Annotated in this window: 48 protein-coding genes, 9 tRNA genes, 1 other RNA gene and 2 pseudogenes (1 of these 60 cut by a window edge); 38 read left to right on the forward strand and 22 right to left on the reverse strand. The window is 69.9% G+C overall.

The window, feature by feature from the left end:
• A pseudogene (locus tag ABZ441_RS26065) lies at positions 1-104 on the forward strand (IS481 family transposase); the annotation flags it as partial.
• Here the strand turns inward: ABZ441_RS26065 and ABZ441_RS26070 are convergent.
• Positions 85-720, reverse strand: a complete 636-nt coding sequence (locus tag ABZ441_RS26070; protein WP_358978442.1) for a DnaB-like helicase N-terminal domain-containing protein — start codon at positions 718-720, stop codon at positions 85-87. The pseudogene ABZ441_RS26065 and the gene ABZ441_RS26070 sit on opposite strands and share 20 nt — an antisense overlap.
• 266 nt (positions 721-986) lie before the next feature.
• On the opposite strand from ABZ441_RS26070, the gene ABZ441_RS26075 reads away from it, so the two are divergent.
• From ABZ441_RS26075 to ABZ441_RS26105, 7 genes are all read left to right on the forward strand, one after another.
• Positions 987-1532, forward strand: coding sequence for a helix-turn-helix transcriptional regulator (locus tag ABZ441_RS26075; protein WP_355287967.1), 546 nt, complete (start codon positions 987-989; stop codon positions 1530-1532).
• A 130-nt stretch (positions 1533-1662) separates the two neighbouring features.
• Complete coding sequence (locus ABZ441_RS26080; RefSeq protein ID WP_358978445.1) at positions 1663-1962, forward strand: helix-turn-helix domain-containing protein; 300 nt, start codon at positions 1663-1665, stop codon at positions 1960-1962.
• Positions 1959-3725, forward strand: a complete 1767-nt coding sequence (locus tag ABZ441_RS26085) for a site-specific integrase (RefSeq protein ID WP_358978447.1) — start codon at positions 1959-1961, stop codon at positions 3723-3725. The genes ABZ441_RS26080 and ABZ441_RS26085 overlap by 4 nt, the downstream gene beginning before the upstream one ends.
• Positions 3726-3777: 52 nt before the next feature.
• Positions 3778-4290, forward strand: a complete 513-nt coding sequence (locus ABZ441_RS26090; RefSeq protein ID WP_030594937.1) for a hypothetical protein — start codon at positions 3778-3780, stop codon at positions 4288-4290.
• 177 nt (positions 4291-4467) lie between these two features.
• Positions 4468-5520, forward strand: coding sequence for a hypothetical protein (locus tag ABZ441_RS26095; protein ID WP_358978450.1), 1053 nt, complete (start codon positions 4468-4470; stop codon positions 5518-5520).
• A gap of 37 nt (positions 5521-5557) precedes the next feature.
• Positions 5558-5983, forward strand: coding sequence for a hypothetical protein (locus ABZ441_RS26100; RefSeq protein ID WP_358978452.1), 426 nt, complete (start codon positions 5558-5560; stop codon positions 5981-5983).
• A complete protein-coding gene (locus ABZ441_RS26105) occupies positions 5976-6584 on the forward strand; it encodes a hypothetical protein (RefSeq protein ID WP_358978454.1) in 609 nt (202 codons plus the stop codon). The genes ABZ441_RS26100 and ABZ441_RS26105 overlap by 8 nt, the downstream gene beginning before the upstream one ends.
• 335 nt (positions 6585-6919) lie before the next feature.
• Here the strand turns inward: ABZ441_RS26105 and ABZ441_RS26110 are convergent, their stop codons facing one another.
• From ABZ441_RS26110 to ABZ441_RS26120, 3 genes are all read right to left on the reverse strand, one after another.
• Positions 6920-7645 carry a PaeR7I family type II restriction endonuclease gene (locus ABZ441_RS26110; protein ID WP_358978456.1) on the reverse strand — a complete coding sequence of 242 codons (726 nt, stop codon included), beginning with the start codon at positions 7643-7645 and terminating at the stop codon, positions 6920-6922.
• An 11-nt stretch (positions 7646-7656) separates the two neighbouring features.
• Positions 7657-9333: an Eco57I restriction-modification methylase domain-containing protein gene (locus tag ABZ441_RS26115; RefSeq protein WP_358978458.1), complete on the reverse strand. Its 1677-nt coding sequence runs from the start codon at positions 9331-9333 to the stop codon at positions 7657-7659.
• A 304-nt stretch (positions 9334-9637) separates the two neighbouring features.
• A tRNA-Ser gene (locus tag ABZ441_RS26120) sits at positions 9638-9725 on the reverse strand.
• A 131-nt stretch (positions 9726-9856) separates the two neighbouring features.
• Between ABZ441_RS26120 and ffs the strand changes: the two genes are divergently transcribed.
• From ffs to ABZ441_RS26150, 6 genes are all read left to right on the forward strand, one after another.
• Positions 9857-9953: signal recognition particle sRNA small type (ffs, locus tag ABZ441_RS26125), an RNA gene on the forward strand.
• Positions 9954-10032: 79 nt separating this feature from the next.
• The gene (locus tag ABZ441_RS26130) at positions 10033-12255 is read left to right on the forward strand and encodes a DNA polymerase III subunit gamma and tau (protein ID WP_358978460.1); all 2223 of its coding nucleotides are present in this window, start codon (positions 10033-10035) and stop codon (positions 12253-12255) included.
• 173 nt (positions 12256-12428) lie between these two features.
• Positions 12429-13682 (forward strand): phosphoribosylamine--glycine ligase, encoded by a 1254-nt coding sequence (gene purD, locus ABZ441_RS26135; protein ID WP_358978462.1) that lies wholly within the window; start codon positions 12429-12431, stop codon positions 13680-13682.
• Between the two features lie 336 nt (positions 13683-14018).
• Positions 14019-15719, forward strand: a complete 1701-nt coding sequence (locus ABZ441_RS26140; protein ID WP_358978464.1) for a hypothetical protein — start codon at positions 14019-14021, stop codon at positions 15717-15719.
• Between the two features lie 210 nt (positions 15720-15929).
• Positions 15930-17393, forward strand: coding sequence for a N,N-dimethylformamidase beta subunit family domain-containing protein (locus ABZ441_RS26145; protein WP_358978466.1), 1464 nt, complete (start codon positions 15930-15932; stop codon positions 17391-17393).
• A gap of 273 nt (positions 17394-17666) precedes the next feature.
• On the forward strand, positions 17667-18593 hold the full coding sequence (locus ABZ441_RS26150; RefSeq protein ID WP_358978468.1) for a phosphoribosylaminoimidazolesuccinocarboxamide synthase: 927 nt from the start codon (positions 17667-17669) through the stop codon (positions 18591-18593).
• Between the two features lie 41 nt (positions 18594-18634).
• Here ABZ441_RS26150 and ABZ441_RS26155 read toward each other — a convergent pair.
• A tRNA-Gly gene (locus ABZ441_RS26155) sits at positions 18635-18710 on the reverse strand.
• Positions 18711-19029: 319 nt separating this feature from the next.
• On the opposite strand from ABZ441_RS26155, the gene ABZ441_RS26160 reads away from it, so the two are divergent.
• On the forward strand, positions 19030-19305 hold the full coding sequence (locus ABZ441_RS26160) for a hypothetical protein (RefSeq protein WP_358978470.1): 276 nt from the start codon (positions 19030-19032) through the stop codon (positions 19303-19305).
• Between the two features lie 99 nt (positions 19306-19404).
• On the opposite strand, the pseudogene ABZ441_RS26165 reads toward ABZ441_RS26160, so the two are convergent.
• The 5 genes and pseudogenes from ABZ441_RS26165 to ABZ441_RS26185 all read right to left on the reverse strand — a co-directional run.
• Positions 19405-19512 (reverse strand): annotated as a pseudogene (locus ABZ441_RS26165) (DNA-binding response regulator); the annotation flags it as partial.
• Positions 19513-19530: 18 nt separating this feature from the next.
• On the reverse strand, positions 19531-20772 hold the full coding sequence (locus tag ABZ441_RS26170) for a sensor histidine kinase (RefSeq protein ID WP_358978472.1): 1242 nt from the start codon (positions 20770-20772) through the stop codon (positions 19531-19533).
• A gap of 381 nt (positions 20773-21153) precedes the next feature.
• Positions 21154-21226 (reverse strand) — tRNA-Gly (locus tag ABZ441_RS26175).
• 79 nt (positions 21227-21305) lie between these two features.
• Positions 21306-21377: transfer RNA gene (locus ABZ441_RS26180), tRNA-Gly, on the reverse strand.
• Positions 21378-21529: 152 nt separating this feature from the next.
• On the reverse strand, positions 21530-21865 hold the full coding sequence (locus ABZ441_RS26185; protein ID WP_358978474.1) for an Lsr2 family protein: 336 nt from the start codon (positions 21863-21865) through the stop codon (positions 21530-21532).
• Positions 21866-22252: 387 nt separating this feature from the next.
• On the opposite strand from ABZ441_RS26185, the gene purS reads away from it, so the two are divergent.
• The 9 genes from purS (at position 22253) to purM (ending at position 31956) form a co-directional block, all read left to right on the forward strand.
• On the forward strand, positions 22253-22504 hold the full coding sequence (purS, locus tag ABZ441_RS26190; protein WP_358978476.1) for a phosphoribosylformylglycinamidine synthase subunit PurS: 252 nt from the start codon (positions 22253-22255) through the stop codon (positions 22502-22504).
• A complete protein-coding gene (gene purQ / locus ABZ441_RS26195) occupies positions 22501-23181 on the forward strand; it encodes a phosphoribosylformylglycinamidine synthase subunit PurQ (RefSeq protein ID WP_358978478.1) in 681 nt (226 codons plus the stop codon). The genes purS and purQ overlap by 4 nt, the downstream gene beginning before the upstream one ends.
• A complete protein-coding gene (gene purL / locus ABZ441_RS26200; RefSeq protein WP_358978480.1) occupies positions 23178-25427 on the forward strand; it encodes a phosphoribosylformylglycinamidine synthase subunit PurL in 2250 nt (749 codons plus the stop codon). The genes purQ and purL overlap by 4 nt, the downstream gene beginning before the upstream one ends.
• A gap of 95 nt (positions 25428-25522) precedes the next feature.
• Positions 25523-26047 (forward strand): helix-turn-helix domain-containing protein, encoded by a 525-nt coding sequence (locus ABZ441_RS26205; protein ID WP_358978482.1) that lies wholly within the window; start codon positions 25523-25525, stop codon positions 26045-26047.
• Positions 26048-26076: 29 nt separating this feature from the next.
• The gene (locus tag ABZ441_RS26210) at positions 26077-26901 is read left to right on the forward strand and encodes a M23 family metallopeptidase (RefSeq protein WP_358978484.1); all 825 of its coding nucleotides are present in this window, start codon (positions 26077-26079) and stop codon (positions 26899-26901) included.
• 156 nt (positions 26902-27057) lie between these two features.
• Positions 27058-27855 (forward strand): sterol carrier family protein, encoded by a 798-nt coding sequence (locus ABZ441_RS26215; RefSeq protein ID WP_358978486.1) that lies wholly within the window; start codon positions 27058-27060, stop codon positions 27853-27855.
• A 31-nt stretch (positions 27856-27886) separates the two neighbouring features.
• A complete protein-coding gene (locus tag ABZ441_RS26220; RefSeq protein WP_358978488.1) occupies positions 27887-28738 on the forward strand; it encodes an META domain-containing protein in 852 nt (283 codons plus the stop codon).
• Between the two features lie 557 nt (positions 28739-29295).
• The gene (gene purF / locus ABZ441_RS26225; RefSeq protein WP_358978490.1) at positions 29296-30822 is read left to right on the forward strand and encodes an amidophosphoribosyltransferase; all 1527 of its coding nucleotides are present in this window, start codon (positions 29296-29298) and stop codon (positions 30820-30822) included.
• A gap of 60 nt (positions 30823-30882) precedes the next feature.
• Positions 30883-31956 carry a phosphoribosylformylglycinamidine cyclo-ligase gene (gene purM, locus ABZ441_RS26230; protein WP_358978492.1) on the forward strand — a complete coding sequence of 358 codons (1074 nt, stop codon included), beginning with the start codon at positions 30883-30885 and terminating at the stop codon, positions 31954-31956.
• A 146-nt stretch (positions 31957-32102) separates the two neighbouring features.
• On the opposite strand, the gene ABZ441_RS26235 is transcribed toward purM, so the two are convergent.
• Both ABZ441_RS26235 and ABZ441_RS26240 read right to left on the reverse strand, forming a co-directional pair.
• Entirely contained in the window at positions 32103-32360 is a 258-nt protein-coding gene (locus ABZ441_RS26235) for a DUF3073 domain-containing protein (protein WP_031097368.1), read from the reverse strand.
• A 359-nt stretch (positions 32361-32719) separates the two neighbouring features.
• Positions 32720-33820: a Glu/Leu/Phe/Val dehydrogenase dimerization domain-containing protein gene (locus tag ABZ441_RS26240; protein WP_358978495.1), complete on the reverse strand. Its 1101-nt coding sequence runs from the start codon at positions 33818-33820 to the stop codon at positions 32720-32722.
• A 177-nt stretch (positions 33821-33997) separates the two neighbouring features.
• On the opposite strand from ABZ441_RS26240, the gene ABZ441_RS26245 reads away from it, so the two are divergent.
• Together ABZ441_RS26245 and bldC are read left to right on the forward strand one after the other, a co-directional pair.
• Positions 33998-34837, forward strand: coding sequence for a hypothetical protein (locus ABZ441_RS26245; protein ID WP_358978496.1), 840 nt, complete (start codon positions 33998-34000; stop codon positions 34835-34837).
• Between the two features lie 659 nt (positions 34838-35496).
• The gene (gene bldC, locus ABZ441_RS26250; RefSeq protein ID WP_003949541.1) at positions 35497-35703 is read left to right on the forward strand and encodes a developmental transcriptional regulator BldC; all 207 of its coding nucleotides are present in this window, start codon (positions 35497-35499) and stop codon (positions 35701-35703) included.
• Between the two features lie 558 nt (positions 35704-36261).
• Here bldC and ABZ441_RS26255 read toward each other — a convergent pair.
• From ABZ441_RS26255 to hrpA, 3 genes are all read right to left on the reverse strand, one after another.
• Positions 36262-36609, reverse strand: coding sequence for a DUF6274 family protein (locus ABZ441_RS26255; RefSeq protein ID WP_358978498.1), 348 nt, complete (start codon positions 36607-36609; stop codon positions 36262-36264).
• 138 nt (positions 36610-36747) lie between these two features.
• Positions 36748-36822: transfer RNA gene (locus ABZ441_RS26260), tRNA-Asp, on the reverse strand.
• Between the two features lie 116 nt (positions 36823-36938).
• Positions 36939-40859, reverse strand: a complete 3921-nt coding sequence (gene hrpA, locus ABZ441_RS26265; protein WP_358978500.1) for an ATP-dependent RNA helicase HrpA — start codon at positions 40857-40859, stop codon at positions 36939-36941.
• Between the two features lie 228 nt (positions 40860-41087).
• Here hrpA and ABZ441_RS26270 point away from each other — a divergent pair, with 228 nt between their 5' ends.
• Both ABZ441_RS26270 and ABZ441_RS26275 read left to right on the forward strand, forming a co-directional pair.
• On the forward strand, positions 41088-41867 hold the full coding sequence (locus ABZ441_RS26270) for a thioredoxin domain-containing protein (protein ID WP_358978502.1): 780 nt from the start codon (positions 41088-41090) through the stop codon (positions 41865-41867).
• Positions 41864-42691, forward strand: coding sequence for a cytochrome c biogenesis CcdA family protein (locus tag ABZ441_RS26275; protein ID WP_358978504.1), 828 nt, complete (start codon positions 41864-41866; stop codon positions 42689-42691). The genes ABZ441_RS26270 and ABZ441_RS26275 overlap by 4 nt, the downstream gene beginning before the upstream one ends.
• Before the next feature lie 51 nt (positions 42692-42742).
• On the opposite strand, the gene ABZ441_RS26280 is transcribed toward ABZ441_RS26275, so the two are convergent.
• From ABZ441_RS26280 to ABZ441_RS26295, 4 genes are all read right to left on the reverse strand, one after another.
• A tRNA-Phe gene (locus tag ABZ441_RS26280) sits at positions 42743-42819 on the reverse strand.
• Between the two features lie 22 nt (positions 42820-42841).
• Positions 42842-42916, reverse strand: a tRNA-Asp gene (locus ABZ441_RS26285).
• A gap of 38 nt (positions 42917-42954) precedes the next feature.
• Positions 42955-43027: transfer RNA gene (locus tag ABZ441_RS26290), tRNA-Glu, on the reverse strand.
• A gap of 176 nt (positions 43028-43203) precedes the next feature.
• The gene (locus ABZ441_RS26295; protein ID WP_358978506.1) at positions 43204-44721 is read right to left on the reverse strand and encodes a metallophosphoesterase; all 1518 of its coding nucleotides are present in this window, start codon (positions 44719-44721) and stop codon (positions 43204-43206) included.
• A 136-nt stretch (positions 44722-44857) separates the two neighbouring features.
• Here ABZ441_RS26295 and ABZ441_RS26300 point away from each other — a divergent pair, with 136 nt between their 5' ends.
• The 7 genes from ABZ441_RS26300 (at position 44858) to ABZ441_RS26330 (ending at position 51125) form a co-directional block, all read left to right on the forward strand.
• Positions 44858-45211, forward strand: a complete 354-nt coding sequence (locus ABZ441_RS26300) for a metallopeptidase family protein (protein ID WP_015578045.1) — start codon at positions 44858-44860, stop codon at positions 45209-45211.
• Positions 45208-45705 carry a CrcB family protein gene (locus tag ABZ441_RS26305; protein ID WP_358978509.1) on the forward strand — a complete coding sequence of 166 codons (498 nt, stop codon included), beginning with the start codon at positions 45208-45210 and terminating at the stop codon, positions 45703-45705. The genes ABZ441_RS26300 and ABZ441_RS26305 overlap by 4 nt, the downstream gene beginning before the upstream one ends.
• A complete protein-coding gene (locus tag ABZ441_RS26310) occupies positions 45702-46070 on the forward strand; it encodes a CrcB family protein (protein WP_358978511.1) in 369 nt (122 codons plus the stop codon). The genes ABZ441_RS26305 and ABZ441_RS26310 overlap by 4 nt, the downstream gene beginning before the upstream one ends.
• A 136-nt stretch (positions 46071-46206) precedes the next feature.
• The gene (locus ABZ441_RS26315) at positions 46207-46767 is read left to right on the forward strand and encodes a hypothetical protein (RefSeq protein WP_358978513.1); all 561 of its coding nucleotides are present in this window, start codon (positions 46207-46209) and stop codon (positions 46765-46767) included.
• 239 nt (positions 46768-47006) lie between these two features.
• Entirely contained in the window at positions 47007-49301 is a 2295-nt protein-coding gene (locus tag ABZ441_RS26320) for a DEAD/DEAH box helicase (RefSeq protein WP_358978515.1), read from the forward strand.
• Positions 49302-49404: 103 nt separating this feature from the next.
• Positions 49405-50961, forward strand: coding sequence for an amino acid permease (locus ABZ441_RS26325; RefSeq protein WP_358978517.1), 1557 nt, complete (start codon positions 49405-49407; stop codon positions 50959-50961).
• A gap of 90 nt (positions 50962-51051) precedes the next feature.
• Positions 51052-51125, forward strand: a tRNA-Lys gene (locus tag ABZ441_RS26330).
• A gap of 535 nt (positions 51126-51660) precedes the next feature.
• On the opposite strand, the gene ABZ441_RS26335 is transcribed toward ABZ441_RS26330, so the two are convergent.
• On the reverse strand, positions 51661-51987 hold the full coding sequence (locus tag ABZ441_RS26335; protein ID WP_358978519.1) for a hypothetical protein: 327 nt from the start codon (positions 51985-51987) through the stop codon (positions 51661-51663).
• A 215-nt stretch (positions 51988-52202) separates the two neighbouring features.
• Between ABZ441_RS26335 and ABZ441_RS26340 the strand changes: the two genes are divergently transcribed.
• The gene (locus ABZ441_RS26340; protein WP_358978558.1) at positions 52203-52838 is read left to right on the forward strand and encodes a maleylpyruvate isomerase family mycothiol-dependent enzyme; all 636 of its coding nucleotides are present in this window, start codon (positions 52203-52205) and stop codon (positions 52836-52838) included.
• 136 nt (positions 52839-52974) lie between these two features.
• Here the strand turns inward: ABZ441_RS26340 and ABZ441_RS26345 are convergent, their stop codons facing one another.
• Entirely contained in the window at positions 52975-53430 is a 456-nt protein-coding gene (locus ABZ441_RS26345) for a MarR family transcriptional regulator (protein WP_358978521.1), read from the reverse strand.
• A 211-nt stretch (positions 53431-53641) separates the two neighbouring features.
• On the opposite strand from ABZ441_RS26345, the gene ABZ441_RS26350 reads away from it, so the two are divergent.
• Together ABZ441_RS26350 and ABZ441_RS26355 are read left to right on the forward strand one after the other, a co-directional pair.
• On the forward strand, positions 53642-55096 hold the full coding sequence (locus ABZ441_RS26350; protein ID WP_358978524.1) for an MFS transporter: 1455 nt from the start codon (positions 53642-53644) through the stop codon (positions 55094-55096).
• Between the two features lie 474 nt (positions 55097-55570).
• The gene (locus tag ABZ441_RS26355) at positions 55571-56911 is read left to right on the forward strand and encodes a sugar ABC transporter substrate-binding protein (RefSeq protein WP_358978526.1); all 1341 of its coding nucleotides are present in this window, start codon (positions 55571-55573) and stop codon (positions 56909-56911) included.
• Positions 56912-57026: 115 nt separating this feature from the next.
• Here ABZ441_RS26355 and ABZ441_RS26360 read toward each other — a convergent pair whose 3' ends face one another.
• On the reverse strand, positions 57027-57037 hold the final stretch of the coding sequence (locus tag ABZ441_RS26360; RefSeq protein ID WP_205019297.1) for a hypothetical protein. It continues 211 nt past the right edge of the window; the window shows 11 of its 222 coding nt (coding positions 212-222); the start codon falls outside the window, past its right edge; it ends in the stop codon at positions 57027-57029.

The following is a 57037-nucleotide window of genomic DNA, read 5'->3' on the forward strand; positions in this document are numbered from 1 at the left end:
ACCCCGCCTGGCTCCACACCTACAATCACCACCGCGGACACACCGCACTCAAGGGCCAACCACCCGCCAGCCGCGTCCCCAACCTCACAGGGCAGTACACCTAGTGCCCCAGAGAGGTTCGGTGTCAGTGCCGGTCTCGGTGACGAAGCGCCATCCGTCGGTGATGAACCGGGAGAGTCGGCCCTGTCCCGAGACCAGCGCACGCTCGCGCTCCGCCTGGACCTCTGCCTTTACCTCGCTGCGGATGGCATCCGGATCGGCGCCCGGCTCCATCGCCTGCTGAGCGGTCCGGATGCCGGAGGCGCGCAGACGCCTGAGGTCGGCCATCGTGCGCACGATGCCCGCGTAGTAGGCGGCGCTGCTGGCGGAGGGCACGGCGTCGGCGAGCTGGTGGACGTACACCACACCGCCGACCCGCTCCAGGTTGTCCTGGGCGCGCAGCTGGTGCGACAGGACGATGGGGTCGGTCGGCTTGTCCTCGCTGTGCAGGGCGAGGATTGCACGCCAGACCGTCTCGTGTGCGGGGCGGTAGAAATCGGCTGCGTCGAGCAGCAGGCGTACTTCGTCGATCACCGCGCCCTTGTGCATGCAGGCCCCCAGCACGGCGGCCTCGGCGTCGACGTCGTGCGGCGGAACCGCGGTGAGGTCGCCGGCCGTGGGCTGGCGGCCGGTTCCCGCGAGGTGTGGCGCGGTCGGCCGGGGTTCGTCCATACTGGACATTGAGCTCCTCAACTTGCGGGCCGTACGGGACGGCGAATCCCAGGCCACGCGGGTCAATCGTTCAGGGATGGGCGGTTACGAGAGTTCGTGCTTGGCCCCCGACGTTCGTAGCGTCGGGGGCTTTTTGCGTTCACCGCCGTTCGAGGGCGGACGTCTACAGTACCTGACGTTTTCGGAAGCGCAACGGTTGCATTTGGCTCCGGAATGGTGTTTAGTTTTCACCATCGCCCCGGCTGTCCGTCGGGCCCCAGCAAGGAGGTGCAGTGATGAGCAGTGACGAAGGCGCCTCCCGCGCGGGGCCGGACCGGCCGCCAGCCGAGGAGCATGTCGCGGAGCGGATCAAGCTCGAACGCGAGGCACGCGGGTGGAGCACGGTCACGCTGGCCGAGCGAATGGCAGACGCTGGCCACCCGGTCAACCAGTCCGCGATCTGGCGCATCGAGAGCGGCAAGCCCCGCCGCCGGGTCAACCTCGATGAGGCGCTCGGCTTCTGCAAGGTCTTCGACCTGACCTTCGACGAGCTGACCAGCCCCCCCGGCCAGCTCGCCAACCCGCTGGTCCGTCGTCTCGTCGGCGACTATGTCGCGAGATGGAAGGAATGGCGGGCCCTGGGCAAGGACATGCGCCGGATCCAGGACGAACTCGCGGCGTACACGGACGCCAATCCCAACCAGGAAGACATGGTCAAGGCTCTGCTGACCCACGAGCTGACCATCGCCTCGAACGGCGAGTTCCATCACCACCTCGGAGCGCCAACTCGGCTTCGCAGCTATCTCGGCGAGCGCATGGACGCGCCGTCCGAACAGAGCTGACTCGGCCCCTCGCTGCTACGAACAGCGAGGGCCTGCCGTCTCCGGTTCCTTCTCTTCACGCCCATCCCTGAACGACTCGCCGGCCTACCGGGATTCGCCGTCCCGTGGCCTGCCAGGAGAGGACCCTCCCTTGCACCGAAGCGAACTTCCGCTTGCCCTGATAGCCGACCTGCTGGACGTCCCCGAGGACGACCTGCGGAACCTGATCTCCGAACGTAGGCCCGCCCAAGACGAGACCACCCTTGTCGCCCTCACCGTCGCCGAGGCCGCGCGACGGATCGGCATCGGCCGCACGAAGCTGTACGAGTACGTCACCTCCGGCGAGATCGCCTCGGTGAAGATCGGCAGCTTGCGCCGCATACCAGTAGAGGCGGTGAACGACTTCCTGGCTCGGCGCCTCACGGCCAGCGACTTTGGGGCCGCAGCATGACTCGGGGCGAGTCGGCGAATAGCCGTCAGCCCAACGGAGCTTCCAGCATCTATCTCGGCAAGGACGGCCGCTGGCATGGCCGTGTCACCGTCGGCGTGAAAGATGACGGCAAGCCCGACCGCCGTCACGTCAGCCGCAAGACCCGAGCCGAGGTCACCAAGGTCGTACGGGAGCTGGAGCGGCAACGAGACAAGGGTTCGGTCCGCAAGGCCGGACAGAGCTGGACGCTGGAGACCTGGCTTACCCACTGGGTCGAAAACATTGCCGCGCCGAACGTCTCCGAGAACACCATCGACGGCTACCGCGTCGCGGTGAATCACCACCTCATCCCCGGCCTCGGTGCACACCGCTTGAAGAAGCTGGAGCCGGAACACCTGGAGCGCTTCTACAAGAAGATGCAGGAGACCGGCAGCGCCGCAGGCACCGCCCACCAGGTACACCGCACCCTCCGTACCGCTCTCAACGAGGCCGTGCGCCGAGGGCACGCCATCCGGAATCAGGCAACGATCGCGAAGGCCCCACGCCTCGAAGAGGACGAAGTCGAGCCGTACTCGGTCGAGGAGGTACAGCGCCTCTTGGCGGAGGCAGGGAAACACCGCAATGCGGCCCGCTGGGTCATTGCCCTGGCGCTCGGTCTCCGTCAGGGCGAGGTCCTCGGTATGCAGTGGACCGACGTCGACTTCGAGCTCGGGGTCATCCGCGTCCGACGAGGACGCCTGCGGCCCCGCTACGAGCACGGCTGCGGCAACCGCTGCGGGCGCAAGCCCGGCTTCTGCCCGCAGAAGATCAACGTTCGGCGCGAGACCAAGAGCGTGAAGTCACGGGCCGGGCAGCGGCCAATCGGCGTTCCTGACGAGCTGATGACCCTGCTCTGCCGGCACAAGGAGGAGCAGGGCCGAGAGCGCGCTCTCGCTCGTGACCTCTGGACGGAGAAGGAGTACGTCTTCACCTCGCCGGTCGGCGAACCCCTGAACCCGAACACCGACTTTCACCGGTGGAAGGACCTACTGAAGGCTGCGGGGGTTCGCGACGGCCGCCTTCACGACGCCCGCCACACGGCGGCCACGGTCCTGCTCATCCTCGGGATCTCCGACGCCGTCGTCGACAGCATCATGGGCTGGGAGCCCGGCAAGTCCTCACGGATGCGCCGCCGCTACCAGCACATGACCGGCCCCGTCCTGCAGCAGACTGCTGCCAAGATCGGAGCCCTGCTCTGGGCCGTGCCTGCGGACGCCGCGGAGGAGGTTGGCTCCCGTGCCGCCGTGCGCTCCGGCCCTGCCTCGGTCGACTCAGCTGTCTACCTCGCTGACCTTGGCGGCCGACGCCTGGCCTTCGCCGCCCGCGAGCACGCGGAGCAAGTGATTGCCCAGTGGAGCGAGGACCGGCCAGACCAGGCTGTACAGGTCGAGGAGATGGGGCGGGAACACTGGGAGGCCGAGGCGGGAGGTGGAGCCCAGCTCATCCGCCATGAGGTTCCCGACCGCCGAATGGTGCACCACGCTCATGCCGTGTTCCTGACGGGAGGTGAACGGCTCAACGTCGGGAGTCCTGCCCGATGGTCAACATGGGCCTGGGACTTCGAGCCCGATCTGTACACGGACCTGCCAGTCCGCTGGCACACTTCTCGTCGGCCAGGCCAGGAGATCGAGGCCCACGTGCGGGGCACGGACGAGAACGCGGTCTCGTCGGCCTACGGGGAGGCGTGCGCACAGGCTGTGGACCGGGCGCGTAATCCCGCCACGTACGGCGATGGGCAGAGTTAACGGCCCGCAGCGCGGAAGAACGCGCTGCGAAGAGCGATGGAGGCCCCACGGCATGAAGTACAAGAACGAAGCCGAGATCATGCGCGCGCTCGGGATCGACACCTGGAGGCATCTCTCCAAGGAGAAAGCGGTCAAGTTCGCGGCCATGATGCCTGACATGGACACCGAAGTGGCCATGAAGATCGTCGAACAGTTCCCCGAGTTCAGGAAGTTCGCCACGGATGCCTTCGGAGCCATCGAGAAGGCCCACGAGGCCACTCTCGCGGACGGCAGGCATAGCCTGGATCAGGTCTACCAGGCCCTCCGGGAGAACCGCGTGATCTTCGAGCGAGAACTCCACAGAGGCGACCTGACCTGGGAACAGAGGAAGCACCTCCTCGAACTCATACAGGAAACGGCAAGACTTGCTTCTCAGAAGGACTCTGAGCACAAGCGCCACGTGGACGGTCTACTGAAGAAGGTCATGGTCGGTGTCGGTTCCGGGCTGGCTCTGGCTGTGGTCTTCGTCGGAGGCCGGATCCTGACCCAGGGCAAGGAAGAACCCGATGACTCTGGGGAGTCGTGAGACCTGGCGGCGCCGGTCCTTGACCTCGGTGACCGTCTTATCGACCGGGCCGCGCTGGGCTGTGACTCCCGCTCAGAACGGGGGCGTTGTCAGTGGCGTGCGTCAGACTCGGAGCACGGTACACACCCGTGCCGGCTGTCTGTCCACGCACCGCACCCTCGCCCGCAAGGAACGGTCATGGCGCATCTGCACAATCAGTTCGACGACCTGCTTACTCTGATCAACGTAGATCCCGACGTCCTCGCGGCGACGCGCGAACGTCTGGTGCTGGCGCGCAGGTTGGCCGAGCAGCACCCCGAGGGCCGTATGTCGTACAGCTCGGGTTCGATCCCCGTTCGCACCCACATTCAGCCGCACGCGGGAGCCGTCAGCGATGGGGACGGCGGGATCATCCTGGACCGTGTCCAGCACCCGGAGCTTGGTCCTGACGGAGAAGGGGAGGCTCCACACACCATCACCGACGAACTTGTCGCGTTCATCGGCCCGAAGCTCCGCGACCCGGAGCGCACCCCGTTCTACCCCAAGGCGCGGGTGTGCACGTCCCGGCGGGGCCTCAAGATTCACTTCGGCGCCCCGGTCAACGGCACGGATGTCACGGTCGATCTCATCGTGGCGCTGCGCCGCCGTGATGGGCGCGGGCTGTGGATCCCCGACCTGGAGCAGGCCCCGGGCTCCGCAAAGGCATGGAGTGCGAGCGACCCTCAGGGCCACGTAGAGCTGCTGACGTCCGGCGCCGACGCCCTGCGGCGCACCCGGCGCCGCGCCATCCGCATCCTCAAGGCGTGGAATGCTCAGGCCGCGAAGCCGGGCTTCTCCTCACACCAACTCTCCGTCTGGGCTTACGAGTTCGTCGAGCCGAGAATGGGCCTCGTCAGCGCCGTCCACACGGTGCTGCTGAAGGCCACCCTGCGCCTTCAGCGCGGCGAGTCGACCAAGGATCCGCGCTCCGTCTCGCCCGACCTCAAGCCGCTGATCCCCGACGCGGATGCCGAGCGACGGCTACGGGTCGCGGCCGACAGGCTCGCGAAGGCCATAGCCGACCCCGACGATGTAGACACGGTGGCGGAGGTCCTGGAGTACCTCTTCCCCAAGACGATGCGTGAACGTGAGCGCGCCTTCTCCGCCGCGTCCTCTCCCCTGAGCACCACTGCCAGCCTCGGTCTCGCGGGTGCGAGCCTGCTCATCCCGAAGACGCGCTCGTGGCGGGAGGACACGGCCGTTGAGGGGTGACGGGCGTCCTGCGCGGCGTCCTTGGTTCGCACGTCCGATGGCCCGCGCCGAGCTGCTGACCGGGATGCGCTCAACGGGGCTCGACGCGCGCGAGGTGGACAAACCTGCCGACTTCGCGTCCGGTTTCACTGTCCAGGTCTACCCGCACGTTCGGATCCTGCCCTCACACAGTCTCCGGATCGCCTTCGCCGCCAGCGATCCGGCATTCCCTCGCGTCCACGCACGCGGACCCGACTGCCCCGCTCACCGCAACCCCGACGGTTCCCTTTGCCTCTGGTACCCGAAGGACGCGCCCTCGCGCCGCTGGTCGCCCGGTGACGGCGGGCGGGTCCTCGTCGCGATCATCGTCCGCCATCTGCGATGGGAATCTGCCTATCGCGCCACCAACATCTGGCCGGGCTTCGAAGCACCCCACGGCCACGGTTCGCCGGGCCTCGACGAACAGGACCACATCATTGGCTGACGCGATCAAAGTCTTCGGCCCCTACGCCGCTGTTTTCGCCGCACTCGTGACCGGCCTCGTCCTCGGCCTCCAGGCGCGGATTGGCCGTCGCGCCCAGCTGCAGGAGCGGAAGCAGGAATTGTTCGCGAGCGCGTACGAGGCGAGCATCCAGTACGCGGAGATGGCTTACGCCGTGCGGCGCCGCCGCGCGGACGCTGCCGCCGAGGAGCGGGTCCGCCTGTCGGAGCAGCTGCGAGAGATTCAGTCCAGACTGACCTGGCACGAGGCGTGGGTCCGCTTCGAGGCTCCGGAGGTGGGCGCCGCGTATGACGAACTCGTCGCCCGTACGCGGACGGTGGCCGGGCAGAGCATGAAGGATGCGTGGCTCTCGCCCCCAGGGGCGGACGACACGGCGATGGTGATCCCGACGTCGGTGATCGACCTGCGGGCGCTGGCGGATGTCCGCGAACGCTACATGGCCGCGGTGGAAGCGCACCTTCGCCCCCGGGGCCGCGCCCGCCGCCTTTTCCCGCGCCCGCGCCGCGCCATGCCACCCCGACCCGTGCCTGCTCCCCCGGCCGGTGGGACGACCCCCGGCGGCCCCGTCGGCGGCTCGCCGTGAGACGAAATACACGCACACCCCCGCCTCCGGCCGGCACTGGCCCTGGACCCACGTGATCATCGACGCCCTCGAACGGCTCGCTCTCCTACCGAACCCCGGGTGACCAGCAGGTCTCCCCGTTCCCACGCGAGCCCTTCACCCGGAGCAGTGGAACCCCGCGCCACCCCGAGACGACATTTGGGCCCCCGACCTGCACCCTCTACCCACCACACGAAACGGCCGACCGACTCCGCGGCGGACCGTCAAGCAAGATCGAGGTTAGGGACCTCGCCCCTGCGAAGGCATCCGAATGCGGGGCCTCGACCAGATCGGTCGGGGCCCGCTCGTCCTTTTTCCTAGCAGGGAAGCCCGAGCTCCTTCAGATACGTGAGGCGGGCGTTTATGGCAGCCGAGAAGTGCCGCCAGTCAAGGCTGTTCACCAGTTCGACGGGCTTGGGGTCCTCGGCTGAGGATGTGACATAGCAAGCGGCGTCGTACAGCTGCTCGGCCACAAGGCGCTCACAGAAGATCCCAAATCGGCCTTGATACGAAGTGCCGTGCCAGATTGAATCGGCAGGCAGCGCGCCCTCCGCGATGCTGACCGGTCTCCGCGATCCGCTGCCGTCCTCCATGATGAAGAAGTAGCCGAGCCAGGGCTTCTCCTTCGGATACAGCTCAGCCAAGGCGGCCCGTCGCAGATCCACCGCGCTGCCGAGCGCTTCCTCAACCCGGTTGTTGTAGTTATTTCCGAACGACGGCCCGCCGAGTGCCTTCAGCTCGAACGCCGCAACCAGCACACCCTCGTGAACCACTACGAGGTCCCACTGCTTCTGGGGGCGGTAGTAACCAGGGAGTTCCAGACCTTGCTTCTTGGTGACCCGGATGCTCTCGGGCGGGTAGCCCGCTTCGAGGAAGAACTTGGACAGGAGGATCGCGATCGCATCGAAGTGTTTGCCACCGCGTACGGATCCGGCTGTGCCGGCGCCGACCGCAGCCTTGATCGCGGACTGCTCCCGCTGCAACTGCTTGGCGCCCCAGTAGGTCGCTATCGCGTCCTCGAAGTCCTGGCGGGTGACCGTCAAGATCTGTTCTCCTAGTCAGGAAGCTCGGCAAGTCCGTAGACGCGCAGGGCGGCCTCCGTGGCAGCCCTCACGTCTCGCTTGTCGAAAGCTGCCGACAGGGCTTCTCGGTCCCGCTCGCTGATCGCTGCAGGGTCAGGTACGCGGATCTTGCGGAGGTACTGAGCCTGGAAGCGGAGGGTCCCCCCTCGCATCTTGACTGCGTACGCCTCCACGAAGGCTTCTGCGACTTTGGAGAGCAGCAGACCACCCAGTACGCGCATGTCCCAGACGTCCGAGACGATGAAGTACAGGTTGTGGTGAGGGTACAGTCCGCCCTCGTCGAGTACCGGATGGATCGTCAGCTTCATGTCCGGGAGCAGCAGCTTGGGCCGCCGAGTCAGCGCGTGGTCGACCTTGTCGATGGTCTTGTACCAGCGGTGTGGCTGCTTGACCGCCACGTAGCGCTTGCGCAACGAGGCTTCGTGTTCGTCGAGATACTTGGCAAGCCGGGGATACGCGGCGAGGTCGACCAGATCGCCGTTGGCCGTCCAGGGGTTGACCAGGTAGGTGCCGTTCCAGTTGAGCATGCCGCTCGTGGTGTCACGGACCATGGCCATCGGCAGGAGCCGGTCGTCTTCGATCAACGTGTCGTCGTCGGTGAGGAAGACCTTGTCCGCTCCCGTGGCGATGCCGATGCCGACTCGGGTACCGGACTTCTTGCTCTCAAGCAGGTCGAAGCGCTCTGTCAGTTCCTCGAGGACTGCCAGTCGTGCAGGTGAAGCACTTGGCCAGGAGTCCTCGTCCGGGAACCAGTGCGGCATCCGAGCGGCCTGGAACGCTTGTGTCGTGACCGACTCTGTCTGGTCGGTCGCGTACCAGCGTGCGAAGGCGGTGGCCTCAGGAGCACCGAAGGCTCGCGTGGTGTCCGCTGCCACAGCGGTGCCTTGGGGCCGCTTGCTGATCAGCGTGATGGCGGGGTACGCGGAGACCTGGTCGTCGAAGGCGTCGACATCGTGCATGACCAGAGCCAGGTCCATGCTGAAGCTCTTGGTCACCAGCTGGCGCAACTGCCGGCCGTACTGATTGCGCATCCAACGGTCCGCGCAGATGAAGCCCAGCTGTCCGCCTGCCCCGAGGCTTCGAAGGGCGACTTCGAAGAAGCCGACGTAGACGTCTGCGCGGCCGCCCATGGTGGGACACGCGTGACGATAGACAGCCATCCTGTCCGCCGGGACATCCTCCAGGCGGATGTAGGGCGGGTTGCCGACCACGTAGTCCGCGTGCTGGGTCCCTTCGGGCTGGAGTAGGTAGTCACCTTGCTCGACCCAGGCCGCCGCCACCTGCTGGGCATCTCTGGGGTTCCAGCCGTCGTCGACCAAGTGCTTCTCGACGACTTCGCGGCTCCTGCGGACGTTGCGCTCCAGCAGATCGAGCGCACGCACGGCACCGCTTGCGTCAGTGATGGGACGGTTCTGCTCGCGGCAGGATGCGCTGATCCGCGAAGCCACGGCTCCTAGAAACGCTCCTGACCCGCAGGCCGGCTCCATGAGCTTCAGGTCGCAGAGGGCTTTGTCAGATGTGTAGCCCACGAGGTCGAGGATCAGATCGACGACCCAGCGCCGTGTGAACACCTCGCCGTGCTCCACGGCCTCCTCGGGGACCGAGGGGAGGGTGTGGAGGGCGGTGTCGAAGAACAGGGGAGTGGCCACGTCTTGACACTACTAGGGAGGATTTCGGCCACGAGAGTTATCCACAGGGGCGCTCGTGCTCAACGGAGTGATCTGTTCCATCTGTAGGGCATCAGGCTCGTGGGCCTCGTGGGATCGACATCCACTCGCACCCATGGTCAAACGAGAGCGCGCTCTGGCTCGTCGGCCTTGAGGGGGTGCACGGCGGAGGAGAGCGGACTAGCAACCGAGCCAACGCATCACCGCGGAGCAACTGAGACCACCAACGTCGAAGGCCCCCGCTGCGAGCATCGGGGGCCTTCGACGTATTGCCCGGTGAGAGCAATGGCGGAGGATACGAGATTCGAACTCGTGAGGGGTTGCCCCCAACACGCTTTCCAAGCGTGCGCCCTAGGCCACTAGGCGAATCCTCCGCGGCAAACAATACAAGACGTTGGAGGGTGCTCGCGAACACGTTCGCCGGAGATCGTTCCGGACCGTCCTCCGGAGGTGCGGGACCGGGGAGCGGGTGGACGGCAGGGGGCGGGGATCGGCTAAGGTGGGCGTCAGCCCCTCACGTGGCGCTATCTGACTGAACTCCCCCAGGGCCGGAAGGCAGCAAGGGTAGGTTGGCTCTGGCGGGTGCGTGGGGGGCCCTTGCGTGTCCGGGGTGTGGTGTCCCGCCGGGCGCGATGCCCGGGGCGGGGCCGGTTGTCGGTCCGCCCCGATAACCTCGTATGTGTGTCGTCCCTTGCGCTGTACCGCCGCTATCGCCCCGAGTCCTTCGCCGAGGTCATCGGTCAGGAGCATGTCACTGACCCGTTGCAGCAGGCCCTGAGGAACAACCGGGTCAACCACGCGTATCTGTTCAGCGGACCGCGCGGCTGTGGGAAGACGACCAGCGCGCGCATCCTCGCGCGCTGTCTGAACTGCGAGCAGGGCCCCACACCCACGCCCTGCGGGGAGTGCCAGTCCTGCCAGGACCTCGCGCGCAACGGGCCTGGTTCGATCGACGTGATCGAGATCGACGCCGCGTCGCACGGAGGCGTCGACGACGCCCGTGACCTGCGGGAGAAGGCCTTCTTCGGGCCCGCCTCGAGTCGGTACAAGATCTACATCATCGACGAGGCGCACATGGTCACCCCGGCCGGGTTCAACGCCCTGCTGAAGGTCGTCGAGGAGCCGCCGGAGCATCTCAAGTTCATCTTCGCGACCACCGAGCCCGAGAAGGTCATCGGCACGATCCGGTCGCGTACGCACCACTATCCCTTCCGGCTGGTTCCGCCCGGGACGCTGCGCGGTTACCTCGCCGAGGTGTGCGGCAAGGAGAACAGTTCCGTCGAGGACGGTGTGCTGCCGCTCGTGGTCCGCGCCGGCGCGGGATCCGTGCGTGACTCGATGTCCGTCATGGACCAGCTGCTGGCCGGCGCGGGCGACGACGGTGTGACATACGCCATGGCGACCTCGCTCCTCGGCTATACGGACGGCTCCCTGCTGGACTCCGTCGTGGACGCCTTCGCGGCGGGTGACGGGGCGGCGGCCTTCGAGGTCGTGGACCGGGTGGTCGAGGGCGGCAACGACCCCCGGCGCTTCGTCGCGGACCTGCTGGAGCGGCTGCGTGACCTGGTGATCCTGGCCGCCGTGCCGGATGCCGGGGACAAGGGGCTGATCGACGCCCCCGCCGATGTGGTGGAGCGGATGCAGGCACAGGCGTCCGTCTTCGGCGCCGCGGAGCTGAGCCGCGCGGCCGATCTGGTCAACGAAGGGCTCACCGAGATGCGCGGGGCGACCTCGCCCCGGCTCCAGGTGGAGCTGATCTGCGCCCGCGTGCTGCTGCCCGCAGCCTTCGACGACGAGCGTTCGCTCCAGGCCCGGCTGGACCGGCTGGAGCGCGGCGCGTCATTCGCCGCGGCCGGCCCCGGCCCCGCCCTGGGGTACGCACCGGGGCCGGAGGCCCATGGAGCGGGTGTCGGGATGCCCGCCGGAAGCGCGGGAGGCGTCGGAGGCCCCGCCGCGGCCCGGGCTGCGGAGGCGGCTGCTGGTCCCGAGTTCCAGCAGTCCCAGCCGGCCGCACCGCAGGAAGCGCCCCAGCCCCAGGCCCAGGCCCAGCCCCAGCCCCAGGCCCAGCAGCCCCAGCCCCAGGCGCCCGCAGGCCAGCGCCCCGGGGCCTGGCCCTCGGCGGCCGGTGCCGGCAGTGGGGCGGGCGGTGCGGAACCGGCGCGCCGGCCCGGCGGCTGGCCGACAGCCTCCGCACCCGGTGGCGGCGTACCGCAGGCTCCCGTGCCGGCCGCCGCCCCTGCCCCGGCCGCCCCGGCTCCCGTCGCTCAGGCACCCGCGGCCGGCGGTCAGGACATGGCGCAGGGCGCCGCCCAGGTGCGGAACATGTGGCCGGACATCCTCGACGCCGTGAAGAACCGCCGGCGGTTCACCTGGATCCTCCTCAGCCAGAACGCCCAGGTCACCGGCTTCGACGGCAGCACCCTGCAGATCGGCTTCCTCAACGCCGGGGCTCGCGACACCTTCTCGAGCAGCGGAAGCGAGGAGGTGCTCAAGCAGGCCCTCGCCGAGCAGTTCAACGCCAAGTGGCGGGTCGACGCGGTCGTCGACCCGTCGGGCGGTGGCGGCCAGCCCGCGCAGGGCGGCGGAGGCGGCGGCAGGCCTCCTGCCGCCCCGTACCAGCCTCCGCCCGCGCCGCCGGCTCCGTCGTACGAGTCCCGGCCGGCCGCCCCCGCACAGCAGACTCCGCCGGCGGCGCAGCAGCCCCCGCCGCAGCAGCCCGGGCGGCCGGAGCAGCAGCAGTCCTCCTACGACCGGGCGGCCCCCGAGCCGCCTCGGTCGGTCGCGCCCGAGGACGACACCGCCGAGGCGGACGATCCCGATCTGGTCGACTCCGCGCTCTCCGGGCACGACCTGATCGTCCGGGAGCTCGGCGCCACGGTCGTCGAGGAGTTCACCAACGAGTAGCGGGCCACCGACCCGCTGCCCGGGGGCGCGGCACGGACGACGGGTGTCCGGGACACCGGTGGACGGCGGGTCGACGACGCGGAGCGGACTCCGCGACCCGTATCCCCTCCCCGGGCTGTCCACGGACCGGCGCCCGTCGAGACCCCCGGCCCCCGGCGGCTAGGCTGCACCCCGTGAAGGTCCTCGTCATCGGCGGCGGCGCCCGCGAACACGCCCTGTGCCGCTCTCTCTCCCTCGACCCCGATGTCACCGCTCTGTACTGCGCCCCCGGCAACGCCGGAATCGCAGAGGTGGCCGAACTGCACCCGGTCGACGCACTCGACGGCGATGCCGTCGCGCGCCTCGCCACCGAGCTGGGCGCCGAGCTGGTGGTCGTCGGCCCGGAGGCGCCGCTCGTCGCCGGTGTCGCCGACGCCGTGCGTGCGGCCGGTATCCCCTGCTTCGGCCCCTCGGGCGAGGCCGCCCGGCTGGAGGGCTCCAAGGCGTTCGCCAAGGACGTCATGGCCGGTGCCAACGTCCCGACCGCCCGCAGCTACGTCTGCACGACGCCCGAAGAGATCGACGAGGCCCTGGACGCCTTCGGCGCTCCGTACGTCGTGAAGGACGACGGTCTCGCGGCCGGCAAGGGCGTCGTCGTCACGGACGACGTCGAGGCCGCGCGTGCCCACGCCCTGGCCTGCGACCGTGTGGTCATCGAGGAGTTCCTCGACGGACCCGAGGTGAGCCTCTTCGCGATCACCGACGGCGTGACGGTGCTGCCGCTCCAGCCCGCCCAGGACTTCAAGCGCGCCCTGGACGGCGACGAGGGCCCGAACACCGGCGGCATGGGCGCGTACTCCCCGCTCCCGTGGGCCGACCCGAAGCTGGTCGACGAGGTCATGCGGACCGTCCTGCAGCCGACCGTCGACGAGCTCCGGCGCCGTGGCACCCCGTTCTCCGGGCTGCTCTACGCCGGCCTCGCGATCACCTCGCGTGGTGTACGGGTCATCGAGTTCAACGCCCGCTTCGGCGACCCCGAGACGCAGGTGGTCCTGGCCCGGCTGAAGACGCCGCTGGCCGGGATCCTGCTCGGGTCGGCCAACGGAACCCTGGACGTCCTGCCCCCGCTGACCTGGCGCGAGGACGCGGCCGTCACCGTGGTCATCGCCTCGCACAACTACCCGGGAACGCCTCGCACCGGAGACCCCATCGAGGGCCTCGCGGATGTCGTGGCGAAGGATGCACCGCACGCGTTCGTCCTGCACGCCGGCACCAGGCAGGACGGCGACGCGGTCGTCAGCGCCGGGGGACGCGTGCTCTCCGTCACGGCGAGCGGCAAGGACCTCTCACAGGCCCGTGAGCGTGCCTACACCGCGGTGGGCCGAATCCGGCTCGACGGCTCCCAGCACCGTACGGACATCGCCCGCAAGGCCGCCGAAGAAGCCTGAAACCTCTTCGTCCCCGTGTGCCCGGCCCTCCAGGGAGGTGCCGGGCACAGGCGTGTCCGGCATCCCTCCGTACGCGGGCGTGCGGGCTCTGCCCGTGCACCCGGTCGGGGCCGCGGTATCACTGAACCGCTGGGCGCCGACCCGTCAGCAGCTTTGCCCAAAGCCATTCCATCGGGTGACGGCTCGGCCATCCGGATGACGCCCGCCGAGGCCCCAACTAGGGTGCGGCGCAGGCATTCCGGCACTTGGCTCACCGGCATTGCGATGTCGGTGACGGGTGCCACAGTGGGGGAGTGACCAACACCGTCGCGGGGGCAGAGGGGGTGACGTCCAGCCGTGTCCGGTACCGGTTCGGTTGAGGAGCTGGGTGCGCACGCAGCGCGGGCCAGGGCCGTCGCTCTGCTGCGCATCCGTGGCAGGGCCTCGGCCCTGGCGATCCTGCCTGCGGCCGCGGCCGTGGTGCTGCTCGTCGCGAGCGCCCAGGGGCGCATCGCAGGGGTGTGGTCCACGGTCAGCTGGGCCGTGACGGCCTGCGCCGTCGTGGTCCTGCTGCTCGCCGCAGGGGTCGCCGTCGTGGTGGCCCGCGCGCGGCCCGCGGTCAGCCCGACCGTGCCCCTCGCCGAGACCGCTGCCCCCGATCTCTACCGGCTGGTCCGTGACCTCGCCGACCGGCTCGACGTCCCGGTGCCGTCGGCCGTGGAGCTGACGCCCGACTGCGACAGCTGGCTGGAGGACCGTACGCATCCCGCCGCGCAGCCGGGAATCGCGGGGGTCCGGCGGAGGAGACGGGTTCCCGCAGCGCCGGTGCTGGTGATCGGCTCCCCCTTCCTGTGGTGGATGAGGGTCGCCGAGCTGAGAGCGGTTCTCGCGCCGGTCGTCGCGGGCACCGGCCCGGCCGCGCACCCCGACATAGCCGCCGCCCGGCGCTTCGTCCGCGGGCTGGACGCCGCGGTCGCCGATGCCTCCCTGCCCGGCCGGGGCCGCGTGCGCGGGCTTCCCGCCGCCTTCGTGGGGTGGATCGCCCGCATGCTGTTGCGCGGCTGCCGCGATCACGCGGCGGAGATGGAGCGTTGCGTCGCCGCCGCGGCCTCGGGACGTGCGCAGGAGGTGGACTACGGGCTGCGGATCGCCGCCCAGGAGCAGGTGGGCCTGGCCTACGCCGGCTGGGACCGGCTGCTGACCCGGGTCGCGCTGCCCGCATGGCGGATGGGGCGCTGGCCCTCCCGGCTCGACGCCGGGGTCGTCTCCGCGCTGACCGAGCTCTCCCGGCGTGACCGGCTCGCCGAGGGCTTCACGTCCCGGCTGGGGGAGCGCCCCGCCTGCGATCTGATCGAGGAGCCGGGCGCGGCCGACGAGGCGGCTTCGCTGCTGGCCGCCCGGCTCTTCCACGGCGGGCCGACGGAGCCCGGACCCGGCTGGTCCCCCGTCGACTGGCAGCACTATCCGGAGGAGGTCGTGGACCGGAAGTGGCGTACCGAGGCCGCCCGCCTGCACCGGGTGCTCGACGCGATGGGTGTGGCCGTCAACGTCTCCGTGGGCGCACCGGACGCGTCAGCGGCCGACGGCTCCACGGTGCCCACGCTGGCGCGTGTGATCGACCACCTCACCACACCCGGCGCGGACAGCGAGGCACTCGCGGCCGGGATAGGCGCCGCCGTGGCCCGCGACGAGGAGAAGGCGACGCCGCGGCCCAGGGCCTCCGGTGGCGGTACCGGGCAGGAGGGCGTGGGCGGTGACGACCTCGACCTCTGGGGGCCCGTGCCGCTCCCGCTCTTCCCTCTCCAGCCGCCTCGTACGGGCACGGAGCTGCTCGCCGACCACGTCGTGGCGATGGTCTGCTGCGCGGCCGTGGACACGGCGGGGGCGGCGCCCGGACTGGACTGGCTCGACGGCCCCGCGCTGCTGGTCGACGGCGGCCGCAGGTCGGACCTCGGCGCACCCGTCCTCACGCTGGTCGAGGACGGCGACTCGGAGCCGCTGCTCTCCTGGCTCACCTCGGTGGGAGTGCGCACCGACAAACCCGTGCGCCTGGGCTGAGAGCGCGGCCGACGATCCGCCGACTGCACGGCCGTCCGTCCACATAGATGGCTAAATGTGCGGAATGTTCCGGCGATGTACGGAGAATCCGGCTCCGGGTGCGCCGATTCGCGACGAACGGTGACGGAGTGCGTGCGTAATGTGATGTGCTGAGGGCGGCGTCGGCGTCCGGCGCACAGGACGTGCCGGGGGACGAGGGAGGGGAGCGGTATGGGGGCGGAGCAGATCCGGCGGTGGGAATCGGGTGCCCTCGCGCATGCCGTGAGCGACCCCTTCGGGCAGGGACCGCTGCCCTGGCTGCGCGGCAGCGAGCACTACTTCGACGACACGGGCCAGGTCGTCCCCTGGTACGCGGCCCCCGAGCTCGGCCGCGGAGGAACGGGCGGCGGGACGCGTACCGCCGACGACGTCCGGCAGCAGATCAAGGGCTTCGTGTCCCCCGGCGCCGCGGCGCCCGGCGAGGCGATCGACTTCCACATCACCGTCGACCCGCCTCAGCAGTTCTCCGTCGACGTCTACCGCATCGGGCACTACGCGGGCGACGGAGCCGCCAAGATCACCACCAGCCCCCGTCTCTCCGGCATCGTCCAGCCGGCGCCGATGACGGCCGAGCGGACCGTCTCCTGCCATCACTGGTGGCTCTCCTGGAGGCTGCAGATCCCCAGCTACTGGTCGGTCGGCGCATACGTCGCCGTGCTGACCACTGCCGACGGCCACCGCTCGCACGTCCCTTTCACGGTCCGGGACGAACATCCGGCGGATCTGCTGCTCCTGCTGCCCGATGTCACCTGGCAGGCCTACAACCTCTATCCGGAGGACGGCCGGACGGGCGCCAGCCTCTACCACGCCTGGGACGAGCGGGGCCGGCTGCTGGGCGAGGAGGACGCCGCCGTCACCATCTCCTTCGACCGTCCGTACGCGGGTGCGGGCCTGCCCCTCCACGTCGGCCACGCCTACGACTTCATCCGCTGGGCCGAGCGCTACGGCTACGACCTCGCGTACGCCGACGCCCGCGACCTGCACGCCGGCCGTGTGGACCCCAGTCGCTACCGTGGCCTGGTCTTCCCAGGCCACGACGAGTACTGGTCGGTGCCGATGCGCCGCACGGCGGAGCTCGCCAGGGACTCCGGCACCTCGCTCGTCTTCCTCTCGGCGAACACCATGTACTGGCAGGTCGGTCTCGGCCCGTCCCCCTCCGGCAGCCCGGACCGCCTGCTCACCTGCCGCAAGCGCCGTGGCCCGGGGAAGTCCGCGCTGTGGCGTGAGATCGACCGCCCGGAGCAGCAACTGCTCGGCATCCAGTACGCGGGCCGGGTCCCCGACCCTCATCCGCTGGTGGTGCGCAACGCCGGGCACTGGCTGTGGGAAGCCACCGGGGCGGCGGAGGGCGACGAGATCGACGGCCTGGTCGCAGGCGAGGCCGACCGCTATTTCCCACGCACGGCCCTGCCCGAGCACGAGAGCCGCATGCTGCTCGCGCATTCTCCGTACACGGACGGCGAAGGGGCCACCCGGCACCAGGAGACCTCGCTGTACCGCGCCCCGTCGGGTGCGCTCGTCTTCGCCTCGGGCACCTTCGCCTGGTCCCCCGCGCTGGACCGCCCCGGCCATGTCGACCCCCGTATCCAGCGGGCCACGGCGAATCTGCTCGACCGGATCTGCAAGCGGGACTGAATCCCGGGTGCCGTACGCGAACGGTCCATGATGCTGCTGCGGACGTGAGCCCGTGGGGCTTTCCGACCGCGCGGTTCCACCTGGCGGTTGCGTGGGTGGGCGCAGGCCCTGCGTCGCCGAGTGAGGAAGCCGACGATGACGACGCGGATCGCGCCGGTCCGCGGACCCGCCGCGGATCGCGCTCCCTGTCCCACGGTGCGACCCCTGGCGGCGCGGCTCCTTCGCATGCGGGACAATCGGAACGACTCCTGGATCAACCTACGCGGAGGCAGCGTGTCCGGTTTCGTAGAAAAGCCCGAGCCCGTGCAGGTGCCGGGGCTCACCCACTTGCACACCGGCAAGGTGCGCGACCTGTACCGGAACGAGGCGGGTGACCTCGTGATGGTCGCCAGCGACCGCATGTCCGCGTACGACTGGGTCCTGCCCAGCGAGATTCCGGACAAGGGCCGTGTGCTCACCCAGCTGTCGCTGTGGTGGTTCGACCAGCTCGCCGACCTGGTTCCCAACCATGTGCTGTCGGCCGAGCTTCCCGCCGGTGCACCCGCCGACTGGGCCAGCCGGACCCTGATCTGCCGCTCGCTGCGGATGGTCCAGGTCGAGTGCGTGGCGCGCGGATATCTGACCGGCTCCGGCCTGACCGAGTACGACGCGACCCGCACGGTCTGCGGCCTCGCGCTGCCCGAGGGCCTCGTCGACGGCTCCGAGCTCCCGGCACCGATCTTCACCCCGGCCACGAAGGCCGCGGTCGGAGAGCACGACGAGAACGTGTCGTACGAGGAGGTCGCCCGGGAGGTCGGCCCCGAGACGGCGGCGGCGCTCCGCCGGACGACGCTCGACGTCTACGGCCGTGCCCGGGACGTCGCCCGTGAGCGCGGGATCATCCTCGCCGACACCAAGTTCGAGTTCGGCTTCGCGCCGACCGCGGACGGGGGAGAGGAGCTGATCCTCGCGGACGAGGTGCTGACGCCGGACTCCTCCCGCTTCTGGCCGGCCGAGGCATGGGAGCCCGGGAAGGCGCAGCCTTCCTACGACAAGCAGTTCGTGCGCGACTGGCTGACGTCGCCGGCCTCCGGCTGGGACCGTCACAGCGAGCAGCCGCCCCCGCCGCTGCCGCAGGAGATCATCGACGCGACCCGCGCCAAGTACCTGGAGGCGTACGAGCTTCTCACCGGCCTCAGGTGGCCGGTCGAGGGGAGCTGACGGAAGAAGGCCCCGGTCACGAGGACCGGGGCCTTCTTGTGTGGAGCGAACGACGAGGTTCGAACTCGCGACCTCAACCTTGGCAAGGTTGCGCTCTACCAGCTGAGCTACGTTCGCATGCGCCGTGGCGCGCTGCCTACTATACCCAACCTCTCTCGTGGTCGAGACGCACTGCCGCACGAGGGCTTTCGTCCTCCAGGCCCCTTCCTTCGGACCATCTGATCGTCGGTTGATCTGTGTCGTTGACTGACGTCAACCGCAGACGCCGCGGCAGCCGGGGCGGCAGGCCACCGGCCTTCGACCGGGACGCCGGGCATCTTCGCCTGGTCCAAGCGCTGACTCGAAGTCCCCTTGGGCGCAGAATGATCGCGTGCTTCCCCCTCGACTGCTGTGGAGCGATCCTCGCCCCATCCCCCGGTTCAACCGTCAGGAACCAGTGACCCTGATCGTCCGGGATCCCGATTTCCACGAGCCGACTGGCGAGGACGACTGCACGGTGTTCTCGTACTTCTGCCAGGCGCATGACCGCTTCTACCAACGCGAGGCTTGCGGGGAGGGACCACATCTCGTGGCTCTGCACTGTGAGGAGCACGGGCCCGAAAGCATGTGGCCTCAGCCGCACACGCTCCTGCTCCCCGAAGGGTTCGCACCTCCGCTCAGCAAGGCGCAACTCGGCTGGCTGCAAGCGGAGTGGGATGCCGCCACATCATGATCCGAAAGAGACGGCCCACTACTCCAGCCGCACTTCGTGATGGGGGCGTTGAGGCGGTGCGGGTTGGCTGTGGAAGGGCGGAGCCCTCCCCCGGGCTTCCGGGCGGGCGTGACTCGTCACGGTCATGGTCCGGCAGCCGGACGGTGCCGCCCGCAGTGATGTGGCGACCTTCACACCGCCCGCGCCCGGTGCCTCCGGGGCCAGGACGGGGGATCCGGCGCGGGCTCATCCGTTCGCAGGCGCGGCGGGTGAGGTGCTCTGCGGCGTGGGCAGCGGGACGTCCGCGGTCAGATGGAACCGCCCGTCGCCGGCCGGTCCCGCCTCCAGCGAACCACCGACCGCGGCCAGCCGTTCCCGGAGCCCGTGCAGCCCCGAACCGCCGCCGGTGGCCCCGGCCCGGACCGGCGTCACTCCGTCGTTCTCCACCACCAGCCGGATACCGTCCCCCACCGTCTCCAGCCTGATGTCACACCGCCGGGGATCGCCGTGCCGCAGCACGTTGGTGGCTGCCTCGCGCACCGCCCAGCCGAGCGCCGACTGCACCTGGGCGGGCAACCGTCCGCCGTCGCCGTGGACCGCACACTCGATGCCGGCCGCCCGCAGGACCCCCTGGGCCCCCAGCAGTTCCGTACGGAGATCGGCTTCCCGGTATCCCCGTACGACATCCCGGACCTCCTGCTGGGAGGTGCGGGCGATGCGCTGCACCTCGGCCATCTGGTCCATGGCCGAGGGCTTCCCGCGTTGGGCCAGCTCGACCGCCAGTTCGCTCTTCAGCGCGATCACCGCCAGATTCCGGCCCAGGACGTCGTGCATGTCCCGTCCGAACCGCAGTCGCTCCTCGGCGACCGCCAGCCGGGTTCTCACGTCCTGGGCTTCGCGGAGTTTCGACATCACGCCGAGGGTCCAGGCGGACATCCGCGCGGTCACGGCGAGCAGTCCGACGGCGAAGCCCACCCCGAGGAAGGTCTGGAGTGCGAAGGGCCCGCTTCCGCCGGCCAGTGAAGTGCCGCCGCTCACACCCACCGACAGGCAGGCCAGGGCCACGGAGGACACCCACATGGGCATGATCAGGACGAGCGAGGTCGTGAACGGCATGGCGGCCGCGGACAGGGCCACCGGCAGCTCGGGAAACTCCTCCGGTCCGGTGTACGCACCGAGTACGAGGAGGCCCGCGATGTTCGCGAGCATCAGAACGGCCCCGAGCGCGGGCAACGACCGGTCGACGCTTCCCTGCCCCAGGTAGGCCGCCAGGGACCGGGCCACCAGGGGGGTCGAAACGAATCCCTGGGCGATCGCCACCACGACCGTTCCGGCAATCAGCGCGAAAGGCGCGCCGGACTCCCGCACGGGCCCGGTCACCGACAGCAGCGCCTGGGGCACGACCGACATCCAGACCAGGGAGTGCAGGGTGCCGCGCGTATACAGATCGATCTTGTCGAAGCCGTTGCGACCCTTCCAGCGCCGCACCTGTGCCCCTACCCACACAGCACGCATCCCCCTCGGCCCCGTCGGAGCTCAGCCACTCGGATCCCGTCGGAACCACCGCTGCCCAGCAAACACCGGGAAAGTCGTCGGGGCCAACATCGTCGGCCCCGCTCCGGGCGCCTCACGGGCCGGCCGTGGTGACTCCGTCGGCCCCCGGACGGCGCGAAGAGCCCGCCGGGAGATGGGGAGAGGGAGTTCCGTAGAAGGAGATTCGGATCACCACTGTCCCGAGGCCGTCACCACCGCTCCGACGGAGCCGCGACGGCCGTTCCGGATTCTTTGCCGCTCATGAAGCGCGCCATGCGTCGATAACCGGAAACGCCAAAGGCCCTGGTCGATATCGACCAGGGCCTTTGAATCAAGAGCGGACGACCAGGTTCGAACTGGCGACCTCAACCTTGGCAAGGTTGCGCTCTACCAACTGAGCTACGTCCGCATTGCCACCACTCGGCTTTCACCGGTGGAGCGCTCACCACTCTACCTGATCCACTGAGTGATCCGGTAAGGCGGTGCAGAGCGGGTGACAGGAATTGCACACTGCGCCTTCCCCCTGGAAGGGGGATGTTCTACTACTGAACTACACCCGCACGCTGCTTCGGGCCCGGCTTTTCGGCCTTGCCCTTCGGCGTGCTCCAGACTCTAGCCGACCTGCAGGGGTGTTGTGCAAGTCGGCTCCCCGAGGTGTCCCACCGGGGGCCAGCCGGCGTTGGCCCGGAACGGAACATTCCGGGCACTGGCCTCAACTGGCCGCGTCGAACGCCTCGTAGACCTTCTTGGGGATCCGGCCGCGGGCCGGCACCTCCATGCGGTGCGAGCGGGCCCAGGCGCGCACGGCCGCGGGGTCCGGGGCGATCGACGTGTGGTGGTACGACACCGGAGCCCTGCCTCGCTTGCCGGTTTTTGTCTGCTTTCGGCCTGCCGCCACGTACGGGGCCAGTGCCTTACGCAGTTTCTTTGCATTGGCGGGATTCAGGTCGATCTCGTACGACTTACCGTCCAGGGAGAAGGTGACCGTTTCCGCCGCTTCTCCCCCGTCGATGTCGTCGGAGAGCGTGACCACGACGCGCTGAGCCACGGATATCGGTCCTTTCCTGCGGCACCGGCGCGGCTGACATGCACGGATGCCGGCCTTCCGGCGGCTGGGCGGATGCGGATCGACTGCTGTCGACCGTCCGGGGCAACCATGCTTTCCCGGGTATTCATTTGTACAGCGGTGAGGGCCGCATTGTGAAGCCCGGGCAATTGCATCCGCGTGTTGCCTCAGTGTGTCCTCGTGCAATCCGGGTGAAGATTTTTTCTTCCCAGGGCTTTTCACCGGCGTTCTTGCCTCCGATATCTGGCCGTGATCAGGTCGCGTTGATATCTACCCGCGTAGAATTTCTGGACGGGTACGCTGAGTGGACCCGCGGGGATCTGGGGAACCCCTCGGAGACACAGCCGCACCACACCACCGGGAGTGCCAGTGGCACGCGTCGTAGTCGACGTCATGCTCAAGCCGGAGATCCTCGACCCGCAGGGACAGGCTGTGCAGCGCGCACTGCCCCGTCTCGGCTTCGACGGAATCGCGGACGTTCGTCAGGGAAAGCGTTTCGAGCTCGAGGTCGAGGGGCCGGTCGACGATGCCGCCCTCGCCCGTATCAACGAGCTGGCCGAAACCTTCCTCGCCAACACCGTCATCGAGGACTTCACCGTCAAGGTGGAGGAGGGGAAGTGACCACCCGTATCGGCGTCGTCACTTTTCCCGGCACGCTCGACGACCAGGACAGCCTCCGGGCCGTGCGGATCGCCGGCGCCGAACCCGTATCCCTCTGGCACCGTGACAAGGACCTCCACCAGGTCGACGCGGTCATCCTGGCGGGCGGATTCAGTTACGGCGACTATCTGCGCGCCGGTGCCATCTCGCGTTTCTCGCCGGTGATGGAGACCGTCATCGAGCAGGCGAAGGCCGGCATGCCCGTTCTCGGCATCTGCAACGGATTCCAGATCCTGACCGAGGCGCACCTGCTGCCCGGCGCGATGCTGCGCAACAACCACCTCCACTTCATCTGCCGCGACCAGAAGCTGCGGGTGGAGAACGCGGAGACCGCCTGGACCTCGGACTACACCGCGGGTCAGGAGATCTCCGTACCGCTGAAGAACGTGGACGGCCGGTACACCGCCGACGAGCGCACGCTCGACGCGCTGGAGGCCGAGGGCCGCGTCGCCTTCCGCTACGCCGACGTCAACCCGAACGGTTCGCTGCGCGACATCGCGGGCATCACCAACGCCGCGGGCAACATCGTCGGTCTGATGCCGCACCCGGAGCACGCCGTCGAGCCGCTGATCGGCACCGGTCGCACCGACGGCCTGGGTTTCTTCACCTCGATCATCAAGAAGCTGGTCAACGCATGAGCCTGGACACGGTCAAGCACGCGGCCGAAACCCCGGACGCCGGACAGCCCTGGAAGGAGCTCGGCCTCAAGGAGGACGAGTACACCCGGATCCGCGAGATCCTGGGCCGCCGTCCCACCGGCGCCGAGCTCGCCATGTACTCCGTGATGTGGTCCGAGCACTGCTCCTACAAGAGCAGCAAGGTCCACCTCAAGCAGTTCGGCGAGAAGGTCCCCGAGAACGACGCGATGCTCGTCGGCATCGGCGAGAACGCCGGTGTCGTCGACGTCGGCCAGGGTTACGCGGTGACCTTCAAGGTCGAGTCGCACAACCACCCCTCGTACATCGAGCCCTACCAGGGTGCGGCCACCGGCGTCGGCGGCATCGTCCGCGACATCCTCGCCATGGGTGCGCGTCCGGTCGCGGTCGTGGACCCGCTGCGCTTCGGTGCGGCCGACCACCCCGACACCCGTCGGGTGCTGCCGGGCATCGTCGCGGGCATCGGCGGCTACGGGAACTGCCTCGGCCTGCCGAACATCGGCGGCGAGGTCGTCTTCGACTCCTGCTACCAGGGCAACCCGCTCGTCAACGCCGGCTGCATCGGCGTGATGAAGCACGAGGACATCCACCTGGCCCAGGCCTCCGGTCCCGGCAACAAGGTGATCCTCTACGGCGCCCGCACCGGCGGCGACGGTATCGGCGGCGTCTCCGTGCTGGCCTCGGAGACCTTCGACGACACCAAGCCCACCAAGCGCCCCGCCGTCCAGGTCGGCGACCCGTTCCAGGAGAAGCTCCTCATCGAGTGCACCCTGGAGATCTTCAAGGAGAAGCTCGTCGCGGGCATCCAGGACCTCGGCGGCGCCGGGCTCTCCTGTGCCACCTCCGAGCTGGCGTCCGCGGGTTCCGGCGGCATGCGCGTCGAGCTGGACACCGTGCCGCTGCGCGACTCCTCCCTCTCGCCCGAGGAAATCCTCATGAGCGAGTCGCAGGAGCGCATGTGCGCGATTGTCGAGCCGCAGCACGTGGACCGTTTCATGGAGATCTGCGAGAAGTGGGACGTCATCGCCACCGTCATCGGTGAGGTGACGGAGGGTTCGCAGCTGGAGATCTTCTGGCACGGCGAGCAGATCGTGGACGTCCCGCCGCGCTCCGTGGCCCACGAGGGCCCGACCTACCACCGGCCGTTCGCGCGGCCCTCCTGGCAGGACGCGCTGCAGGCCGACGACGCCGGCAAGCTGGCCCGCCCGGCGAACGGCGCGGAGCTGCGCGAGCAGGTCCTCGCCCTGGTCGCCTCCCCGAACCAGGCCTCCAAGTCCTGGATCACCGATCAGTACGACCGTTTCGTGCAGGGCAACACCGTGCTGGCGATGCCCGAGGATGCCGGCATGGTCCGGATCGACGAGAAGTCGAATCTGGGCGTGGCCATGGCGACGGACGGCAACGGCCGCTACGCGAAGCTCGACCCCTACACGGGCGCACAGCTCGCGCTGGCGGAGTCGTACCGCAACGTCGCCGCGTCCGGTGCCAAGCCGCTCGCCATCTCGGACTGCCTGAACTTCGGTTCGCCCGAGGACCCGGACGTCATGTGGCAGTTCGCCGAGGCCACCCGTGGTCTCGCCGACGGCTGCCTGGAGCTGGGGACCCCGGTCACCGGCGGCAACGTGTCGCTGTACAACCAGACCGGTGAGACGGCGATCCACCCGACGCCGGTCGTGGCCGTCCTCGGCGTGATCGACGACGTGACCCGGCGTACGCCTGTCGCTTTCGCCGAAGAGGGCCAGCTGCTCTACCTGCTGGGTGACACGAACGAGGAGTTCGGGGGCTCGGCCTGGTCCGAGGTAGTCCACCAGCACCTCGGCGGCCTGCCGCCGAAGGTCGACCTGGGCCGCGAGAAGCTGCTCGGCGAGATCCTGATCTCGGGCTCCCGCGACGGCATGATCGACGCGGCGCACGACCTGTCCGACGGCGGTCTGATCCAGGCGGTCACCGAGTCCTGCCTGCGCGGCGGGAAGGGTGCCCGGCTGGTCGTGCCGGACGGTCTGGACGCGTTCACCTTCCTGTTCTCGGAGTCGGCGGGGCGCGCGGTCGTCTCGATTCCGCGCAGCGAGGAGCTCCGCTTCACCGACATGTGCGGTGCACGGGGTCTGCCCGTGGCCCGGATCGGTGTCGTGGACGGCGACGAGATCGAGATCCAGGGCGAGTTCAGCATCCCGCTGAGCGAGTTGCGGACGGCGCACGAGGGGACCCTCGAGGGTCTGTTCGCCTAGGTTCTGCCTGTTCCGAAGCCCCCGTCCGGGTCGACCGGACGGGGGCTTCGGCGTTCCCCTTGATAGAAATTACGTAACTACGTAAGGTTGTGACTATGGGGCTCGAGGAACGCGTCGCCGAGCTGGAACGTCGGCTGGCGGTGCTGGAGCGGGCTGCGGACAGTGCGTCGCCCGCTCTCGGTGACGGTGACTTCTGGGCGCTGGACGGGCTGAAGGACCAGCTCGAACAGGTCGGGGACGCCGCAGCCGACGGTGGGGTGCTGTTCACGGGTGCGGTGAAGCTGCCGGCCGGTGAGCGGTACGAGTGGCAGTACGGCGCGCTCACCGCGGGGCTCCTGGGTTCCGGCGACGACCGCCCCGACTGGGCGGAAGCCGCCGAACCCCTGGCCGCACTCGGCCACCCCGTCCGGCTGCGGCTGCTGCGCGAGATCCTCGGAGGCCGGCGCACGGCGGCCGAGCTGGCCGAGCTGGACGAGACGGGCACGACCGGTCAGATCTACCACCACCTGCGCATGCTGACCGCTGCGGGCTGGCTGCACACGACGGGCCGCGGGCGCTACGAGGTGCCCGGCACCCGGGTCGTGCCGCTGCTGGTGGTCCTCACGGCCGCCCGGCCGTGAGACCCGCACGCCGAAATCGAGGGGGCCCCATGCCCGTACGCAAAGCAGCGATGCTCCTCCACCGCTGCTGCTGGCTCGCGTTCGTGGCACTGGTGCTGGTCGACGTCCTCGCCGAGCCACTGGTCCCGTTCGGGCTGATCTTCGTACCCGCGGTGGCCGCGATCCTCATCGGCGTCCTGGTGGGCCGCCGGAGTCCTGAGGGCCTGGCGAAGGGCCGGCCGGCGGTCGAGGTGGGGCCGCCGGTGACCGGGCGCTGGACCGCGCTCAACAGCCCGGCCGACAAGGTGCCCAGCCACGGCACCCACGGCTACGGGCAGACGTACGCGATCGACGTCGTCGCCGAGCCCGTGGCAGGGGGCCGCCCGCCCTTCCGGTGGCTGTGGCCGGTGGCCCGGCCCAACCGCGACTTCCCGGCCTTCGACGCCCCGTTGATCGCCGTGGCGGACGGGACCGTGGTGCACGCGAGCGGCGGTCAGCGCGATCACCTCAGCCGCACCTCCGGTCCGGCGCTGGCGTATCTGATGCTGGTCGAGGCCTTCGTGCGCGACGTGGCCGGCGCCCGCAGGATCGTCGGCAACCACATCGTGCTCGACCTCGGCGACGGGACGTACGCCGCGTACGCACATCTCCGCCGAGGCTCCCTCCGGGTGGAAGCGGGGGACACGGTCCGGGAGGGACAGGCGCTCGCCCGCTGCGGGAACTCCGGCAACTCCACCGAGCCGCACGTGCACTTCCAGCTGATGGACCATCCGGACTTCGACGTGGCGCGCGGCATCCCCTTCACCTGGCGGGGCGTCGGTGTACCGGCCAACGGTGAGGCGTTCACGTCCGAGGGGGCTGTCGGTCCCGGCTGACGGCCCGGCGATCGTCGAAGGCGGGGCCGCTGCGGGGGAGCGCGGAGCGCCCTCGGCAGGCGCGGTGCGTGCGAGCCGTCCCGGGCGCCCGGCCAGGTGCCGGGGCCGGCGGTACGCGCGCGGGCACTGTCGGACCCGCCGGTTAGTCTCGCCCCTATGCCACCGGCCAGGAAGCGCCCCCGCGCCTACGACGTCTCCCGGACCAGGACCGCGGTCCTGGCCCAGTTCGCCCACGTACAGGCCGTCGTCCGTACCTTGACGCCCGAGCAGCTCGCCCTGCCCGGGCCGGGGGAGCGGACCGCGCGGGACCTCGCGGCGCACCTGGCGACGGAGCTTGAGCGGGTCAGCCGGGAGCTGGAGCTGCCGGAGCCGCCCGGCCCCAAGCCTCAGCTCACCCTGCTGGAGTGGCCGTTCTCCGCAACGGCGGGGGCGAAGGGGGTCGCGGACGACGCCAGGGCCCTGGCAGCCGCCCGCCCCGACCTCGGCGCGCTGTACGCGGAGACGGCGGCCCGCTTCACGGCACTGGTGCCCGCCGGCGCCGGTGACCGGCTGGTGACGACCGGGGCGGGGACGATGCGGCTGGGTGACTTCCTGGTCACCCGTGCCGTCGCGCTCGTCGTCCACACCGACGACCTCCACCGGGCGACCGGTCTGGACATCCCGTACGACCGGCAGGCGCTGGCGGCCTGCACCCGCCTGCTGGCCGACGCCCTCGCGGAGAAGGCTCCCGGAGGCTCCGTGGAGGTGCGCGTCCCGCCCTTCGCCGTCGTCCAGTGCATCGGTGGTCCCAAGCACACCCGGGGTACGCCACCCAACGTCGTGGAGACCGACCCGCTCACCTGGATCCGGCTGGCCACCGGTCGTACGCAGTGGACGCAGGCGCTGGAAGCGGCGCAGGTCAGCGCCAGCGGTGAGCGGGCCGACCTCGCCCCGCTGCTCCCTCTGACGGGCTGAGGGGAACCGGATCGACCGGTCGGCCCGTCACATGGCCATGTACAAACAACGTATGGCTGTCAGCGTCCTGGCCCTCTTCACCCTCGCCGCCTGCGGTACGGAATCGGGCTCCGGATCAGGATCAGGATCAGGATCAGGATCCGGAGACGGCAGCGGCACCGTGCGGACGGACGTGCCCCTCAGTGGCGTCCACTGGAGCGTGTCCTCCCTGACCGTCGGCGGGAAGAAGACGACCGCTCCCGCCGGCGCACACGTCTCCATCGACTCCGCGGGGAAGGCCACGGGCAATCTGGGCTGCAACCGCTTCACCGCCGACGTCCGTCTCGACGGCGACAAGGTCACCGTCGGACAGAACACGTCCACCGGGATGGCGTGCGCGAAGGACGTCCAGGAGTTCGAGAACGCGATGGGCGAGGCATTCCGCGGCGAACTGAAGGCCGCCGTGGCGGGCCGGAGCGAGGAGAAGGCCCTGACCCTGACCACCGCAGAGGGTGATTCCATCGCCTTCACCGCCGAGCCCCCGGCCCCGCTCACCGGCACCAGCTGGAAGGTCACCGGGCTCCTGTCCGGCAACACCGCCTCCTCCCTTCCCGCCGGCACGGAGGACAAGGCGCATCTCACCTTCGCCAAGGACGGCTCGGTGGAGGGAAACCTCGGCTGCAACTCCTTCCACGGCAAGGCGACGGTCTCGGGCTCGACGCTCACCTTCGGGCCGCTCGTCTCCACCCGGAAGATGTGCGCGGGCCCCGAGATGGAGCTGGAGCGCGCACTTCTCGGTGTGCTGGAGGGGAAGACGACGTACGAGATCGATCACCGCTCCCTGTCGATCGAGGCCGCCGACGGCAAGGTGCTCGACGCCTCCGCCCCTGCGGCCGAGGGCTGACCCGCCAGGGCACGACCTTGCCGGTCAGGGGGGCCGCCGCCGGGATCCGGAAGGGCACGGTGGATGGCTCCTGCGCCCCGGTCCCGTCCGCGATGCCCCGGTCCATCCGCTGTGCCCCGGTCCGGTCGTCGGTCTTCCCCGGGGCCGGACCGGGGCCGGACCGGGGCGGCGGTCTGCCCGAACCGCCCGTCGCGGACCCTCCTGAGTGCTCACGCGCCCCCGGGCCGGAGTCTCCCGGTGTGAGGCTCGCCACGGAACGAGTGCTCTGCCGACGCCTGCCACGGCGGCCGTGGTGGCTGACCGAGTGCCACGAGTGGAGCGATCCCGGCGATGCGCCGCACCGTTGCCCGACCGGTCGGTAACCAGCGCCCATCCCTTGCGTCGGCCGCCCGAGGCGCCTTCCCGGGCGGGACGGTGAAGCGGTCGCGGTGACACCGAGTGACTGCCTGGTGTCGGCCCGGACCCTCATGGGGAAGTGCCCCGTCGCCCCCTCACCGGCGCCTGCGGGGCGGTCCCCCAATTCGGACCGGTGGTCGATCTCGCCTACACTCGGTGGCGTGCCTCGTGGTGATGGACGACTCAACCACGACCTGCTCCCCGGAGAAAAGGGCCCCCAGGACGCTTGCGGCGTCTTCGGTGTCTGGGCTCCGGGCGAAGAGGTCGCCAAGCTCACCTATTTCGGACTGTATGCCCTGCAGCACCGTGGACAGGAGTCCGCGGGCATCGCAGTGAGCAACGGGTCCCAGATCCTGGTCTTCAAGGACATGGGACTGGTCTCGCAGGTCTTCGACGAAACGTCTCTGGGATCCCTCCAGGGCCATATCGCGGTCGGTCATGCCCGCTACTCCACCACCGGTGCCTCGGTGTGGGAGAACGCGCAGCCGACGTTCCGTGCCACCGCGCACGGCTCGATCGCCCTGGGTCACAACGGCAACCTGGTCAACACGGCCCGGCTCGCCGAGATGGTCGCCGACCTTCCTCGCAGGGACGGTCGTGCCACCCAGGTCGCGGCGACGAACGACACCGACCTGGTGACCGCGCTGCTCGCCGGCCAGAGAGATGACGACGACAAGCCGCTCACCATCGAGGAGGCCGCCGCGAAGGTGCTCCCCGAGGTCAAGGGCGCCTTCTCGCTGGTCTTCATGGACGAGCACACCCTCTACGCCGCCCGTGACCCGCAGGGCATCCGCCCCCTGGTCCTCGGCCGGCTGGAGCGTGGCTGGGTGGTGGCCTCCGAGTCCGCCGCCCTCGACATCTGCGGTGCCAGCTTCGTCCGCGAGATCGAGCCGGGCGAGCTCGTCGCCATCGACGAGAACGGCCTGCGCACCTCGCGCTTCGCAGAAGCGAAGCCCAAGGGCTGTGTCTTCGAGTACGTCTACCTGGCCCGCCCCGACACCGACATCGCGGGACGGAACGTCTACCTCTCCCGGGTGGAGATGGGGCGGAAGCTGGCGGCCGAGGCACCCGCCGAGGCGGATCTGGTCATAGCGACGCCGGAATCGGGAACCCCCGCGGCCATCGGCTACGCCGAGGCGAGCGGAATTCCGTTCGGGGCCGGCCTCGTCAAGAACGCCTACGTCGGCCGGACGTTCATCCAGCCTTCGCAGACCATCCGTCAGCTGGGTATCCGGCTCAAGCTCAACCCGCTCAAGGAAGTCATCAAGGGCAAGCGCCTGGTGGTCGTCGACGACTCGATCGTCCGTGGCAACACACAGCGGGCCCTGGTGCGGATGCTCCGTGAGGCGGGTGCCGCCGAGATCCACATCCGGATCTCCTCCCCGCCCGTGAAGTGGCCGTGCTTCTTCGGCATCGACTTCGCGACGCGCGCCGAGCTGATCGCCAACGGCATGTCGGTCGACGAGATCGCCACCTCCATGGGTGCCGACTCGCTGTCCTACATCTCGATCGACTCGATGATCGAGGCCACCACGATCGACAAGCCGAACCTCTGCCGCGCCTGTTTCGACGGTGAATACCCGATGGAGCTGCCGGACCCGGAACTGCTCGGCAAGCAGCTGCTGGAGACCGAGCTGGCCGCCGGGCCCGCCGCGACGGCGGCGGCCGACGCGCTGCGTCGTCCGTGACCCGGACCGGCCCGCGCACTCCCCTCCAGCCCCGTATTCCGACACGAAAGATCCCGGGCAATGTCTGAGACAACTGGTGCTTCCTACGCTGCGGCGGGCGTCGACATCGAAGCCGGTGACCGCGCCGTCGAGCTGATGAAGGAGTGGGTGAAGAAGACGCAGCGCCCCGAGGTGGCGGGCCTCGGCGGCCTCGGCGGATTCGCCGGCCTCTTCGACGCCTCGGCGTTTCTGCGCTACGAGCGCCCGCTGCTCGCCTCCGCCACCGACGGCGTCGGCACGAAGGTCGATCTGGCCCGGAAGATGGGCGTGTACGACACCATCGGCCACGACCTCGTCGGCATGGTCGTCGACGACCTGGTCGTCTGCGGTGCCGAGCCGCTGTTCATGACCGACTACATCTGTGTCGGCAAGGTGCATCCCGAGCGTGTCGCGGCCATCGTGAAGGGCATCGCCGAGGGCTGCGTCCTGGCCGGGTGCGCCCTGGTCGGCGGCGAGACGGCCGAGCACCCGGGGCTGCTGGGCCCGGACGACTTCGACGTCGCGGGTGCCGGTACGGGTGTGGTCGAGGCGGACCGCCTGCTGGGCCCGGACCGTATCCGTAAGGGGGACGCCGTGATCGCGATGGCGTCGTCCGGACTTCACTCGAACGGGTACTCGCTCGTGCGCCACGTGGTCTTCGACCGGGCCGGCTGGACCCTGGACCGTCAGGTCGAGGAGTTCGGCAGGACGCTCGGCGAGGAGCTCCTGGAGCCGACCAGGATCTACTCCCTGGACTGCCTGGCGCTGACCCGTACGACCGAGGTGCATGCCTTCAGCCACGTCACCGGCGGCGGCCTGGCCAACAACCTGGCCCGGGTGATCCCGGACGCGCTGCACGCCACGGTCGACCGCTCCACCTGGGCGCCCGGCGCCGTCTTCGACCTGGTCGGCAAGGCCGGGCAGGTCGAGCGGCTGGAGCTCGAGAAGACGCTCAACATGGGTGTCGGCATGATCGCGGTCGTGCCTGCCGACTCGGTGGACGCGGCTCTGACGACGCTGGCCGACCGGGGTGTCGACTCCTGGGTCGCCGGCGAGATCACCGAGCGCGGAGATCACGCCACGGGTGCCGAACTGACGGGCAACTACGCGCGGTAGGACGTCGTGACCGTCGGTCCGGCGCACCACCGGACCGACGGGCCGCTCCACCTCGCGGATCGACTGCGGGCACGCTCCGTCCGTGCCGGGACAGCACAGAACCCGGTCCGGGCAAGCCCGGACCGGGTTCATGTGTCAGCGCGAGGTCAAGCGCCGCGGCGCTGTGACGACGGACCGGACTGGCCGTCCTCGTCCGCGTCCTCGTCGTCGTTGTACAGATCCGCGTACTGTGCGTACGGGTCATCTTCCTCGTCGTCGTCCTCGAACGGCTCGGCGTTCGGTGGTTGACTCGAAGGCGATGCGCCCAGCTCATTGGCCAGACGCGACAGGTCGGTCCCGCCGCTGCTGTACTTCAGCTGGCGGGCGACCTTTGTCTGCTTGGCCTTTGCCCGGCCGCGCCCCATGGCTCGACCCCCTCGGTGACGGGGCTCGACGGCCCCAGAGTCTTGACACGCGTTCATGTTTCGGGACGGACTCTCAGCAGAGAGACCGCGCCCGTGGCTTTAACCGTACCTGCTTCCTCGGCCATACGGTACGCCGCCCACACCACGCGCCTTTGCGCAGGACCGTGGAGGAGCCCGTCCTCCCTGGTCACACACGACTTTAACCTCTTGCGGACGGCCGACCCGCCGACCGGAGTGAGTCTTGTCTCCCCGGTCCCCACGAGGCCCTTCGGCCGCCTTCCCGACCCCCTGGGGCGGGGCCTCCGTCACCGGGCTCACCGCACAGCCCGGTGACGGGCGCCGGTCCCTGCGGTGACGCGTCAGTGACGGCGGGCGTCCGCCATCCGCTGTTCCGCGATCCGGTCGGCCGCCGCAGCCGGCGGGATCCCATCTGCCTTCGCACGTGCGAATATGGCCAGCGTGGTGTCGAAGATCCGGGTGGCTTTGGCCTTGCACCGGTCGAAGTCGAAACCGTGCAGCTCGTCGGCGACCTGGATCACGCCACCCGCGTTCACCACGTAGTCCGGGGCGTACAGGATCGACCGGTCGGCCAGGTCCTTCTCGACGCCCGTGTGCGCGAGCTGGTTGTTGGCCGCGCCGCAGACCACCTTGGCGGTGAGCGCGGGAACGCTCTCGTCGTTCAGAGCGCCGCCGAGCGCGCACGGGGCGTAGATGTCGAGCCCCTCGGTGCGGATCAGCGCGTCCGTGTCGACCGCCACCGAGATCTCGGGGTGCAGATCGGTGATCGCGCGTACGGACTCCTCGCGCACATCCGTCACGACGACTTCGGCGCCGTCGCTCAGCAGGTGCTCCACCAGGTGGCGGCCGACCTTGCCGACGCCCGCGACCCCCACCTTGCGGCCGCGCAGCGTGGGGTCGCCCCACAGGTGCTGCGCCGAGGCCCTCATGCCCTGGAAGACACCGAAGGAGGTGAGGACGGAGGAGTCTCCCGCGCCGCCGTTCTCGGGTGAGCGGCCGGTGGTCCAGCGGCACTCCCGGGCGACGACGTCCATGTCGGCGACGTAGGTACCGACATCACAGGCGGTCACGTAGCGCCCGCCCAGGGAGGCGACGAACCGCCCGTAGGCCAGGAGCAGTTCCTCGGACTTGATCCGGTCCGGATCGCCGATGATGACGGCCTTGCCGCCACCGTGGTCGAGGCCGGCCAGGGCGTTCTTGTACGACATGCCGCGCGACAGGTTCAGCGCGTCCGCGACCGCCTCCTCCTCGGAGGCGTACGGATAGAAGCGGGTTCCGCCGAGGGCCGGGCCCAGGGCGGTGGAGTGGAGGGCGATGACGGCCTTGAGGCCGCTGGCGCGGTCCTGGCAGATCACGACCTGCTCGTGGCCACCCTGATCCGAGTGGAACAGGGTGTGCAGTACGTCTACGGGTGCGACAGGTACGCCGGTCACATCGGTCACTGTGGTGACTCCCAAGTACGAAGCGGCGGAGAACCCTCCTGAAGGTGGGGAGGGTCCCGGACGGCCCGGCACCGGCCGGTCCGACTGGGCAAGAGCGTAAGTCCTCGTGACACGTGGATCTGTTCCCCCGACCGGGATCACCCCCCTGTGGAGTACCGGCGTGACACGATCTGCCGCATGTCGGTGGTGTCTTCGGTGCTCGTCCCTTACGCGTCCTACCTGCGGGTGTACGAACCGCTCGCCGCCTTCCGCGAACCCGAGCGGGGGCACTGGGCGCGTTACGCGCAGCGCTCCGAGCTCCCCACGGCCCAGGACGAACTGCGTCGCTCGCTGGCGGACCTGGTTCCGACCCCTCCGGTGGCGGTGCCGGTGCACGAGAGTGCCGACGCCTTCGTCGCCCTGGTCGACGGGGTGGTCTGCGTCTGTCCGTGGCGGACCCGGATGCGGGGCTGGCTGGCCATGAGCGAACTGGGGGGTCTGTTTCCGGCCACCGTGCTGGACGCGGTGCTGCCGCCGGTGGTGCGGGGTCAGGCGGCGGCGGATCACGAGCGGTGGGCCGAGCGGAATCCGGACGCCCGGCCCTGGATCCGGACCACGGTGTGGCATGTGCCGGTGCGCTGGTTCGTCCTGTTCGCCGACGAGGAGCGGGAGTACGTCGCCGGTGCCGGCGGGGGCCGGCTGCTGCGCTACCGCACCCCGATGGTGCAGGCCAGACGACGGCTGGCGAGGGCGCTGCGGACGCTGCGGGAGACCGTCGACGAAGGCCCGCTGACCGAGGGGCTCGTCGAGGTGGGGCGCTGGCTGGAGGAGTTCCATCCGCGCGGCATGGTCGAGCTGGACTACGGCGGTCTGGTCCACGCGCTGAGCGGCGAGCAGCTAGCCGCGGACCGGTCGGCCGCGGACGTGGCCGCGGGCATCGAGGCGCTGCGCTCCGGTGACAGCGACGCGGCGGGCGTCGCGTACGGGCGCCTCGCCGACCGCTGGCGCGCGGTGCGTGACCTACAATCCTCCAACTAGCCCGAATCGGTGTGAATTGGAGCGCACCCTCGCATAGAGGAGCTTTCGCGAGGGAAGAGACATCCTGTGAGGTGTCCGACATCTGGAGGCACCGAGAGGGCCGGCGGGGGTGAACGGGGATGTCCTGAGAGGACTTGACGGGCCGTGAACCCGCGCCGGATGTGATGCGTGTGACATGTGGGGCAGGATGCCGCTCGCGAGGGCCGGGACCTACGTCCCGAACCGGGCCTTTGCCTCAAGCGTGACGGACAGCACTTACGGGGCCCTTGCGCCCTTCCCTACTCCTCATGCCAAAATAGGACAAGGAGTTCGGGGAGGACTCTGTCCACCCAACTATGGGTGGAATGCTCAGCATTGCTCGCTATGGGGGGTCTGATGACTTCTGATGACTCCTGGTTGTCCTGTGACTGATCGTTACTGACGGGTGACTGTCCGCTATGGCATGGTCCATCGGCTTCCGTCGCTGATGAACACCTGGGAGGGCAATTCCATCGGTTTGGCCGACGTGGCTGGACTGATGGTGTAGTTGTAGTGCCGAGGACAAGCCGTTCGTCCTATAACCGACTCGGCCTGCGTCCGCCATTCCGGGCAACGCGGGTCAAGGTGCAGAATTTAGAGGAAAGAACCGAGATTGTTCGGTTCTCCCGAGGAGGCCGCTCATGACCGCTCGCACCCCTGATGCCGAGCCGCTGCTGACCCCGGCTGAGGTTGCCACGATGTTCCGCGTGGACCCGAAGACGGTCACTCGCTGGGCAAAGGCGGGCAAGCTCACGTCCATCCGCACGCTCGGTGGACATCGCCGGTACCGCGAGGCAGAGGTCCGCGCACTGCTTGCGGGTATTCCGCAGCAGCGCAGCGAGGCCTGACACACCCCTGTCGCCGCAGCCACAACAGGGCACTGGTGGGCCCCCCAACCCCCGGTGGTCCCACTCATAGCACCACGCGACGGGCGCCCGCCCCAACGGGCGCCGAACCTGTGACATGCGGGTACGTCGTTCGATCGCGTTGGACTCCGCCGGGTCCAGCGCGATCTTTTTTGTGTCCGGGCGGGCCCGGCGGGCGTTCCCGGGGCGCCTTCGGGGGTGCCTCCGTCGGCGTGCTCCGAGGTGCCCGCGGGTGCCCGAATGGCCTGATCGACTGTCTGAACCTGCCGACGGGTCGGTTTGTGCGAAGCCGAAGCATGACGGTGTGCGGCCCTGTTCGGGGCTGTTCGCCCGGGTCCCGGGTGTCGTGGGCCGGCTCGGGTGGAACGGTCCGGGATGTGCTTCCGGGGCAGTGCAATTGCACATATTAAATTCGCCAGTTGTAGGGAGTGCGTAAGATCCCCCGTGCGGAAAACTGTTTCCGTGACTCCCGTCACACCGGTGAACCCTTGCCAACTACGAGCCTGCCACTGTGCGGGGGCGGCCGGCTGCAGCAGATGGTCATGTCGCGGGAGGACTTTCGTCCCCGGGGTGACCGTGCGGGTGGTCGCGGGCACCGTCCGCGCCGGCCTCGTCGCCGGCCGCTGTGGGCCCAGCCGCACGGTGTGACGCCCCGGCGTCCCGCGCGGGGGCGTCGGGGGCGGTCTCGGGGGTCGGCTGCGGCTCGCTCGACCCGCCGGTGCCCGTGGGTGCGTACGGCGCCTGTGGGGCCGTCAGGGGCTCCATCGCGAGCCGCAGCAGGCGATGGCAGATCGGACAGTTCGGTGTGAGGTGGCGGTAGCCGGACGCGGCCGCCAGATGGGCGCGCAGCAGCGCGCGGGTCTCGTGCCTTTCCGTGGGCGCAGGCATGTGTGCGGCCTCCCGGTGGACCCGGCCGCCCCGCGAGGGAACAGGGACGGACTCCGTCCTACGGGGTTACCCGCGGCGGGAGCGGGAGTCAAGACGCACGGAAGCCCGGATCCAGAGGATCCGGGCTTCCGTCTACTGCGGTCCTGACGGGATTTGAACCCGCGGCCTCCACCTTGACAGGGTGGCGAGCACTCCAAACTGCTCCACAGGACCTTGTTTTCGCTGCCTGCCTTGCGGCCTGCTGCGAAGACAGACTGTACAGGAGGTCCGAGTGCCAGGTCGAACTCACTCACCGTGCGGGTGCCATTACGGCGCCGTGCGGGGCGGGTTCAGGGAGCTGCTGCGTCGATGGCCTTCACGATCCGCTTGTCCGAGACGGGCTGGGCGGTGCCGAGCGCGTGCGCGAAGTAGCTCACGCGCAGCTCCTCGATCATCCAGCTGATGTCCAGGACCTCCTGGGGCACGGGCCGCCCCTGGGGGAGCTGTTCGAGCAGCCAGGCGTACTCGTCCTGCATCTCGTGGACCTTCTCCATGCGCGTGGTGTCGCGCTGGACGTTCGTCGGCATCTGCTGGAGCCGGCGGTCCTCGGCGACCAGGTAGCGCATCAGGTCGGGCAGCCTGCGCAGCCCGGTCGCGGTGACGAACCCCGACGGCACGAGGCGGGCCAGGTGGTCCCGTACGTCCGTCACGTTGTTGATCAGGACCAGGCTGTTCGTCGACTTCAGCCGTCGCTCGCAGGCCTGCCAGGCGGCCAGGATCTGCTGAACCTGGCCAATCGTGCGCACGGTGAGGTCCACGAGGTCGGCGCGGACCTTGTCGTACAGCTTCCGGAACGACGCCTCGTCCCACGCGGGGCCCCCGTGTGCGGCGATGAGGCGGTCGGCCGCGGCCGTCGCGCAGTCGTCGAACAGCGCCTGGATGGAGCCGTGCGGATTGCGGGACAGCGCGAGCTTCTGCTGGTTGGTGAGCTTGTCCGAGGCGAACTTGGCCGGGTTCACCGGGATGTTCAGCAGGATCAGCCGCCGGGTCCCCCGCCACATCGCCTGCTGCTGTTCGGCCTCCGTGTCGAAGAGCCGTACGGCGACGGTCGCGCCCTGGTCGACGAGGGCCGGGTAGGCCTTCACCGGCTGCCCGGCCCTCCGGGTCTCGAAGATCCGGTCGAGGGTGCCGATCGTCCAGTCCGTGAGGCCCGAACGCTCGATGGACTCACCCGAGGGGCCCGCGGTGGCCGCCGCGGCCTTGGAGAGGGCCTGACGGGCCTTCGGGCGCAGTTGTAGCTTCAGCGCCTCCAGGTCCTTGTCCTCCGCGACCTTGCGGCGCCGTTCGTCGGTGATCCGGAAGGTGATCTTCAGATGGTCGGCGATCCGCGACTGGTCGAAGTCGTCCGCCGTGACCGGGACGCCGACCATGCGCTGGAGCTCGCGGGCGAGCGTCAGGGGCAGCGGCTCCTGGAGCGGGACAGCCCGGTCCAGGAACTTGGTGGCGTAGTCCGGGGCCGGGACGTAGTGCCGGCGGATGGGCTTCGGCAGCGATCGGATGAGCTCGGTGACCACCTCTTCGCGGAGTCCCGGGATCTGCCAGTCGAAGCCCTCCGAGGTGACCTGGTTGAGCACCTGGAGCGGGATGTGGACGGTGACACCGTCGGCGTCCGCTCCGGGCTCGAACTGGTAGGTCACCCGGAATTTGAGCTTCCCCTGCCGCCACGAGTCCGGGTAGTCGTCCTTGGTGACGGCCCCGGCCTTCTCGTTGATGAGCATCGAGCGTTCGAAGTCGAGCGCGTCCGGCTCGTCGCGGCGCTTGTGCTTCCACCAGGAGTCGAAATGGGCGCCGGAGACGATGTGCTCGGGGATCCGCTGATCGTAGAAGTCGAAGAGCGTCTCGTCGTCCACGAGGATGTCGCGGCGTCGGGCACGGTGCTCCAACTCCTCGACCTCGCCCAGCAGTTTGCGGTTGTCGTTGAAGAACTGGTGGTGTGTGCGCCAGTCCCCCTCGACCAGGGCGTTGCGGATGAACAGATCGCGGGACGCCTCCTGGTCGATGCGGCCGAAATTGATCTTGCGCTGGGCGACGATGGGTACCCCGTAGAGCGTGACCCGTTCGTAGGCCATCACCGCGGCCTGGTCCTTCTCCCAGTGCGGCTCGCTGTAGGTGCGCTTCAGGAGGTGCTGGGCGAGTGGCTCGATCCACTCCGGCTCGACCTTCGCGTTGACCCGCGCCCACAGGCGGGACGTCTCGACCAGCTCGGCCGACATCACGAAGCGCGGCTGCTTCTTGAACAGCGCGGAGCCCGGGAAGATCGCGAACTTGGCGCTGCGGGCGCCCACGTACTCGTTCTTCTCGGTGTCCTTCAGACCGATGTGCGACAGGAGCCCGGCGAGCAGGGAGGTGTGAACCGACTGCTCGGGAGCATCGGTGTCCTTGACCTCGATGCCCATCTGCTTGGCGACGCTGCGCAGCTGCGCGTAGATGTCCTGCCACTCGCGGATCCGCAGGAAGTTGAGGTACTCCTGCTTGCACATCCGGCGGAAGCTGGAGGAGCCGCGCTCCTTCTGCTGCTCCCGGATGTAGCGCCACAGGTTCAGGAACGCCAGGAAGTCCGACGTCTCGTCCTTGAAGCGGGCGTGGTTCTGGTCGGCCTGCGTCTGCTTCTCCGAGGGCCGCTCGCGCGGGTCCTGGATGGAGAGTGCCGCCGCGATGACCATGACCTCGCGGGCGCAGCCGTTGCGTTCGGCCTCGATGACCATGCGGGCCAGGCGCGGGTCGACGGGCAGCTGGGAGAGCTTGCGGCCCAGCGGGGTGAGGCGCTTCTTCGGGTCCTTCTCCGCCGGGTCGAGGGCGCCGAGCTCCTGGAGCAGTTGGACGCCGTCGCGGATGTTGCGGTGGTCCGGCGGGTCGATGAAGGGGAACTTCTCGATGTCGCCGAGGCCGGCCGCGGTCATCTGGAGGATGACGGAGGCGAGGTTGGTCCGCAGGATCTCCGGGTCGGTGAACTCGGGGCGGGTCAGGAAGTCGTCCTCGGAGTACAGCCGGATGCAGATGCCGTCCGACGTACGGCCGCAGCGGCCCTTGCGCTGGTTGGCGCTGGCCTGCGAGACCCGCTCGATCGGCAGCCGCTGGACCTTGGTGCGGTGGCTGTAGCGGGAGATGCGTGCGTTGCCCGGGTCGATGACGTACTTGATGCCGGGGACGGTCAGCGAGGTCTCGGCGACGTTCGTGGCGAGGACGATGCGGCGTCCGGTGTGACGCTGGAACACGCGGTGCTGCTCGGCGTGCGAGAGGCGCGCGTAGAGGGGGAGCACCTCGGTGTGTCTGAGGTTGCGCTTGTTCAGGGCGTCCGCCGTGTCGCGGATCTCCCGCTCCCCGGAGAGGAAGACCAGGACGTCGCCCGGGGCCTCGTGGTCCAGCTCGTCCACCGCGTCGCAGATCGCGGTGATCTGATCCCGGTCGGAGTCGTCGCCGCCCTCCTCGAGGAGCGGACGGTAGCGGACCTCCACCGGATACGTACGCCCGCTGACCTCCACGACGGGCGCCTCGCCGAAGTGCTGGGCGAAGCGCTCCGGGTCGATGGTCGCCGAGGTGATGACGATCTTCAGGTCGGGGCGCTTGGGCAGGAGCCTGGCCAGGTAGCCCAGCAGGAAGTCGATGTTCAGCGACCGCTCGTGGGCCTCGTCGATGATGATCGTGTCGTAGGCGAGGAGCTCGCGGTCCGTCTGGATCTCTGCCAGCAGGATGCCGTCCGTCATCAGCTTCACGAAGGTCGCGTCCGGGTTCACCTGGTCGGTGAAGCGCACCTTCCAGCCGACGGCTTCGCCGAGCGGGGTCCTCAGCTCGTCCGCGACGCGCTCCGCGACGGTGCGGGCCGCGATCCGGCGGGGCTGGGTGTGCCCGATCATGCCCCGGACGCCACGACCCAGCTCCATACAGATCTTCGGGATCTGTGTGGTCTTGCCCGAGCCGGTCTCACCGGCGACGATCACGACCTGGTGGTCGCGTATCGCCTCCAGGATCTCGTCCTTCTTCTGGCTGACCGGAAGCTGCTCCGGGTACGAGAGGGCGGGCATCCGCGCGGCGCGTCCCGCGAGCCGTTCGGATGCCTTTCCGGCCTCGGCGGAGATCTCGTCCAGCACGGACTGGCGGGCCTCGGGCTTGCGGATGCGGCGGGCACCCTCGAGACGACGGCCGAGCCGGTGCGCGTCGCGGAGCGAGAGCTGCCCGAGCTGGGACTGGAGATCGGCGAAGGAAGTAGACATACGGACCCCAGGATCTCACCCGGGCGTGAGGAGTGGCGAACCTATTTCGTCCGGGCCGCGTCACACCCGCTCCCCGGGTGCCTCGGCGGCCGCCCCGGTGACCGAGCGGGAACGAGCGGTCACAGCACGTACCATTCCGGGCAACTGATGACCCGTTGCCCGTACACGGCGGATCCCGCTCGTACTCCCGCGGATCCCGCTCGTCCCCGCACTCGCACGGAGCGCCGAATGCCCCCGCCCCCTCGCCCGTCGCCGTTCGCGAAGAAGCCGTCCTCCGCGAGGAAGCCGGTGCTTCTCGGCCTCGTCGTCGCTCTCGCCGCCGGGCTGCTCGGATTCGTCTCCTACCGGGCGACCGCCCCGGACGGAGACGGATCCGGCACACCGGCCTCCGCCACGACCGCCGGAGCGGACTCCGACGTCTACAGGGAGCTGGCGGAACTCGCCCGCCGTGACGCCGGCGACAAGCTGGCGCAGGGCCGCACCGACGCCCCCGTCGTCCTCATCGAATACGCCGACTTCCAGTGCGGATACTGCGGGAAGTTCGCCCGGGACACCGAACCCGAACTGATCAGGAGGTACGTCGCCGACGGCACCCTGCGCATCGAGTGGCGCAACTTCCCGATCTTCGGCGAGACGTCCGAGGCAGCTGCCCGCGCCTCCTGGGCGGCAGGACGGCAGGACCGCTTCTGGCCCTTCCACCGGGCCGCCTACGCGAAGGACGCCAAGGAGAAGGGCTTCGGCAAGGACCGCCTCAGGGCCCTCGCCCGGCAGGCCGGCGTGAAGGATCTCGACCGCTTCGCGCGGGACACGGAGAGCGCGGCGGCGAGCGAAGCGGTCCGCGAGGACCGGGAACAGGCCTACGGGATCGGGGCCACGTCCACCCCGTCCTTCCTCATCAACGGCCGTCCCCTGGCCGGAGCCCAGCCCATGGCCGTGTTCACCCAGGCCATCGAGGCCGCGGCGGCGGAGGAAGCGAATGTCAAAAGCGCCGGGAAACCCGCCGAGTGACCCCGGACATCGGCTACTTCGCCGCCCTGCTCGGTGGGCTGCTGGCCCTCGTCAGCCCGTGCAGTGCGTTGCTGCTCCCCGCCTTCTTCGCGTACTCGGTCGACTCCGCCTCACGGCTCCTGGCGCGCACGGGCATCTTCTACGCCGGTCTCGCCACGACCCTCGTCCCGCTCGGAGCCGCGGGCTCCTACGCCGGCCGGCTCTTCTACGGGCACCGTGACGCGCTCGTCCTCGGTGCGGGCTGGCTGATCATCGGGCTCGGCCTCGCACAGATCGTGGGACTGGGCTTCGTCTCCCGCCGGATCGCCGCCCTCAGCGGCCGTATCCGCCCCACGACCGCCCTCTCCGTCTACGCCCTGGGCGCGGTCTACGGGCTGGCGGGCTTCTGCGCCGGCCCGATCCTCGGCAGCGTCCTCACGGTGGCCGCCGTCAGTGGCAGCCCCGTCTACGGCGGAGTGCTGCTGGCCGTCTACGCGCTGGGCATGGCCGTCCCGCTGTTCGTGCTCGCCGTGCTCTGGGAGCGCTTCGACCTCGGCCACCGGGCCTGGCTGCGCGGCAGGCCGCTGCGCGCCGGCCGCTTCGAGCTGCACAGCACCTCGCTGCTCTCCGGGCTCTTCTTCATCGGGCTGGGAGTGCTCTTCCTCGTGTACGACGGGGCGACCGCGCTGCCCGGACTCCTGGGCGTGGAGGACTCGTTCGCCGTCGAGCAGTGGGCCCGGCGGCTCGGCGAAAGGGTGCCGGACGCGGCGGCGCTGACAGCGCTGGTGGCGGTGGTGCTGCTCGGGCTGGCCGTGCAGGCGGTGCGGCGCCGGCGGGACGGCTGACGGGCGGTGGCCCCAACGGCGAAAGCCCCGTCCGGGGACGGGGCTTTCGGGTGGTGGCTGGGGCCGGGATCGAACCGGCGACCTATCGCTTTTCAGGCGATCGCTCGTACCAACTGAGCTACCCAGCCACGCAGCTCATACGGGCTGCAGCGGTCCTGACGGGATTTGAACCCGCGGCCTCCACCTTGACAGGGTGGCGAGCACTCCAAACTGCTCCACAGGACCAAGCTGTTGTGCGACTAAGTGTCGCACAGGGTGGTGCGTGCCCCCAACGGGATTCGAACCCGTGCTACCGCCTTGAAAGGGCGGCGTCCTGGGCCACTAGACGATGAGGGCAAAACAGCTACTGTTGCTGCTTCTGCGTCTGTCGCCCCAGGGGGACGTGAGAAGCATGTGACTCCGCTTCCCCTCAAGAGGTTCCGCTTCTTCCTCTACCACTGGTGGTAGAGGAACGGTCAAGCCATGACCGGCGCCCTTGGGCACGACGCAGACTCTACTACGGCGTTTCGGTGTCAGCCAAACCGATTGGGCGAGGGGGACGCCGCGGGTTTGTTTTCCTCCGGCAGATGGCGGCTGACCTCGGCCGTCGTGAGGCCGAGACCGCCGAGGGTGATCTCGTCCCAGGCCTGCAGGTGCCGGGTGGGCCGGTCCAGGTAGAGGACCGAGGCGCGCACCTTCTCGGGCTTCTGGTTCTGCACGGCGCGCAGTCCGCCGCCGCCCGTGGAGCCCTCGACCTTCAGCCGTGTACCCAGCGGCAGCAGTTCGTTCACCCGGTGGTGCACATGACCCGCCAGGACCAGCGGAACCGTTCCGTCGGTCTTCCGTGCCGCGTCCGGGTCGTGCGCCACCGCGATGTCCACCGGGGTTCCCGCCCGCTCCTGGTCGCGCAGTGCCGAGGCGAGGCGCGTCCCCGCGAGCTGCTCGGAGGCCTTGCCGCCGGTGGGGCGCGAGCGGTCCGGGGTGAACTGGGGGTCCCCGGTGCCGGCGATCCTCAGCCCGGCCACGTCCACCGCGTCGCCCTCGTCGAGGACGTGCACGTTCTTCGTCTTCTCCAGATGGGCCTGGGTCTGCTTCGAGTCGTGGTTGCCCCTGACCCACACATAGGGCGCCCCGAGATCGCGGACGGGGTCCAGGAATCCGTTCTCCGCGGCGGTGCCGTGGTCCATCGTGTCGCCCGAGTCGATGATCACGTCGATCTCGTACTGCTCGACCAGTGAGCTGATGATGTGCCAGGCGGCGGGGTTGAGATGGATGTCCGAGACGTGCAGGACCCGGATGGTTCCCGGGTCCGGCTGGTACACGGGCAGCGTGGACGTGGCGTCGTACAACTTGGTGACGTTGGTGACGAGTCGGGCCAGTTCCTGCTGGTAGACGTCGAACTCGGTGACGATCGAGCGGGCGTCGCCGACGACCGACGGGGCGCTGGAGAGCAGCCCGGAGAATTTCGGCTCCAGGACGGACTTCGGGTTCCACGTCGCGTACGCGCTGACGCCCGAGGCGGCCAGCAGTGCCAGGGCGAGGCCTCCGGCGGCCAGGGCGCGGCGCGGGCGCCGGTAGACGACGAGGCCGAGCGCGGTGGCGCCGGAGACCACGGCCACGCAGGAACGGACGGCGAGCTCCCGGGTGCCGGAGGCGACGTCGGCGGTGACCTCCTCCTGCAGGCCGGAGAGGCGCTCGGGGTGCTTGACCAGGGCCTGCGAGCGCTCCGGGTCCAGTTGGTCCACGTCCACGTCCAGGCGGACCGGTGCACGGTGGGAGTCCAGCTCCAGCGCTCCGAGCGGTGACACGTTGATCTTGGTGCCGCCGCTCACCGACGGCCGCAGGGTCATGGTGGTGTCCATGGGGCCCACCGGCGTGCGCACGCTGCCGACGACCAGCAGGCCGAGCCAGGCTCCCAGCACGACCACGGCGAGCAGGCCGAGCGCGCGTTTCCAGGGGTGCGTGGCGGGGGCGATCCCGCCGGCGGGGGCGGTGGCGCTCGGGCGGAGGCGGCGGACACGGGCTGCTGCGGCGTGGAACGGGCGTGCCATTGGGCCCGTATGCCCCGATCGGGTGCCGGGCATGCGGACGGGTCACGGACGTGTGGGCCGGGCGGGTGGCCGCGGGGAGTGCGCCCGGGCGCCCGCTCCCCGCCCGTCGCGCTCCCCGGTACGTGACAATGGCCGTGTGCTGGAGATGACGCGCGAGGAGTTCGAAGAGCTGGTGAGCCTGGCCCTTGACCGGGTCCCGCCGGAACTGATGCGGCTGATGGACAACGTCGCGGTGTTCGTGGAGGAGGAGCCCGAGGATCCGGAGGACAGGGAGCTGCTGGGCCTCTACGAGGGCACGCCGCTCACCGAGCGCGGCGAGTGGTACGCGGGGGTGCTGCCGGACCGGATCACCATCTACCGGGGGCCGACGCTCCGGATGTGCGAGACCCGTGAGGACGTGGTCGCCGAGACGGAGATCACCGTGGTCCACGAGATCGCCCACCACTTCGGCATCGACGACGAGCGGCTGCACGAGCTGGGGTACGGGTGAGCACCCAGGAGCCCTGGCCGGCCCGGCCCGCCGTCGACCCGGACGTCGATCTCTCCGTACCGGCGCAGCGCGCCGAGACCGCGGGCTCGGGCCGGTGGCGGGTCCTGGGGGTGATCGCCGCGGGCGGCGCCCTGGGGGCCACGGCGCGGTACGCGGCGTCCTTGGCCTGGCCGGCCGCCGAGGGGGCCTTCCCCTGGTCCGTCTTCGGGGTCAATGTGACGGGCTGTGCCCTGATCGGGGTGCTGATGGTGCTGCTCGCGGAACGGGACGGGGCCGCGCATCCGCTGGTGCGCCCGTTCCTGGGGGTCGGGGTGCTCGGCGGGTTCACCACGTTCTCGACGTACGCCGCCGACGTGTCGAAGCTGCTGGTGCGTCAGGAGGTGGCGACGGCCGTCGCCTACGCGGCCGCGACGGCCGTCGCGGCGCTCGGCGCCGTGTGGGCGGCGGCCGTGTCCACCCGGGCCCTGCTGGACGGGCGGGGGCGGACGTCGTGACCTGGCTGCTGGTCGCGCTCGGGGGCGCCGTCGGGGCGCCGCTGCGCTATCTGACGGACCGTGCGGTGCAGGCCCGGCACGGCGCTGGGCTCCCTTACGTCTTCCCGTGGGGGACCTTCACGGTCAACGCGGCGGGCAGCCTGCTGCTCGGGGTGCTCACAGGAGCCACGATGTCCTCCCCCGTCCACGCCCTTCTCGGTACGGGCCTGTGCGGGGCGCTGACGACGTACTCGACGTTCTCGTACGAGACCCTGCGGCTGGCCGAGACGGGCCGGGGCTTCCTGGCGGGGGCCAATGTGCTGGCGTCCCTGCTGGTGGGGCTCGGGGCGGTGTTCCTGGGGGCGGAGCTGGCGGGGGGCTTCTGAGGCTCCGTGCGGTGGCGTCCCGTCGGGCGGCGCGTGTGCGGGTGTTGTGTCCGGGCGTGTCCCCGGTGGGGGCAGGGGAGTTGGACACATCGCTCTCCCGTCCCGCTGTCTCTCCCCTCCCCGGAGGTGCCACCCCGTGCGCCAGTTGTCCGCCCGCGTCCGCCGGGCCGCCGTCACCGCGCTGACGATCGCCGCGTCCACAGGCTGTGTGAGCGTCGGAGACGACGCCGGGGAGCCCTCGCCCTCGAGGTCGGCCGACCGGAAGGGCACAGCGGTCATGCCGGACGGTGGCACCGTGTCCGGAACCGGCGGATCAGGCTCCGGCGGCGGTGGCCGTGCCGAGACGCAGACCGACCGGGGCGCCTCCCGCGAGCCGGACGCCAAGTCCTCCGGCCGTGCCCCCTCGGCGGGTCCCGAGGGCACCCGGCCGGTGCCCGGCGGTCCCGGCAGCCCGGAACCGACCCGGGGTGGTCCACTGCCCACCGCGGAGCCGAGTGCCCCCGGTCCGGGTGAGCCGCCGGCTCCGCCGGTCACCCCCGAGGAGCCCCCGCCCTCGCCCGATCCGGAACCCTTGCCGCCGTCGGATCCGCCCTCCGCGTCGCCTGCGGCCCAGTTGCGTACGCACGCGACGGGCGTCCCGGAACGCGCCGGGAGGCGGCCCACCCCCCGGGCGTCACCGCAGGTCGCGCCGGTGTGAGTCGGTCGTGGCCGACCCCGGTTTGCGCGAATGGGGGGAGGGTGCGTATGGTAGTAGATCGTTTGATCCTATGCCCGGCGCCGACACAGAAGAGCGCCGTGTGGCGCGTACTCTCCCTTGCCGTGGCTGGACCGCATTGAGGCGGTCGAAATTGCGAAAACACGGAGTTACGGGCGCGTGCCGAGACTCCGGAAGGTTTCGCATTTCGCATGTCAATTTCCAGTTCTGACCACACCGTCATGCCCGAGAACGACGTCGAGAACAGCGACGTGGTCCAGGCCGCCGAGGCCGTGGTGGCCCAGGCTCCCGAGGCAGCCGACGAGACACCCGCCGCGGAGACCCCGGTCGCCGAGAGCCCCGTCGAGGAGATCTCCGTCGCGGAGGTCGCCGAGGAGGCCGTCTCCGAGGAGGCCGTCTCCGAGGAGACCGCCGAGGACGCCGAGCCCAGCATCACGTTCGCCTCGCTCGGGCTGCCCGAGGGCATCGTCCGCAAGCTCGCGCAGAACGGTGTGACGGCTCCCTTCCCGATCCAGGCCGCGACCATCCCGGACGCCCTGGCCGGCAAGGACATCCTCGGCCGTGGCCGTACCGGCTCGGGCAAGACGCTCTCCTTCGGTCTGCCGACCCTGGCCGCGCTGGCCGGTGGGCACACCGAGAAGAAGAAGCCCCGCGCGATCATCCTCACGCCGACCCGTGAGCTCGCGATGCAGGTCGCGGACGCGCTGCAGCCCTACGGCGACGTGCTCGGCCTGAAGATGAAGGTCGTCTGCGGCGGTACGTCGATGGGCAACCAGATCTACGCGCTGGAGCGCGGTGTCGACGTCCTCGTCGCCACCCCGGGCCGACTGCGCGACATCATCAACCGTGGCGCCTGCTCCCTGGCCAACGTCCAGGTCGCGGTTCTCGACGAGGCCGACCAGATGTCGGACCTGGGCTTCCTGCCCGAGGTCACCGAGCTGCTCGACCAGATCCCCGGCGGCGGCCAGCGCATGCTCTTCTCCGCCACCATGGAGAACGAGATCGGCACGCTCGTCAAGCGCTACCTGACCAACCCGGTCACCCACGAGGTCGACAGCGCCCAGGGCAACGTCTCGACCATGTCGCACCACGTCCTCGTCGTGAAGCCGAAGGACAAGGCGCCCGTCACGGCTGCGATCGCCGCCCGCAAGGGCCGCACGATCATCTTCGTCCGCACCCAGCTGGGCGCCGACCGCATCGCCGAGCAGCTCATCGAGTCCGGCGTGAAGGCCGACGCTCTGCACGGCGGCATGACGCAGGGGGCCCGTACCCGCGTCCTCGAGGACTTCAAGAAGGGCTACGTCAACGCCCTCGTCGCCACCGACGTCGCCGCCCGCGGCATCCACGTCGACGGCATCGACCTCGTCCTCAACGTGGACCCGGCCGGCGACCACAAGGACTACCTGCACCGCTCGGGCCGTACCGCCCGCGCCGGCAAGTCCGGTGTCGTCGTGTCGCTGGCGCTTCCGCACCAGCGTCGCCAGATCTTCCGCCTCATGGAGGACGCGGGCGTCGACGCCTCGCGCCACATCGTGCAGGGCGCGGGCGTCTTCGAGCCCGAGGTCGCCGAGATCACCGGTGCCCGTTCGCTGACCGAGGTCCAGGCCGACTCGGCGAACAACGCGGCCAAGCAGGCCGAGCGCGAGGCCGCCGACCTCACCAAGCAGCTGGAGCGCGTCCAGCGCCGTGCCGTCGAGCTGCGCGAGGAGGCCGACCGTCTGGTCGCCCGTGCCGCCCGCGAGCGGGGCGACGACCCGGAGGCGGCGGTGGCCGAGGTGGCCGCCGAGGCCGAGGCCGCGCTCGTCGCAGCCGTGTCCGTCCCCGAGCAGCCGGCCGCACGTGACGACCGGGGCAACTTCAGCCGCCGTGACGACCGCGGTGGCAACGACCGTGGCGGTTACCGCGGCGGCAACGACCGTACCGGCGAGCGCAGTGGCCGCCCCGCCGGCGGCAGCGGCTACCGCGGCAGCAACGACCGTCCGTCGTTCCGTGGCAGCAGCGACCGTCCGTCCGGTGGCTTCCGCTCCGGTGGTGGCGAGCGTCGTGACGACCGCGGCGGCGACCGTGGTGGCCGTTCGTTCGAGCGTCGTGACAACGACCGTCCGTCGTTCAACCGCGAGCGTCGTGACGACCGCCCCTCGGGCGGCTTCCGCTCCGGCGGCGACCGTCGTGACGACCGTCCGTCCGGTGGCTTCCGCTCCGGTGGTGGCGAGCGTCGTGACGACCGCGGCGGCGACCGTGGTGGCCGTTCGTTCGAGCGTCGTGACAACGACCGTCCGTCGTTCAACCGCGAGCGTCGTGACGACCGCCCCTCCGGTGGCTTCCGCTCCGGCGGCAGCGACCGTCCGTTCAACCGCGACCGTCGTGACGACCGTCCCTCGGGCGGCTTCCGCTCCGGCGGCAGCGACCGCCCGACCGGCCGCCGTGACGACCACCGCGGTGGCACCGGCACGGGTACCAGCACCGGCACCTTCGGCCGTCGTGACGACAAGCCGCGCTGGAAGCGCAACGGCTGAGTCCGGCTGACCGACTGAACGCTCCTCGGGGCCCGCACGACACTTCGCTGTCGTGCGGGCCCCGAGGCGTTTCCGGCGACCCTGCGAGGGCATCGCTGGGGACATGACAAACGACGAAGCGGTGGCCGCCGAGCCGCCACCCGACGCCCTCGAGGCACCTCCGGCCGCGTCCTTGGACGAGGAACGGCTGGCCGAACTCGGATACACCCAGGTGCTCGCCCGCCGGATGTCCGCCTTCTCCAACTACGCCGTCTCGTTCACGATCATCTCGGTGCTCTCCGGCTGCCTGACGCTGTATCTGTTCGGTATGAACACCGGCGGGCCCGCCGTCATCACGTGGGGATGGGTCGGCGTCGGGCTGATGACGCTGTTCGTCGGCCTGGCGATGGCCGAGATCTGTTCGGCGTACCCGACGTCCGCGGGTCTGTACTTCTGGGCCCACCGGCTCGCCCCGCCACGCTCGGCCGCGGCGTGGGCCTGGTTCGCCGGCTGGTTCAACGTGCTGGGCCAGGTCGCCGTCACCGCCGGCATCGACTTCGGGGCGGCGTCCTTCCTCGGGGCCTATCTGAACCTGCAGTTCGGCTTCGAGGTCACACCCGGCCGTACGATCCTGCTCTTCGCCGCGATCCTGATCCTGCACGGCCTGCTGAACACCTTCGGCGTGGGAATCGTCGCCGTCCTCAACAACGTCAGCGTGTGGTGGCACGTGGTCGGGGTCGCCGTCATCGTGGGCGCGCTCACCTTCGTGCCCGACTCGCACCGGTCGGCGTCGTACGTCTTCACCGAGTTCGTCAACAACACCGGCTGGGGCAGCGGCTTCTACGTCGTGATGATCGGCCTGCTGATGGCGCAGTACACATTCACCGGGTACGACGCCTCCGCCCACATGACGGAGGAGACCCACGACGCGGCCGTGGCGGGCCCGCGTGGCATCGTGCAGTCCATCTGGACGTCCTGGATCGCCGGCTTCGTGCTCCTGCTGGGCTTCACCTTCGCCATCCAGTCCTACGACGGCGCCCTGAACTCCCCGACGGGTGCTCCGCCCGCCCAGATCCTCCTGGACGCGCTGGGCGCCACCACGGGCAAGCTCCTGCTGCTCGTCGTGATCGGCGCGCAGCTGTTCTGCGGGATGGCGTCGGTGACCGCCAACAGCCGCATGATCTACGCCTTCTCGCGCGACGGGGCGCTGCCCTTCTCCCGCGTCTGGCACACGGTCAGCCCCCGCACCCGGACCCCTGTCGCGGCGGTCTGGCTGGCAGCGCTCGGCGCCCTGGCCCTCGGGCTCCCGTACCTGATCAACGTGACCGCGTACGCCGCCGTGACGTCCATCGCCGTCATCGGCCTCTACATCGCCTACGTCATCCCGACCCTGCTCAGGCTGCTGCGGGGCGACGACTTCGTCCGGGGCCCCTGGCACCTGGGCCGCTGGTCCCGGCCCATCGGGATCGTCGCGGTGACCTGGGTCGGTGTGATCACGGTGCTCTTCATGCTGCCCCAGGTGTCCCCGATCACCTGGGAGAGCTTCAACTACGCACCCTTGGCCGTCCTGGTGGTGCTCGGCTTCGCCGCCGTCTGGTGGCTGGTCTCGGCCCGCCACTGGTTCCTCAGGCCGGCGGACTCGGATCACAAGCGCACGAACACGTCCGAATCCTCCGACTGACCGGGCGCGCCCGGGCACGACAGGGCCCGGCACCCGATACCCGATCGGCTGCCGGGTCCGGGGAAGCTATGCTCGGGGGTGATCCATCAGGGGCCGTTAGCTCAATTGGTCAGAGCAGCGGACTTTTAATCCGTTGGTTGTGGGTTCGAGTCCCACACGGCCTACCGACCGCAGGCGGGGGGTACACCCCCTCCGAACTGGCACTGGGCGCCCCTTCCGGCTTCGGCCGGAAGGGGCGCCCGGTCGTTCGCGGCCGCGCACAGGTTTTCACGGTGAGTGGTTCCGGACTGCTGAGCGCAGCTCGGAGGTGCGCGACCGCGCGCCGGTCCCCACGGATGCGCGGTACGGATCTCGCGCCGTAGCGGTCAACCGATCGTGCGCAGTACCAGCCGCACAACGGCCATGACGCCTCGCCCGATCCACCCGAGCAGTCCCATTTCCGCAGCAAGTTCGGCGGCCTCCATGGCCGCGTCCCCCCGATCCTCCCGATCCGACGATCTGGGACGGCACCGGGAGCAGGAGCGGGGCCAACGGCGTTTCCGCGCACCGCACTTCTTACACATCGCCATGCCTTGCCCTCTCCCTGCCGCCGTCCTCAGGCACTCTCCCGTGCGCGGGGCCGAATGGCGAATTCGCTTGCGGCCTCGTTCGCGAGGGCGCACTGTCCCGGCGACCCGGCTGTCGGTCGACAGAGCTCTCTCAGGCGCCGGCGGTGGCGGTGCGCCGTGAGGTCCGGCCGAGAGCCCGGCGGTACGCGGCACCGAGCGCCAGTGCCTGGACAACGGCACCGACGGCGACGCCGGCGAACGGCAGTGCGCCGGGAAGGGTCGCGAACAGCAGGGAGGTCGGGGCGGTCACGAGGAACAGCCAGACCCCGGCGAGACTGGCGTCGACCCGCTCGACGAGAAGTGTGTCCAGCCCGACCCATACGCCGACGGCGGCCACGACAGCCAGATAGCCCAGGGCGGCCGGGTTCACCAGGTAGCGGCGAAGGGACTGGGACAGGGTGCGCGACGGGGTGGTCATTTCCAACTCCGATGTGAGGAAACCGTGTTGCTCGGCGTGACCCACGATGCCGTCGGAGCGGTGACTGCGGCATGAGTACTCATACCTATGTTCGTATAGTGATGTCCGACCGGGCCTCGGGGGCCGGGTCCCGTCATTCCCGAGGGGCTGTCCCGACAGAGCCGATGAGTTCCCCGGGCACCGCGAGTCTTCCCTTGCGGGTGCTGTGGTCGGCGATGGAGGTAGTCGTGGGAGATGTCTGGTCGATGGTCCACGCCGAGCGTGCGGCCCTCATCGCCGACCTCGAGAACCTCGACGACCGGCGGTGGGAGGAGCCGTCGCTCTGCGCGGGGTGGACCGTGCACGACGTGGTCGCTCACCTGGTCGACACCGCCCGGACGACGCGACTGGGCTTCCTGGCCGGTCTCGTCCGGGCGCGTTTCGACTTCGACGGTCAGAACACCCGCGGTGTCGAGCGTGAACGGGGCGCCTCGCCGCAGGAGACGCTTGAGCGGCTTCGGCGGGTGGCGTCGCGCAGGTCGACCCCGCCGGCGCCCCTCGACAGCCGGCTTGTCGAGGAGGTCGTCCACGGCGAGGACATCCGTCGGCCGCTGGGGCTCGCGCACTCCTACGCGAGCGAGGCTGTCGTCAGGTCACTTCGTCTGCAGGTCCGGACTCCCGCCTCCTTCGGCGGGGCGAAGGAACTCGTGTCCGGTATCCGGCTGGCGGCTGCTGACGACGACTTCGCGACCGGTGAAGGTCCGGAGGTGAGCGGGCCCGCGTTGTCCCTGCTCCTGGCCGTCTCCGGCCGGCGGGTGGCTCTGGACGACCTCTGCGGACCGGGAGTCGTGGTGCTGGCCGCGGCGGTCTGACGGCCTGCCGTTCTGCGTGATCTCGTCGTCGCGTTCGCCGATCGCCTCGCGGCCTGCGCCCGCCGGGCCTGACGCCGGTCGGCTTCCGGGCGCCCGGCCCTTCCGCAGGAGGGCGCCGCTTCCCCGTGTGCCGGGCTCAGGGCCGCGGCCAGGGGCGGCCGCCGAGGCGTTCGATGTCGGAGTTGAAGCGCCGTAGATAGCCGGCGAAGGCGGAGATGTCCTCGTCGGGCCAGTCGGCCATGACGCGTTCCAGGGAGCTGACCATGCCCTCGCGTTCCGTGTCGAGGGTCCTCGCGCCCTCCTCGGTGATGCGGAACTTGCGGGCCATGCCTCCGTCGGGGTCGGGGATGCGCTCCACGAAGCCCTCGCGCAGGACCGCGGCGGTCTGCCGGTTGAGGGTCGAGACGTCGAGGTCGAAGGCCTCGCTGAGCTCACCGACCGACATGGGGCCCTGGACGCGGATGCGGCTGAGCAGGACGTAGGCGCTGCGCTCCAGGAGGCCGTCCTTGCGGCGTCCCTTTCTGTGGGTCAGCAGGCCGTGGCGGCTGAGCAGCATCTGCTCGTACTCGACCTCTTGCGTCGCCCTGTCCATGCGCGGGCACCTCCTGCTTCCTGCCGGGCCGGGCCGGTGTGTCGTCGTGCCGTCGTGAGGGCCGTGACGGGGGCCGTGACGAGGGCCGTCCGTGCGTGGTGACTTCATCGTAAGTTTACGAGAAAGTGCATGGACCACAAGATGTGCATGATGCAATAGAAATGTACGATGCCAAAGTCTCCCATCGAACAGATAGCCGAGGACCCACGTCATGGACGCCCCCAAGCCCACAGCACGCCCAGGCGGTGTGATCACGACGCTGGCACTCGCCGGCACCGTCGCGGCGGTCATGCAGACGCTGGTGACGCCGCTCATCGCGGAGCTGCCGCGGATCCTGGACACCTCGTCCTCGAACGCGGCCTGGGTGGTCACCGTCACCCTCCTGGTCGCCGGTGTGTGCGTGCCGGTGACCGGCCGGCTCGGCGACCTCCTCGGCAAGCGCCGGATGCTGCTGGCCTGTGCGGTCCCGCTCGTCGTCGGCTCCGTCGTGTGTGCGCTGGCCTCCTCCGTGGTCCCGATGATCGTCGGGCGCGGCCTCCAGGGCATGGGCATGGGCATGGTGCCGCTGGGTATCGCGCTGCTGCGTGACGTGGTCCCCGCCGAGAAGCTCAGCGGCTCGATCGCTCTCGTCAGCGCCTCCATGGGCATCGGCGGCGCACTCGGTCTGCCGATCTCCGCCGCTGTCGCCGAATACACCAGCTGGCGCGTGCTGTTCTGGGGTTCCGCCGTCCTCGCGCTGGTGATCGCCGTACTCATCCGGGCCTTCGTCCCCGACGTCCCGGCCGGTGCCAAGGGGCAGCGCTTCGACGCTCCCGGCGCGATCGGGCTCGCCATCGGCCTGGTGTCGCTCCTGCTGGCGATCTCCAAGGGTGCCGACTGGGGCTGGGGTTCGGGCACCACGCTGGGCCTCTTCGCCGTGGCGGTCGTGGCCCTCGGCTCCTGGGGGTACTACGAGCTGCGCACCCGCGACCCGCTGGTCGACCTGCGCACCACCGCGCGCCCGCGCGTCCTGCTGACCAACGTCTCGTCGATCCTGGTCGGCGTCGGCATGTACTCCTTCATGCTGATCGCGCCGCAGCTGCTCCAGTTCCCCGAGGCCACGGGGTACGGACTCGGGCAGTCGATGCTGGCCGCGGGCCTCTGGATGGCTCCCGGCGGCGTGATGATGATGATCGTCTCGCCGCTCGGCGGGAAGCTGATCAACGCGCGCGGCCCCAAGATCGCTCTTGTCCTCGGCGCGCTCGTCATCTCCCTCGGCTACGGCATCTCCCTGTTCCTCATGGGCTCCGCCTGGGGCCTGATGGTCGTCGGCATCGTCATCAACAGCGGCGTGGGTCTCGCCTACGGCGCGATGCCCGCCCTGATCATGAGCTCGGTCCCGCTCTCGGAGACCGCGGCCGCGAACGGCTTCAACACCCTGATGCGTTCGCTGGGCACCACCATCGGCTCGGCCGTCATCGGTGTGGTGCTGGCGCAGATGACCATGAACCTCGGCGGCTACTCGCTCGCCTCCGAGGGCGGCTTCCGCGTCGGTCTGATGATCGGCTGTGGCGTCGCCCTCGTCGCCGCCGCCGTGGCCGCCTTCATCCCGGGACTCGTCCGTCCCGCCGCGGACGGCGACAGGACCGGCCCCGCCACGGCAGGCAAGGTGACGGTCGAAGCCTGACCGCGACCAACGGGCACGACCCGTGCGACACCAGCAGCGCCCCGACCGGACGGACCGGCCGGGGCGCTCCCGTGTCCGGGCGCCGGAACTTTCTCATGCACGGGCATTGACCGTGGCTGTGGGCCGACTTACGTTCTTCGCGTTGCCCTTCGTATGTCATATATGAGACGCGATATGAGAGCCGAGCGCCGTATGCAGCCAGCCCCGAGCCCTCTCCCCTGCTGCCCCGGGCGCCGCGGGAGACGCTGATCGGCCCGTTCGCCGATGAGCGGAAGGGGTCGTGTCACCCGGCCTCCGTCACGGGACGTGGCGGGGCGGGGTGGCGATCGGACAGGCAGCACCGCCCCGCCCTCCCCGGCTCCGCAGGACGCCGGACTCCCGCGCCCCCGAAGACCCCCGACCGCACGGCTTCACACGACGACGCACCCCGTTGCCCGGCGCCTGCCGGTGAGCACTCAGAGAAGAGAGCCGACCATGATCAAGTCCCGCAACAGCCGTCTCGCCGCCGCGATATCGCTGGTCTCGGCCCTGGCCCTCACCGCCACCGCCTGCGGTGACGACGGCAGCGCCTCCACCGGCGCGAAGGGCGCCGAGGGCTCCGGCACCGGGAAGATCGTTTTCTGGGACGAGAACGGCGGTGTCCGTACGGCGATCTGGAAGGAGATCATCGCCGACTTCGAGAAGGCCAACCCGGACGTCGAGGTGCAGTACGTGGGCATCGCCTCGACCGAGGCACAGTCCAAGTACGACACGGCCATCCAGGGCGGCGGTCTGCCGGACGTCGGCGGTGTGGGTGCCGCGATGGTCGCCGGGATCACCGCCCAGGACGCGCTCGAGCCGCTGGACGACCGGATCGGGTCGAGCTCACTCAAGGGCAAGCTCAACGAGGCGATGGTCGAGAACGTGAGGAGCGCCGCCGGCCGGGACGAGACGTACACGGTGCCGATCTCCGCCACCAACGGCGTCCTCTACTACCGTACGGACCTGTTCGAGAAGGCCGGACTGGGCGAGCCGAACACGTGGGACGAGTTCTACGCGGCCGCGGCGAAGCTGACGGACAAGAAGAAGAACCAGTTCGGCTACACCATCCGCGGCGGCCCGGGCTCCATCGCCCAGGCGCTGGACTCGATGTACGGGCAGTCGGGCATCGAGTCCTTCTGGGACGCAGCCGAGACGAAGACCACGGTCAACGACCCCAAGAACGTCGCGGCGCTGGAGAAGTACGTCGGTCTGTACAAGAAGGCCACCCCGGAGGCCGACCTCAACAACGACTTCACCAAGATGGTCGCGCAGTTCGACTCCGGCGGCATCGCCATGCTCAACCACAACCTGGGCTCCTACCAGGACCACGTGAGCTCGCTCGGCGTCGACAAGTTCCGAGGCATCCCGCAGCCCGAACTGGCCGACGGCACCCGGGTGATGGTCTCCAACCCGGTCTCCGGCCTCGGTCTGCTCAAGTCGTCCGAGAACAAGGCCGCGGCCTGGAAGTTCATCGAGTTCGCGGCCTCCCACGCCTCGAACTCCAAGTTCAGCGAGTCCGCGGGCCTGATCCCGGCCAACAAGGAAGCCGCCGAGGACCCCTGGCTCGACAAGGCCGAGACCACCAAGCTCGGTGCCGAGGCGCTGTTCTCCGGCAACACCAAGATCGTCCAGCTCCCCTACTACCTGCCGGACTGGAACACCCTGTCCAAGGCCGACAGCGAGTCGGGCTTCCAGAAGGTGCTGCTCGGGAAGATGAGCGCCGAGGACTTCCTGGACACGTTCGCCGAGGACCTCGACGCGGCCCAGGCGGAGTGGAAGGAACAGCAGGGCTGACGAACCGCCGGGGGCCCCGCCGGAGGGGAGGGGACCGGCGGCGCCGGTCCACGCGTCCCGGGGGCCTGACTCCGGGCGCGCCCCGACGGGCCCCCGGCGGCCGGGTACCGCCCGGTCAGTCCAGGC

Source organism: Streptomyces sp. NPDC005752, from assembly GCF_040630715.1.
Classification (GTDB): domain Bacteria; phylum Actinomycetota; class Actinomycetes; order Streptomycetales; family Streptomycetaceae; genus Streptomyces.

What these genes read in the sequence shown, in the direction of transcription:
- ABZ441_RS26070 (WP_358978442.1), bottom strand. Translation starts at nt 720, where the DNA reads ATGTCCAGTATGGACGAACCCCGGCCGACCGCGCCACACCTCGCGGGA.
- ABZ441_RS26075 (WP_355287967.1), top strand. Translation starts at nt 987, where the DNA reads ATGAGCAGTGACGAAGGCGCCTCCCGCGCGGGGCCGGACCGGCCGCCA.
- ABZ441_RS26085 (WP_358978447.1), top strand. Translation starts at nt 1,959, where the DNA reads ATGACTCGGGGCGAGTCGGCGAATAGCCGTCAGCCCAACGGAGCTTCC.
- ABZ441_RS26090 (WP_030594937.1), top strand. Translation starts at nt 3,778, where the DNA reads ATGAAGTACAAGAACGAAGCCGAGATCATGCGCGCGCTCGGGATCGAC.
- ABZ441_RS26095 (WP_358978450.1), top strand. Translation starts at nt 4,468, where the DNA reads ATGGCGCATCTGCACAATCAGTTCGACGACCTGCTTACTCTGATCAAC.
- ABZ441_RS26100 (WP_358978452.1), top strand. Translation starts at nt 5,558, where the DNA reads ATGGCCCGCGCCGAGCTGCTGACCGGGATGCGCTCAACGGGGCTCGAC.
- ABZ441_RS26145 (WP_358978466.1), top strand. Translation starts at nt 15,930, where the DNA reads ATGGGGGCGGAGCAGATCCGGCGGTGGGAATCGGGTGCCCTCGCGCAT.
- purL (WP_358978480.1), top strand. Translation starts at nt 23,178, where the DNA reads ATGAGCCTGGACACGGTCAAGCACGCGGCCGAAACCCCGGACGCCGGA.
- ABZ441_RS26205 (WP_358978482.1), top strand. Translation starts at nt 25,523, where the DNA reads ATGGGGCTCGAGGAACGCGTCGCCGAGCTGGAACGTCGGCTGGCGGTG.
- ABZ441_RS26210 (WP_358978484.1), top strand. Translation starts at nt 26,077, where the DNA reads ATGCCCGTACGCAAAGCAGCGATGCTCCTCCACCGCTGCTGCTGGCTC.
- ABZ441_RS26215 (WP_358978486.1), top strand. Translation starts at nt 27,058, where the DNA reads ATGCCACCGGCCAGGAAGCGCCCCCGCGCCTACGACGTCTCCCGGACC.
- ABZ441_RS26220 (WP_358978488.1), top strand. Translation starts at nt 27,887, where the DNA reads ATGGCCATGTACAAACAACGTATGGCTGTCAGCGTCCTGGCCCTCTTC.
- purM (WP_358978492.1), top strand. Translation starts at nt 30,883, where the DNA reads ATGTCTGAGACAACTGGTGCTTCCTACGCTGCGGCGGGCGTCGACATC.
- ABZ441_RS26235 (WP_031097368.1), bottom strand. Translation starts at nt 32,360, where the DNA reads ATGGGGCGCGGCCGGGCAAAGGCCAAGCAGACAAAGGTCGCCCGCCAG.
- ABZ441_RS26245 (WP_358978496.1), top strand. Translation starts at nt 33,998, where the DNA reads ATGTCGGTGGTGTCTTCGGTGCTCGTCCCTTACGCGTCCTACCTGCGG.
- bldC (WP_003949541.1), top strand. Translation starts at nt 35,497, where the DNA reads ATGACCGCTCGCACCCCTGATGCCGAGCCGCTGCTGACCCCGGCTGAG.
- ABZ441_RS26255 (WP_358978498.1), bottom strand. Translation starts at nt 36,609, where the DNA reads ATGCCTGCGCCCACGGAAAGGCACGAGACCCGCGCGCTGCTGCGCGCC.
- hrpA (WP_358978500.1), bottom strand. Translation starts at nt 40,859, where the DNA reads ATGTCTACTTCCTTCGCCGATCTCCAGTCCCAGCTCGGGCAGCTCTCG.
- ABZ441_RS26270 (WP_358978502.1), top strand. Translation starts at nt 41,088, where the DNA reads ATGCCCCCGCCCCCTCGCCCGTCGCCGTTCGCGAAGAAGCCGTCCTCC.
- ABZ441_RS26295 (WP_358978506.1), bottom strand. Translation starts at nt 44,721, where the DNA reads ATGGCACGCCCGTTCCACGCCGCAGCAGCCCGTGTCCGCCGCCTCCGC.
- ABZ441_RS26320 (WP_358978515.1), top strand. Translation starts at nt 47,007, where the DNA reads ATGCCCGAGAACGACGTCGAGAACAGCGACGTGGTCCAGGCCGCCGAG.
- ABZ441_RS26325 (WP_358978517.1), top strand. Translation starts at nt 49,405, where the DNA reads ATGACAAACGACGAAGCGGTGGCCGCCGAGCCGCCACCCGACGCCCTC.
- ABZ441_RS26335 (WP_358978519.1), bottom strand. Translation starts at nt 51,987, where the DNA reads ATGACCACCCCGTCGCGCACCCTGTCCCAGTCCCTTCGCCGCTACCTG.
- ABZ441_RS26340 (WP_358978558.1), top strand. Translation starts at nt 52,203, where the DNA reads ATGGAGGTAGTCGTGGGAGATGTCTGGTCGATGGTCCACGCCGAGCGT.
- ABZ441_RS26345 (WP_358978521.1), bottom strand. Translation starts at nt 53,430, where the DNA reads ATGGACAGGGCGACGCAAGAGGTCGAGTACGAGCAGATGCTGCTCAGC.
- ABZ441_RS26350 (WP_358978524.1), top strand. Translation starts at nt 53,642, where the DNA reads ATGGACGCCCCCAAGCCCACAGCACGCCCAGGCGGTGTGATCACGACG.
- ABZ441_RS26355 (WP_358978526.1), top strand. Translation starts at nt 55,571, where the DNA reads ATGATCAAGTCCCGCAACAGCCGTCTCGCCGCCGCGATATCGCTGGTC.